This window comes from Priestia sp. 40 (assembly GCF_049368575.1).
GTDB lineage: Bacteria > Bacillota > Bacilli > Bacillales > Bacillaceae_H > Priestia > Priestia zanthoxyli.
Map to the genome: position 1 here is coordinate 57,672 of NZ_JBMPZA010000023.1, position 56,708 is coordinate 114,379.

Annotated in this window: 65 protein-coding genes, 9 tRNA genes and 3 rRNA genes (2 of these 77 cut by a window edge); 5 read left to right on the forward strand and 72 right to left on the reverse strand. The window is 40.3% G+C overall.

Going from position 1 to position 56,708, the window contains the following annotated elements; translation table 11 throughout:
- On the forward strand, positions 1–48 hold the 3' portion of the coding sequence (locus ACO1DI_RS23640) for a L,D-transpeptidase (protein ID WP_423145650.1). It extends 489 nt beyond the left edge of the window; only the last 48 of its 537 coding nucleotides appear in the window; its start codon lies beyond the left edge, outside the window; its stop codon occupies positions 46–48.
- Positions 49–85: 37 nt separating this feature from the next.
- Here ACO1DI_RS23640 and ACO1DI_RS23645 read toward each other — a convergent pair whose 3' ends face one another.
- From ACO1DI_RS23645 to sigW, 12 genes are all read right to left on the reverse strand, one after another.
- Entirely contained in the window at positions 86–571 is a 486-nt protein-coding gene (locus ACO1DI_RS23645) for a VOC family protein (protein WP_423145651.1), read from the reverse strand.
- Positions 572–660: 89 nt separating this feature from the next.
- The gene (locus tag ACO1DI_RS23650) at positions 661–1,803 is read right to left on the reverse strand and encodes a mannitol-1-phosphate 5-dehydrogenase (protein WP_423145652.1); all 1,143 of its coding nucleotides are present in this window, start codon (positions 1,801–1,803) and stop codon (positions 661–663) included.
- A gap of 5 nt (positions 1,804–1,808) precedes the next feature.
- Positions 1,809–3,899, reverse strand: a complete 2,091-nt coding sequence (locus tag ACO1DI_RS23655; RefSeq protein ID WP_014461991.1) for a BglG family transcription antiterminator — start codon at positions 3,897–3,899, stop codon at positions 1,809–1,811.
- 60 nt (positions 3,900–3,959) lie between these two features.
- Entirely contained in the window at positions 3,960–5,852 is a 1,893-nt protein-coding gene (locus ACO1DI_RS23660) for a PTS mannitol transporter subunit IICBA (RefSeq protein WP_014461992.1), read from the reverse strand.
- Between the two features lie 160 nt (positions 5,853–6,012).
- Positions 6,013–7,332 carry an SH3 domain-containing protein gene (locus ACO1DI_RS23665; RefSeq protein WP_423145653.1) on the reverse strand — a complete coding sequence of 440 codons (1,320 nt, stop codon included), beginning with the start codon at positions 7,330–7,332 and terminating at the stop codon, positions 6,013–6,015.
- Positions 7,333–7,490: 158 nt separating this feature from the next.
- Positions 7,491–8,207 (reverse strand): YebC/PmpR family DNA-binding transcriptional regulator, encoded by a 717-nt coding sequence (locus ACO1DI_RS23670; protein ID WP_013054976.1) that lies wholly within the window; start codon positions 8,205–8,207, stop codon positions 7,491–7,493.
- A gap of 861 nt (positions 8,208–9,068) precedes the next feature.
- Positions 9,069–10,871, reverse strand: a complete 1,803-nt coding sequence (gene glmS, locus ACO1DI_RS23675) for a glutamine--fructose-6-phosphate transaminase (isomerizing) (RefSeq protein ID WP_115652903.1) — start codon at positions 10,869–10,871, stop codon at positions 9,069–9,071.
- 430 nt (positions 10,872–11,301) lie between these two features.
- Positions 11,302–12,648 carry a phosphoglucosamine mutase gene (gene glmM, locus ACO1DI_RS23680; RefSeq protein ID WP_042992391.1) on the reverse strand — a complete coding sequence of 449 codons (1,347 nt, stop codon included), beginning with the start codon at positions 12,646–12,648 and terminating at the stop codon, positions 11,302–11,304.
- A 28-nt stretch (positions 12,649–12,676) separates the two neighbouring features.
- Positions 12,677–14,227, reverse strand: coding sequence for a CdaR family protein (locus ACO1DI_RS23685; protein WP_115652901.1), 1,551 nt, complete (start codon positions 14,225–14,227; stop codon positions 12,677–12,679).
- Positions 14,220–15,041, reverse strand: coding sequence for a diadenylate cyclase CdaA (gene cdaA, locus ACO1DI_RS23690; RefSeq protein WP_013054971.1), 822 nt, complete (start codon positions 15,039–15,041; stop codon positions 14,220–14,222). The genes ACO1DI_RS23685 and cdaA overlap by 8 nt, the downstream gene beginning before the upstream one ends.
- A 192-nt stretch (positions 15,042–15,233) precedes the next feature.
- A complete protein-coding gene (locus ACO1DI_RS23695) occupies positions 15,234–15,839 on the reverse strand; it encodes an anti-sigma factor family protein (protein ID WP_013081391.1) in 606 nt (201 codons plus the stop codon).
- A gap of 14 nt (positions 15,840–15,853) precedes the next feature.
- The gene (gene sigW / locus ACO1DI_RS23700) at positions 15,854–16,417 is read right to left on the reverse strand and encodes an RNA polymerase sigma factor SigW (RefSeq protein ID WP_013054969.1); all 564 of its coding nucleotides are present in this window, start codon (positions 16,415–16,417) and stop codon (positions 15,854–15,856) included.
- Positions 16,418–16,572: 155 nt separating this feature from the next.
- Between sigW and ACO1DI_RS23705 the strand changes: the two genes are divergently transcribed.
- Complete coding sequence (locus ACO1DI_RS23705) at positions 16,573–16,743, forward strand: aspartyl-phosphate phosphatase Spo0E family protein (RefSeq protein WP_223260213.1); 171 nt, start codon at positions 16,573–16,575, stop codon at positions 16,741–16,743.
- A gap of 83 nt (positions 16,744–16,826) precedes the next feature.
- Here ACO1DI_RS23705 and rocF read toward each other — a convergent pair whose 3' ends face one another.
- The 14 genes from rocF to ACO1DI_RS23775 all read right to left on the reverse strand — a co-directional run bounded on the left by rocF (position 16,827) and on the right by ACO1DI_RS23775 (position 24,080).
- Complete coding sequence (gene rocF / locus ACO1DI_RS23710) at positions 16,827–17,726, reverse strand: arginase (protein ID WP_014461999.1); 900 nt, start codon at positions 17,724–17,726, stop codon at positions 16,827–16,829.
- Between the two features lie 163 nt (positions 17,727–17,889).
- A tRNA-Ala gene (locus tag ACO1DI_RS23715) sits at positions 17,890–17,965 on the reverse strand.
- Between the two features lie 22 nt (positions 17,966–17,987).
- Positions 17,988–18,062: transfer RNA gene (locus ACO1DI_RS23720), tRNA-Gly, on the reverse strand.
- 9 nt (positions 18,063–18,071) lie between these two features.
- Positions 18,072–18,144 (reverse strand) — tRNA-Lys (locus ACO1DI_RS23725).
- A 4-nt stretch (positions 18,145–18,148) separates the two neighbouring features.
- A tRNA-Gln gene (locus tag ACO1DI_RS23730) sits at positions 18,149–18,223 on the reverse strand.
- A 7-nt stretch (positions 18,224–18,230) separates the two neighbouring features.
- Positions 18,231–18,314: transfer RNA gene (locus ACO1DI_RS23735), tRNA-Tyr, on the reverse strand.
- 8 nt (positions 18,315–18,322) lie between these two features.
- Positions 18,323–18,398 (reverse strand) — tRNA-Thr (locus ACO1DI_RS23740).
- 4 nt (positions 18,399–18,402) lie between these two features.
- Positions 18,403–18,478 (reverse strand) — tRNA-Val (locus tag ACO1DI_RS23745).
- Positions 18,479–18,501: 23 nt separating this feature from the next.
- Positions 18,502–18,576 (reverse strand) — tRNA-Glu (locus tag ACO1DI_RS23750).
- 3 nt (positions 18,577–18,579) lie between these two features.
- A tRNA-Asn gene (locus ACO1DI_RS23755) sits at positions 18,580–18,654 on the reverse strand.
- Between the two features lie 9 nt (positions 18,655–18,663).
- Positions 18,664–18,779 (reverse strand): 5S ribosomal RNA (gene rrf / locus ACO1DI_RS23760).
- Between the two features lie 108 nt (positions 18,780–18,887).
- Positions 18,888–21,823: ribosomal RNA gene (locus ACO1DI_RS23765) — 23S ribosomal RNA — on the reverse strand.
- A 225-nt stretch (positions 21,824–22,048) separates the two neighbouring features.
- A 16S ribosomal RNA gene (locus tag ACO1DI_RS23770) occupies positions 22,049–23,600 on the reverse strand.
- The 16S, 23S and 5S rRNA genes sit together here with 9 tRNA genes alongside, the layout of an rRNA operon.
- Before the next feature lie 255 nt (positions 23,601–23,855).
- The gene (locus ACO1DI_RS23775; protein ID WP_258873761.1) at positions 23,856–24,080 is read right to left on the reverse strand and encodes a hypothetical protein; all 225 of its coding nucleotides are present in this window, start codon (positions 24,078–24,080) and stop codon (positions 23,856–23,858) included.
- Positions 24,081–24,191: 111 nt separating this feature from the next.
- Between ACO1DI_RS23775 and pdaB the strand changes: the two genes are divergently transcribed.
- A complete protein-coding gene (gene pdaB, locus ACO1DI_RS23780) occupies positions 24,192–24,956 on the forward strand; it encodes a polysaccharide deacetylase family sporulation protein PdaB (protein ID WP_014462001.1) in 765 nt (254 codons plus the stop codon).
- A gap of 44 nt (positions 24,957–25,000) precedes the next feature.
- On the opposite strand, the gene ACO1DI_RS23785 is transcribed toward pdaB, so the two are convergent.
- Positions 25,001–25,621 (reverse strand): KinB-signaling pathway activation protein, encoded by a 621-nt coding sequence (locus ACO1DI_RS23785; RefSeq protein ID WP_302892760.1) that lies wholly within the window; start codon positions 25,619–25,621, stop codon positions 25,001–25,003.
- A gap of 145 nt (positions 25,622–25,766) precedes the next feature.
- Here ACO1DI_RS23785 and gerD point away from each other — a divergent pair, with 145 nt between their 5' ends.
- Together gerD and ACO1DI_RS23795 are read left to right on the forward strand one after the other, a co-directional pair.
- Positions 25,767–26,396: a spore germination lipoprotein GerD gene (gerD, locus tag ACO1DI_RS23790; RefSeq protein ID WP_013054964.1), complete on the forward strand. Its 630-nt coding sequence runs from the start codon at positions 25,767–25,769 to the stop codon at positions 26,394–26,396.
- A 187-nt stretch (positions 26,397–26,583) separates the two neighbouring features.
- The gene (locus ACO1DI_RS23795; protein WP_071277644.1) at positions 26,584–27,492 is read left to right on the forward strand and encodes a LysR family transcriptional regulator; all 909 of its coding nucleotides are present in this window, start codon (positions 26,584–26,586) and stop codon (positions 27,490–27,492) included.
- A 38-nt stretch (positions 27,493–27,530) separates the two neighbouring features.
- On the opposite strand, the gene ACO1DI_RS23800 is transcribed toward ACO1DI_RS23795, so the two are convergent.
- The 45 genes from ACO1DI_RS23800 to rpoC form a co-directional block, all read right to left on the reverse strand.
- A complete protein-coding gene (locus ACO1DI_RS23800; protein WP_423145654.1) occupies positions 27,531–28,604 on the reverse strand; it encodes an Mrp/NBP35 family ATP-binding protein in 1,074 nt (357 codons plus the stop codon).
- Positions 28,605–28,693: 89 nt separating this feature from the next.
- On the reverse strand, positions 28,694–29,401 hold the full coding sequence (gene cwlD / locus ACO1DI_RS23805; protein WP_115652898.1) for an N-acetylmuramoyl-L-alanine amidase CwlD: 708 nt from the start codon (positions 29,399–29,401) through the stop codon (positions 28,694–28,696).
- Between the two features lie 70 nt (positions 29,402–29,471).
- Positions 29,472–29,894, reverse strand: coding sequence for a DUF2521 family protein (locus tag ACO1DI_RS23810; RefSeq protein WP_013054960.1), 423 nt, complete (start codon positions 29,892–29,894; stop codon positions 29,472–29,474).
- 111 nt (positions 29,895–30,005) lie between these two features.
- Positions 30,006–30,398, reverse strand: coding sequence for a 30S ribosomal protein S9 (gene rpsI / locus ACO1DI_RS23815; protein ID WP_013054959.1), 393 nt, complete (start codon positions 30,396–30,398; stop codon positions 30,006–30,008).
- A gap of 22 nt (positions 30,399–30,420) precedes the next feature.
- The gene (rplM, locus tag ACO1DI_RS23820) at positions 30,421–30,858 is read right to left on the reverse strand and encodes a 50S ribosomal protein L13 (RefSeq protein WP_013054958.1); all 438 of its coding nucleotides are present in this window, start codon (positions 30,856–30,858) and stop codon (positions 30,421–30,423) included.
- Between the two features lie 156 nt (positions 30,859–31,014).
- The gene (truA, locus tag ACO1DI_RS23825) at positions 31,015–31,755 is read right to left on the reverse strand and encodes a tRNA pseudouridine(38-40) synthase TruA (RefSeq protein WP_013054957.1); all 741 of its coding nucleotides are present in this window, start codon (positions 31,753–31,755) and stop codon (positions 31,015–31,017) included.
- 18 nt (positions 31,756–31,773) lie between these two features.
- A complete protein-coding gene (locus ACO1DI_RS23830) occupies positions 31,774–32,571 on the reverse strand; it encodes an energy-coupling factor transporter transmembrane component T family protein (protein ID WP_014462022.1) in 798 nt (265 codons plus the stop codon).
- Positions 32,568–33,437 carry an energy-coupling factor ABC transporter ATP-binding protein gene (locus ACO1DI_RS23835; RefSeq protein WP_423145655.1) on the reverse strand — a complete coding sequence of 290 codons (870 nt, stop codon included), beginning with the start codon at positions 33,435–33,437 and terminating at the stop codon, positions 32,568–32,570. The genes ACO1DI_RS23830 and ACO1DI_RS23835 overlap by 4 nt, the downstream gene beginning before the upstream one ends.
- A complete protein-coding gene (locus tag ACO1DI_RS23840) occupies positions 33,413–34,252 on the reverse strand; it encodes an energy-coupling factor ABC transporter ATP-binding protein (protein WP_013054954.1) in 840 nt (279 codons plus the stop codon). Before ACO1DI_RS23840 ends, ACO1DI_RS23835 begins: the two co-directional genes overlap by 25 nt.
- A gap of 138 nt (positions 34,253–34,390) precedes the next feature.
- A complete protein-coding gene (gene rplQ, locus ACO1DI_RS23845) occupies positions 34,391–34,753 on the reverse strand; it encodes a 50S ribosomal protein L17 (RefSeq protein WP_013054953.1) in 363 nt (120 codons plus the stop codon).
- Between the two features lie 44 nt (positions 34,754–34,797).
- Positions 34,798–35,742, reverse strand: coding sequence for a DNA-directed RNA polymerase subunit alpha (locus ACO1DI_RS23850; protein WP_013054952.1), 945 nt, complete (start codon positions 35,740–35,742; stop codon positions 34,798–34,800).
- A gap of 180 nt (positions 35,743–35,922) precedes the next feature.
- Entirely contained in the window at positions 35,923–36,312 is a 390-nt protein-coding gene (gene rpsK, locus ACO1DI_RS23855; RefSeq protein WP_013054951.1) for a 30S ribosomal protein S11, read from the reverse strand.
- 23 nt (positions 36,313–36,335) lie between these two features.
- Entirely contained in the window at positions 36,336–36,701 is a 366-nt protein-coding gene (gene rpsM / locus ACO1DI_RS23860; protein ID WP_013054950.1) for a 30S ribosomal protein S13, read from the reverse strand.
- A 24-nt stretch (positions 36,702–36,725) separates the two neighbouring features.
- Positions 36,726–36,839: a 50S ribosomal protein L36 gene (gene rpmJ, locus ACO1DI_RS23865; protein WP_003156543.1), complete on the reverse strand. Its 114-nt coding sequence runs from the start codon at positions 36,837–36,839 to the stop codon at positions 36,726–36,728.
- Positions 36,840–36,876: 37 nt separating this feature from the next.
- The gene (gene infA, locus ACO1DI_RS23870; RefSeq protein ID WP_010285101.1) at positions 36,877–37,095 is read right to left on the reverse strand and encodes a translation initiation factor IF-1; all 219 of its coding nucleotides are present in this window, start codon (positions 37,093–37,095) and stop codon (positions 36,877–36,879) included.
- 235 nt (positions 37,096–37,330) lie between these two features.
- A complete protein-coding gene (gene map / locus ACO1DI_RS23875) occupies positions 37,331–38,077 on the reverse strand; it encodes a type I methionyl aminopeptidase (protein ID WP_014462024.1) in 747 nt (248 codons plus the stop codon).
- Positions 38,074–38,727 (reverse strand): adenylate kinase, encoded by a 654-nt coding sequence (locus tag ACO1DI_RS23880; protein WP_013054948.1) that lies wholly within the window; start codon positions 38,725–38,727, stop codon positions 38,074–38,076. Before ACO1DI_RS23880 ends, map begins: the two co-directional genes overlap by 4 nt.
- A 66-nt stretch (positions 38,728–38,793) precedes the next feature.
- A complete protein-coding gene (secY, locus tag ACO1DI_RS23885) occupies positions 38,794–40,086 on the reverse strand; it encodes a preprotein translocase subunit SecY (RefSeq protein ID WP_423145656.1) in 1,293 nt (430 codons plus the stop codon).
- Positions 40,086–40,526, reverse strand: coding sequence for a 50S ribosomal protein L15 (gene rplO, locus ACO1DI_RS23890; protein WP_013054946.1), 441 nt, complete (start codon positions 40,524–40,526; stop codon positions 40,086–40,088). The genes secY and rplO overlap by 1 nt, the downstream gene beginning before the upstream one ends.
- A gap of 33 nt (positions 40,527–40,559) precedes the next feature.
- Positions 40,560–40,742 (reverse strand): 50S ribosomal protein L30, encoded by a 183-nt coding sequence (gene rpmD / locus ACO1DI_RS23895; protein WP_013054945.1) that lies wholly within the window; start codon positions 40,740–40,742, stop codon positions 40,560–40,562.
- Positions 40,743–40,756: 14 nt separating this feature from the next.
- Positions 40,757–41,257 (reverse strand): 30S ribosomal protein S5, encoded by a 501-nt coding sequence (gene rpsE / locus ACO1DI_RS23900; protein WP_013054944.1) that lies wholly within the window; start codon positions 41,255–41,257, stop codon positions 40,757–40,759.
- A gap of 20 nt (positions 41,258–41,277) precedes the next feature.
- On the reverse strand, positions 41,278–41,640 hold the full coding sequence (gene rplR / locus ACO1DI_RS23905) for a 50S ribosomal protein L18 (protein WP_013054943.1): 363 nt from the start codon (positions 41,638–41,640) through the stop codon (positions 41,278–41,280).
- Between the two features lie 32 nt (positions 41,641–41,672).
- Entirely contained in the window at positions 41,673–42,212 is a 540-nt protein-coding gene (rplF, locus tag ACO1DI_RS23910; protein WP_423145657.1) for a 50S ribosomal protein L6, read from the reverse strand.
- A 30-nt stretch (positions 42,213–42,242) separates the two neighbouring features.
- A complete protein-coding gene (gene rpsH / locus ACO1DI_RS23915) occupies positions 42,243–42,641 on the reverse strand; it encodes a 30S ribosomal protein S8 (RefSeq protein ID WP_013054941.1) in 399 nt (132 codons plus the stop codon).
- 30 nt (positions 42,642–42,671) lie between these two features.
- Positions 42,672–42,857, reverse strand: coding sequence for a type Z 30S ribosomal protein S14 (locus tag ACO1DI_RS23920; protein WP_013054940.1), 186 nt, complete (start codon positions 42,855–42,857; stop codon positions 42,672–42,674).
- A gap of 33 nt (positions 42,858–42,890) precedes the next feature.
- Entirely contained in the window at positions 42,891–43,430 is a 540-nt protein-coding gene (gene rplE, locus ACO1DI_RS23925) for a 50S ribosomal protein L5 (RefSeq protein WP_013054939.1), read from the reverse strand.
- A gap of 31 nt (positions 43,431–43,461) precedes the next feature.
- Positions 43,462–43,773, reverse strand: a complete 312-nt coding sequence (gene rplX, locus ACO1DI_RS23930) for a 50S ribosomal protein L24 (RefSeq protein ID WP_013054938.1) — start codon at positions 43,771–43,773, stop codon at positions 43,462–43,464.
- A gap of 49 nt (positions 43,774–43,822) precedes the next feature.
- Positions 43,823–44,191 carry a 50S ribosomal protein L14 gene (gene rplN / locus ACO1DI_RS23935; RefSeq protein WP_013054937.1) on the reverse strand — a complete coding sequence of 123 codons (369 nt, stop codon included), beginning with the start codon at positions 44,189–44,191 and terminating at the stop codon, positions 43,823–43,825.
- A gap of 51 nt (positions 44,192–44,242) precedes the next feature.
- On the reverse strand, positions 44,243–44,506 hold the full coding sequence (gene rpsQ, locus ACO1DI_RS23940) for a 30S ribosomal protein S17 (RefSeq protein WP_013054936.1): 264 nt from the start codon (positions 44,504–44,506) through the stop codon (positions 44,243–44,245).
- 25 nt (positions 44,507–44,531) lie between these two features.
- On the reverse strand, positions 44,532–44,732 hold the full coding sequence (rpmC, locus tag ACO1DI_RS23945; RefSeq protein WP_013054935.1) for a 50S ribosomal protein L29: 201 nt from the start codon (positions 44,730–44,732) through the stop codon (positions 44,532–44,534).
- Complete coding sequence (gene rplP / locus ACO1DI_RS23950) at positions 44,722–45,156, reverse strand: 50S ribosomal protein L16 (RefSeq protein WP_013054934.1); 435 nt, start codon at positions 45,154–45,156, stop codon at positions 44,722–44,724. The genes rpmC and rplP overlap by 11 nt, the downstream gene beginning before the upstream one ends.
- Before the next feature lie 2 nt (positions 45,157–45,158).
- A complete protein-coding gene (gene rpsC / locus ACO1DI_RS23955; RefSeq protein WP_013054933.1) occupies positions 45,159–45,815 on the reverse strand; it encodes a 30S ribosomal protein S3 in 657 nt (218 codons plus the stop codon).
- 3 nt (positions 45,816–45,818) lie between these two features.
- A complete protein-coding gene (gene rplV, locus ACO1DI_RS23960; protein ID WP_013054932.1) occupies positions 45,819–46,160 on the reverse strand; it encodes a 50S ribosomal protein L22 in 342 nt (113 codons plus the stop codon).
- 19 nt (positions 46,161–46,179) lie between these two features.
- Positions 46,180–46,458: a 30S ribosomal protein S19 gene (gene rpsS, locus ACO1DI_RS23965; RefSeq protein WP_013054931.1), complete on the reverse strand. Its 279-nt coding sequence runs from the start codon at positions 46,456–46,458 to the stop codon at positions 46,180–46,182.
- Positions 46,459–46,515: 57 nt separating this feature from the next.
- Positions 46,516–47,346 (reverse strand): 50S ribosomal protein L2, encoded by an 831-nt coding sequence (gene rplB / locus ACO1DI_RS23970; protein WP_013081374.1) that lies wholly within the window; start codon positions 47,344–47,346, stop codon positions 46,516–46,518.
- A gap of 27 nt (positions 47,347–47,373) precedes the next feature.
- On the reverse strand, positions 47,374–47,661 hold the full coding sequence (gene rplW, locus ACO1DI_RS23975) for a 50S ribosomal protein L23 (protein ID WP_013054929.1): 288 nt from the start codon (positions 47,659–47,661) through the stop codon (positions 47,374–47,376).
- Positions 47,661–48,284, reverse strand: a complete 624-nt coding sequence (gene rplD / locus ACO1DI_RS23980; protein WP_013081372.1) for a 50S ribosomal protein L4 — start codon at positions 48,282–48,284, stop codon at positions 47,661–47,663. The genes rplW and rplD overlap by 1 nt, the downstream gene beginning before the upstream one ends.
- A gap of 28 nt (positions 48,285–48,312) precedes the next feature.
- Complete coding sequence (gene rplC / locus ACO1DI_RS23985; RefSeq protein ID WP_013054927.1) at positions 48,313–48,942, reverse strand: 50S ribosomal protein L3; 630 nt, start codon at positions 48,940–48,942, stop codon at positions 48,313–48,315.
- Positions 48,943–48,983: 41 nt separating this feature from the next.
- Positions 48,984–49,292, reverse strand: coding sequence for a 30S ribosomal protein S10 (rpsJ, locus tag ACO1DI_RS23990; protein WP_013054926.1), 309 nt, complete (start codon positions 49,290–49,292; stop codon positions 48,984–48,986).
- Between the two features lie 315 nt (positions 49,293–49,607).
- Positions 49,608–50,798, reverse strand: a complete 1,191-nt coding sequence (gene tuf / locus ACO1DI_RS23995; RefSeq protein WP_013054925.1) for an elongation factor Tu — start codon at positions 50,796–50,798, stop codon at positions 49,608–49,610.
- A 116-nt stretch (positions 50,799–50,914) separates the two neighbouring features.
- Entirely contained in the window at positions 50,915–52,993 is a 2,079-nt protein-coding gene (fusA, locus tag ACO1DI_RS24000; RefSeq protein ID WP_028412663.1) for an elongation factor G, read from the reverse strand.
- Positions 52,994–53,050: 57 nt separating this feature from the next.
- Entirely contained in the window at positions 53,051–53,521 is a 471-nt protein-coding gene (rpsG, locus tag ACO1DI_RS24005) for a 30S ribosomal protein S7 (RefSeq protein ID WP_013054923.1), read from the reverse strand.
- 50 nt (positions 53,522–53,571) lie between these two features.
- Positions 53,572–53,994, reverse strand: coding sequence for a 30S ribosomal protein S12 (rpsL, locus tag ACO1DI_RS24010; RefSeq protein ID WP_013054922.1), 423 nt, complete (start codon positions 53,992–53,994; stop codon positions 53,572–53,574).
- A gap of 99 nt (positions 53,995–54,093) precedes the next feature.
- Positions 54,094–54,342, reverse strand: a complete 249-nt coding sequence (locus ACO1DI_RS24015) for a 50S ribosomal protein L7ae-like protein (protein WP_013054921.1) — start codon at positions 54,340–54,342, stop codon at positions 54,094–54,096.
- A 131-nt stretch (positions 54,343–54,473) separates the two neighbouring features.
- Positions 54,474–56,708, reverse strand: the 3' portion of a protein-coding gene (gene rpoC, locus ACO1DI_RS24020) for a DNA-directed RNA polymerase subunit beta' (RefSeq protein WP_423145658.1). Its footprint extends 1,359 nt past the window's final position; only the last 2,235 of its 3,594 coding nucleotides appear in the window; its start codon lies off the right edge, out of view; the stop codon is at positions 54,474–54,476.

Genomic DNA, 56,708 nt, shown 5'->3' on the forward strand with positions numbered 1-56,708 from the left:
AAAACCTTCAAAGAACTGGCAAAGGTATATGGCTACGGGCAGCTGTGAAAAAATAAAAGCTTATCCAAAAAATGTGGATAAGCTTTTATTCTTCTCTATTCCCATACATGAGCTCGGTACTATGTGAATATAGCTCAATAATATTCCCAAACGGATCTTCGCAATAAATTAAGTAATAAGGTTTTCCAGGTCTTGTATTCCATACTTGGCTGCGCTTTTTACCGCCTGATTGTTCAATTTTATTCGCTAATTTTTCCACGTCATCGGCTATTAAACACATGTGAAAATAACTTTGATACTGCTCATCGCTGTCTTTTAATACAAGAGGCATTTGCGGCTTATTAAATTCAAACAGTTCAATGCCTACCTGATTGTCAGCTGTCATGTGAGCATTTTTCATTTTTTTGATATGAGACCCCAGTAAATCTTGAGTCATATTTTCAGCTTGTTCTTTCTCTGCATTAAACGTATAAGGACCAGCAATCAGCTTAAAACCTAAAACTTTCCTATACCACTTCACGGCTTCTTCTACATCAGGTACAGCTAATCCAACGTGAGTAATAGCTACCATTTTATCATCCTCCTATACAGAAACATTCCCTTTCTACAAAAAGAAAAACAGCCCATTTAAAATGGACTGTTTACACGCACTAAATTCATTTACGATTTTAAAGCATTATATTGAGCAATGATTTCTTTTGTTAAATCATTACTTGCCTCTAACCCACTAACCTCTTTTAATACATACTCAATACCATACTCATGAATATTCGTTTGAAGCTTCATAGCCTCTTTATCTTCTTGCGGGTCAAATAAAAGCGCAGCAGCGATGGCTTTCGCTAAGTGGGTATACGAAAGGCCCGCTTTTTTTGCTTCTAGCGCTGGACGAATCAAACGATCCTGAGGTCCAAGCTTGCGAATTGGCGCTCTTCCTACCCGTTTAACTGAATCATTTAAATGAGGATTCTTAAAGCGCTCAATAATTTTTACGATGTAGGCTTCGTGTTCCTCTCTATTTAAAGCATATCTCTTAATTAGATAGTCTCCTGTTTCTCGTAGCGTTTGCTGTACTTGTTCGTAAATATCTGAATCTCTTAACGTTTGATCAATCGTTTCTTTTCCTTTTAAATAACCAAAATATGCGATCACCGCGTGTCCCGTATTCACTGTAAATAACTTTCTTTCAATAAAAGGAGCAAGGTCAGGCACAATCGTCATTCCTTCTACAAAAGGAATATCTTCAGGTGCCTCTACTACCCATTCATAATAGGATTCTACTAAAACATCAAGCGAACCTTGGTTGTGTTGAATAGGTACGATACGATCTACAGCTGAATTGAAGAAAAAGACCTTATTTACCATATGAGCTTTTGTCTCTTCATCCAGCGCATCAAAAATATAGCCTTTTAATAAATCTGTGGCAGAGATTTGATTTTCACATGCAATAATATATACATTTTCGTCGCTTGTTTTCACACGCTCAGCCAAGCCTTTAGCAATTAAAGGAGCAATTCGCGGCAGAACGTTCGGTCCGATGGCCGTCGTAATGTACGTTGCTTCTTTAATCGCTTTAATGACTGCTTGTTCTTGTGTCAGATTATTTAAACCAGATACGTTTTGAACAGCTAATGTCTCTGGGTGCTCTGCGGCTGTTATTACGTTATACCCTTCATCTGTGTTTAACTGATTAATAATCTTTTCAGCAATATCTACGAATGTAACGTGATAGTTGCTTTGAGAAAATAATGCCCCAATAAATCCTCGCCCAATATTGCCTGCTCCAAAATGAACTGCTTGTTTCACAAAAATCATTCCTTTATCAAATTATTTCGAAGGTACTCATGAAACGTATCCTCTAGCCTTTTGCGAATTATCTCTTCGTTCGAAGAAGAAAAAACCATCATTGCTTCATGATCTTCAATTAAACTTGTACTAATTAAACTTAAGATTTCTTGCTGTGCTTCACTTAACTCCTCAGGTGCCAGCATTAATAGAAGGTTACGCGCCTGCATGTTTGTTCCGTCCATACCTTTAACTGTGCAAGGCTGTTCTAAATGTGAAACTTGAAAGATCAGCTCTTTCACGTGATGTTCACGGCAATGGAACAGTGCCATACTCGTTTGCGGAATACCTAAACCGCCTTTGTTTTCTCGTTCCTTAAGCTGATCAATAACGCAGCTGGCATTGGTTATTAAACGTTCTTTTTCAGCGGCTTTTACTACGTGCGAAATCACTTGATCATGACTCACTGCATCCGAAAATCGATACATTCTAAGGTTTTGAAGAATTGACTCGATACTTCCATGCACATCTTTAATTTGCTTCATCGTTTCCTCAAAAGACGGTTTTTCTGTAGAAACGGTCTTATTTTTATATTGAAACGAGCGATAGTCCTTATCTTTGGTTAACTTTTGAATGTTTTTCTGTAAAAAATTCTGGACGGATTGAATATCCTCTTCGGTTAAGAGTGGATTAACTAAAATGTAATCTACATTTAAAAAAGGAAGTCTTACTGTTGAAATCACTACGTCATACCCTTCAAGCGCGGCTTCTTTGATTTCTTTTACCGATTTAATGACAACTGAATTAATCTCCGGAATCTCTTTACGAATACGGCTAGCTAACATTTTTGAGGTGCCGATTCCAGTTGGACAGACAATCAGCGCCTGAATTTCCATGACTTCTTCTTTTAGCACTAGCGTTGAACCAAAATGTAAAACAAGATATGCCACTTCATCATCTGGAAAAACTAAATCCGGCAGCTCTTGATCGATACTGTTTCTTACAGCCATAAATAAAACCGGGTACTTTTTCTTAATCTCTTCTGTTAACGGATTAAAAAGCTCCATTTTCTGCTTAAGACGAAAAATTGCCGGTTCCATATGAGCAAGCAGCCCTTGGTAAAGGGAAAAATCACCGGTTAAGTCGGTGTTAAGCTGAACAGAAACATGAGCAATCATATTCTTAATAATCTGCCCAACCACTACGCTGTCGTAATATACGTCTCTAGTAGTTTGGAACTTTGCTGCACGCAGCCGTACTGCTAAGAAATGAATATCTTTTTCCGTGAAAGAAAGGGAAAATACCCGTTCAATTTCGCGGCAAATATCCTTCATTAAGAACAGTTCACTCGCCAGCTCTTCCGTTTGGCCGCCGTCGCCTTCTAGATACATTTGCTTTTTCGTTCGCTGTATCATAATGCAAATATGAACAATGAGCCCTATATAATCGCTGTCAGCCAGCTTAGAATGATGCTGATTAATCGCTTGATGTACAATTCGGTCTACTTCTGCCAAATAATCCGGATAAAAATAATGCAAAATATTTTCATTCGTATGCTGCTGATTTTCTACTAGAAACAAGCACTCAATTAACTCTTCATTAAAGTGAACAAGAAAATAATTAGCTAATGCCTTTCTTTTATTGGCTTCAGTAGCTTGAACCTCTACTCCCACCCCTCTTTTTCGGTGAAGAAAAACGTCAAATGTGGTTAACCACTCCGTGAGTTCATCTAAATAAGCAGTTAGTGTAGTAATACTTACTTCTAAGTCTTTAGCCAGCGTTTGTAATTTAAATGAATCTCCTTCTTCTAGAAGAAGAATTAAAAGAATTAATTTTCTTTCCTGTGGAGACTGATCCGTCGTTTTAATCTTCATCAGCTCTTGGATAAGACGAAAAATTTGTTCATTTTTACCTTCAATCATTAGTCCTTCATCTTGTGTACGAATCAGCTTCAAATCAAATTTCTCAAGTATTGATTCAACTGCCTTTAAATCTCGGTGAACGGTTCTTACACTTACATTCAAAAAAGTAGCAAGTGTAAGTGCTGTATGCTTTCCTGCCGTTTTAATAATTAACTCAATGATTGATTTTTCTCTTGAAGTAATAAACAAGAACATCAACTCTTTTCTTATTTATAAACAAAGGACAAAAAGGCATCTTCATGCCTTTCTATCCCGTTAGTTACTTTGAATAATAGCCATTAATTCTTTAGCCGATTTGGCATGAACCATCTTTTCAATATTGTCCATATCAGAACATGTAATCGCGATACCAGATAAAATTTCTAAATGGGTGCCGTCTTTTCCGGCAATTCCAAAAATTAAACGAACTTTCTCACCATCAAAATAAACGCCTTCTGGAACTTGAATCACTGTAAAACCTGATCTTAAAACGTTCTTTTTCGCTTCTTCCGTACCGTGCGGAATCGCTACGTCATTTCCCATATAAGTAGAAGTCATATTGTCGCGCTCAATCATCGCTTCAACATAGTTTTCTTCTACATATCCGCCTTTTACTAACACACTTCCTGCAAATCGAATTGCTTCTTCCTTAGAAGAAAAGTGCTGATTCAAGAAAACGTTTTCTTCTTTTAATAAACCATCATTACTATCTGTATTATTTTCTACAGATACGTTCTTTTCTTCTTCCGCCTTAGAAGTAGTATGATCATTTTTTAGTTGATCAATTAATTTGTCATATTCCGGGCTAGATAGAAAATTATCAACCGAGATATGATACGCATCTGGAACTTTGTTTTGAGCTCTTGGCGTTAGCTCTTCCTGTGTAATAACGATTTGAGCATCACTTGGAATATTACTGATAGCTGTATTTGTTACCGAAATATTTAAATCTGCTTGTTTAACTTTCTTGCGAAGAAGAGAGGCGCCCATTGCACTCGATCCCATACCTGCGTCACAGGCAAAAACAATTTTTTGAACGCTTGCTGGTACGTCGCCTTGCTGTTTTGTAAAGCTTCCTGCTACAGAGCTCTTCTTGCCCTTCATCTCTTGCATTTTGCGAGCTGCTTCGTCCAAATCTTCTGTTTGCTTGCCCGTTTTTAAAATTAACGAACCTACAATAAACGATACGACGGCTGCAACAAGAACACCTGAGATATTTGCAACATAGCTGCCTGCATTACCTGGTGTAGCAGCTAAAATAGCCAAAATACTTCCTGGTGAAGCAACCGCTTGTAAGCCTCCACCTAAAAGAACAAATGTAAATACGCCGCTCATTCCTCCTAAAATAGCCGCAATGATTAGAAGAGGACGCATTAAAACGTAAGGGAAGTAAATTTCGTGAATTCCGCCAATAAAATGAATGATGGCCGCTCCCGGCGCTGACTGTTTTGCTGTTCCTTTTCCAAAGAAGCAATACGCCAACAGAATTCCTAATCCCGGACCAGGATTTGTTTCTAATAACAATAGAATGGACTGTCCGTTTGTTCGAATTTGTTCTGCTCCGATCGGAGATAAGATACCGTGATTAATAGCATTGTTTAAGAATAAAATTTTAGCTGGTTCAATTAGAATACTTGTAAGTGGAAGAAGGCCATGTGCAACCATCCAATCTACACCCACTACAAGTGCACCTGTAAATCCATCAACAGCCGGGCTAACTCCTAAAAAGGCTAGAATCGCTAGAATTCCTCCAAGAATACCTGCTGAGAAATTATTAATTAACATCTCGAATCCTGTTTTGACTTTACCTTCAATAAACTGATCAAACTTCTTGATGATATAACCGCCAAGCGGTCCCATAATCATAGCGCCTAGAAACATCGGAATATCAGATCCAACGATGACGCCCATGGTCGCTATAGCACCTACAACGCCTCCGCGCTGATCGTGTACAAGCTTTCCTCCTGTGTAGCCGATTAGCAGCGGAAGCAAATACTTGACCATTGGATCCACTAGTTTGGCAAGGCTTTCATTTGGAAAAAAGCCTGTTGGAATAAATAAAGCAGTAATAAGTCCCCATGCAATAAATGCTCCGATATTTGGCATAACCATTGAACTTAGAAAGTTCCCAAACTTTTGTACAGCTACTTTTATATTAGATTGAGCCATTTGCTCTCTTCCTTTCTCTACGTGATGATACTTTAATCGTAAGAGATTAAACGCTTTCATTCAATGAATAGGAAAACTAACTTTGTCGTACCACAGACGGACAAAGCTTTTAATTACATAAAAAAGCAGCTGAATTACACGAATTCAGCTGCTTTCTAACTTAATATTTATCTAATTCACTTACAGGAGATTGAATAATCACCGGATTTTTCTCTGGATTTAACCATTTTAAAATAGAGACAACTTGTTCTTTAGAAGTGGCCGTACATCCTGCTGTATAATTTGTTCCTACATGAAAGAAGATTGCACTTCCCTTTCCTGGGGTTCTAGATTCATTATAATTAATGACAAACCCATAATCATAAGCCGGGATATCCATGTTCTCAGCGCTCGTCCAGCGGCCATTCGCCGGCTTTTGCTGCCACGTATTATATAAAGAGCTTTTTGAATCGTCTACCCACACATCATTTGCTGTAATCTTTCGATATGGAAGCTTAGTTCCAGGATTTGCATAGCGTCCAAATGCTGTGCCAATTGTATATTTCCCTGTCGGAGATTCCATATCTCCTTCTTTTTTAGATAAAGCGAATCCTTTTTGTCCAAGTACACCGTTCGCAGTTAAAACTTGCTTCCATTTTCCATCGACCTTTTCAAACGTTTGAATTTTAGCAGACTTCGTATCGTAGTTATCTGCTGTAACCAAGATGACTTGCTGAGCGTTACCTAACGTTTTAAAAGAATCGACTACGAGCTTTGGAGACGCTGTAGCTGAAGCCTGTACATAGTCACTGCTTACATATCCTGTACGGCCGTTGTAGTTAATTTTGTACCAGCTTCCCCTTTTGCTCACCACGGACAGCTTCTGGCCTTTTGTCACACTTCCTATGGATGCATAGTTGGTGCCCGCTCCGCTTCTTACATTTAGCGTGCTTGCCGTTACTATGTACGTTGTGCTTTCTGTTGGTGGCGTTGTTGTTCCTGATGCTTGTACATAATCGCTGCTTACGTAGCCCGTGCGGCCGTTATAGTTAATTTTGTACCAGCTTCCGCTTTTGCTCACCACAGACAGCTTCTGGCCTTTTGTCACACTTCCTATGGATGCATAGCTAGTTCCCGCTCCGCTTCTTACATTCAGCGTGCTTGCCGTTACTGTGTACGTTGTGTTTTCTGCTGGTGGCGTTGTTGTTCCTGATGCTTGTACATAATCGCTGCTTACATAGCCCGTGCGGCCGTTGTAGTTAATTTTGTACCAGCTTCCGCTTTTGCTCACCACAGATAGCATTTGACCTTTCACTACGCTGCCAATAATCCCGTAAGTCGTTCCCGCTCCACTTCTCACATTTAGCTTGCTTGCCGTTACTTTATATGTAACTGTCGCTGCATATGCCTTTTCTTGATTTCCCCCGATTGAGCCAAAGCCAGGCGTTACAGCCGTTGCAAGTGTAGCTGTTAACGCCATCCCCACCATTAATTTTTTCAACTGCTTTCCCTCCATTTATCTATTATAAAATTCTACTATTTTCTATTCTTAATTCATTATCTTACCATATTCCAAACGAAGGGAAAGGGTCAATAGATGCTTTTCACACGGCCTATAAAAAAAGACAGACCTCTTTGATAGGTCTGCCTCTTTCACTATTATCCTAAATCAACGTTGTGATATACTTGCTGCACATCTTCTAGGTCCTCTAATGCATCAATCATTTTTTCAAACTGAGCTTGTGCATCTTCAGGAAGAGTTACATCATTTTGAGCAAGCATCGTTTGCTCAGCTACTGTAAATTCCGTAATCCCAGCATCGTTGAACGCTTTTTGTACCGCATGGAATTGATCCGGATCAGCATAAACAATTACAGAATCTTCTTCTTCTAAAATGTCACGCACGTCTACATCTGCTTCCATTAACAGTTCTAGCGTCTCTTCTTCATCCTTACCTTCTACACCAATAACAGCTGTTGGATCAAACATGTACGCTACTGATCCGCTTACTCCCATGTTACCGCCGTTTTTACCAAAAGCAGCCCGCACGTCTGAAGCTGTTCTGTTTACGTTATTCGTAAGAGCATCTACGATAACCATTGAGCCATTTGGTCCAAAACCTTCGTAACGAAGATTATCGTAATTTTCTTCTGATCCGCCTTTTGCTTTTTCAATCGCACGGTCAATAATTGCTTTTGGCACATTGTATGTTTTCGCGCGTTCTAATACAACTTTTAACGCTTGGTTTGATTCTGGATCTGGCTCGCCTTGTTTCGCAGCCACATAAATCTCACGGCCAAACTTGGCATATATACGACTTGTATTAGCATCTTTTGACGCTTTCTTTTCTTTAATATTGTTCCACTTACGGCCCATATTGTTTCACTCTCTTTCAAAATTGAATCTAATAAAATAAATAGGCAATGATATATCCGTCTTTATTATACATCAATTCCCTCTTATCTTTCGAGTTTAATACTTAAAAAAGAAAAGCAATCTTTTGGTATATTTCATTAACTAAATAAATGAGAAAACCATTTGATAACCGGCTGAATGATTTTTGTATATACATTTTTAAGCGGTTTGTATATACATCTCATCCAAATCCACCGTAAAGGATAGTAGATCATATGAATTACAATCCACTTAACTCCTTTCCAGAAACAGAGGAATATACGCTGACAAAATGAAACCACAGGAATAACAATTTCATTGAAAAATGGCAGCACAACATATTTCCAGAAAAGATAACAAGGGTAACAAACTAGATACAACACAGGGTATAAAACGTACTTCCATATAAATCTAGTTATAGGCAAAAAACATCGTTTCCAAACGAAGAGAATAAAAGGATAGATGAGGACACTCCATACCCAAGAAATAGGATAAACGAACAAGAAACGTATAATGTATCTCCAAATGAAATCAATGACAGGTTGAATAATTCTTGTTCCTATCCATATGAGGGGCTTAGCGATAAAATATACCCATAGCTTACACGAAATTTGAAATACAAAATAAAAGGGAAAATACAAGACAAAAAAGATGCCTCGCAACACGTACTTTATACTTTGAGCTACTCCACTAATACTTTTCACTTCCTTTTTTATAAGTGAGTTTCGTTCATTTACCTACTCTATTATATAAAATAAATTGAGCAAGCAAATATATTTTTTAGCTCAATGAGAATTGTATACAAAAACACCCTTCTATAATAGAAGGGTGTCTAGAACCTTATTATTCTACAGTAACTGATTTTGCTAAGTTACGTGGTTTATCTACATCGCAATCGCGGTGCAATGCAGCGTAGTAAGAGATTAATTGTAAAGGAATAACCGCTGCTAGTGGTGAAAGTGTTTCATGAACTTTCGGAATCACGTAGCGATCTTCTTCTGTTTCTAATCCTTTCATTGAAATGATACAAGGATTAGCTCCACGTGCTACTACTTCTTTTACGTTACCACGGATGCTTAAGTTTACATGCTCTTGTGTTGCTAATGCAATAATTGGCGTATTGTTTTCAATTAAAGCAATTGTTCCGTGCTTAAGCTCTCCTCCAGCAAATCCTTCTGCTTGGATGTAAGAGATTTCTTTTAGTTTTAACGCACCTTCTAAACCTACATAATAATCAACAGAACGTCCAATAAAGAATGCGTTGCGAGTTGTTGCTAAGAATTGAAGAGCAATGCTTTCCATTTCTTCTTTGTCCTCACAAAGTACTTCCATTGTGTTTGCTACGATTGCTAACTCTTGAACTAAATCAAATTCTAATTCAATGCCGCGTGTTTTTGCTGTTACAGCCGCTAGAATTGATAGCACTGCTAATTGAGCTGTATAAGCTTTTGTTGATGCTACAGCAATTTCCGGACCTGCATGAAGTAATAACGTATAATCAGATTCACGAGATAATGTTGATCCCGGAACGTTTGTGATTGTTAACGCTTTGTAACCTAGTTCTTTAATTTGAACTAATACTGCACGGCTGTCAGCTGTTTCTCCACTTTGAGAGATAAAGATAAACAATGGCTTTTCAGATAAAAGCGGCATGTTATAAGAGAATTCACTTGCTACGTGCACTTCTACTGGAACCTTCGCCCACGTTTCAATGAATTGTTTACCTACTAGGCCTGCATGATAGCTTGTTCCACATGCTACGATATAGATGCGGTCTGCTTCATCCATTGCTCCTAAAATGTCTGCATCAATGTGCAGTTCATTGTTCTCATTTTGATACTCTTGAATGATTTTACGAACAACTAAAGGCTGCTCATCAATTTCTTTTAACATATAGTGAGGGTACGTACCTTTTTCAATATCACTTGCATCAAGCTCTGCTGTATAAGGTGCTCTTTCTACCACTTCACCATCAAGCGTTTTAATTGTTACGCCTTCTTTTGTAACAATTACTGTTTCTTTATCCATTAATTCTACGTACTGATCTGTTACTTGAAGCATTGCCATAGCATCGCTCGCTACAACGTTAAATCCTTCGCCAACACCTACAAGAAGCGGGCTTTTGTTTTTAGCTACGTAGATTGTATTTTTATCTTCGTTATCAACAAGAGCTAGTGCATAAGAACCGTGAAGCAAGCTTACTGTCTTACGGAACGCTTCTTCTACATCTAAGCCTTCTGCTGCGATTTTTTCAATTAACTGAACGATTACTTCTGTATCCGTTTCGCTTTTAAACGTTACATCTTGTAAATATTCACGTTTCAAAATAGCGTAGTTTTCAATTACACCGTTATGCACAAGTGTGAAGCGTCCAGATGTACTTTGATGCGGGTGAGCATTTTCTTGGCTTGGTACACCATGAGTTGCCCAACGCGTATGACCGATACCTGCTGGTGCTACAACACTGTTATCTACTGCCTGACGCAATTCTGCAATACGGCCTTTTTCTTTGAATACGTGTACGCCTTCATTGTTAACAACTGCAATACCTGCTGAGTCATAGCCACGATATTCTAACTTTTCAAGACCACGTAATAAAATTTCTTTCGAATCTTCTGTTCCAATATATCCTACAATTCCGCACATAGATAAAATCCTCCTTCATGTATGAAAAGAGAGTCTCTTTTCATCATCAATGATTATCATCTCAATGCTTTTGTCCAATAAGTCACCTCATTGTTTTTCACATCAAGTTTTCGGCCGTGATAATCAACAACCGGGAGGCATCCGCCGATACTTCGATAAACCTCCTCCTCGTCAACTAAGTCGTTTCCGTCCCTTTACTTAGTTCAGGCGCTTTGTATTCACTTTTAAAATAGATTGTTCACTCCTTTACATAAATTAAGAGACGAACAGATTTAATATTACAATAAGAAGTGAGAAAACGTCAATTATCTTCTTTACTATCTGTAAAAACAGCCTTTAGCATCAGATAATTTCCAAGAATTTTTCTCAACAATATAAAAATATGCATAAGCAGCTTGAAACGTCACCGCTTATGCATATAATCAATGAATTACTCTAAGCCCATTTCTGCTTTTACTACTTCTACGATACGCGTTACATAAGTTTCACATTCTTCTTGTGTTTGTGCTTCAACCATAACACGTACTAACGGCTCTGTTCCTGAAGGGCGTACAAGTACTCGGCCATTACCGTTCATTTCTTTTTCCACTTCTTCAATAACCACTTTTACCTTCTCGTTATCTGTAACATGATGCTTATCCGTTACTTTTACATTTACAAGAAGCTGAGGATATTTCTTCATTTCAGCTGCTAATTCTGATAAAGGCTTTTTCGTTGCTTGCATAATGTTTACAAGCTGAATAGCTGAAAGCATACCGTCACCTGTTGTGTTGTAATCTAAGAAAATAATATGACCTGACTGTTCTCCACCTAGGTTATATTGATTAGCTTTCATTTCTTCCACTACATAACGGTCACCTACACCAGTTTGTGCGCTTTCAATTCCGCTAGCTTCTAGTGCTTTATAGAAGCCTAAGTTACTCATAACGGTAGAAACAAGCGTGTTTTTCTTTAAACGTCCTTGTTCATACAAGTATTTTGCACAAATGAACATGATTTGATCACCGTCTACAATCTCGCCTTTTTCATCGATTGCGATTAAACGATCTCCGTCTCCATCAAATGCTAACCCAACATCCGCTCCTTTTTCTTTTAAGAAGGCACTTAATGCTTCCGGATGTGTAGATCCTACACCGTCATTGATGTTTAATCCGTTTGGAGATGCCCCCATTGTAGAGATATCTGCATCTAGATCTGCAAATAAATGTGCTGCTAAAGATGACGTTGCTCCGTGCGCACAGTCTAATGCCACATGAATACCTGAGAAGTCTTCATCAACCGTTTGTTTTAAGTATTGAAGATATTTTTGTCCACCTTCGAAGTAGTCATTTACCTGGCCTAAGTCTCCCCCAACAGGTCTTGGTAATTGATCTGTTTCACTATCCATTAATGCTTCAATTTCATTCTCTTGGGCATCTGAAAGTTTAAATCCATCTGGACCAAAGAATTTAATTCCGTTATCTTGAACTGGGTTATGCGAAGCAGAGATCATGACTCCTGCTTGTGCGCCAAGTGCTTTTGTTAAATACGCTACCCCTGGAGTTGAAATAACGCCTAGTCGCATAACTTCTGCTCCAATTGAAAGCAATCCTGCAACAAGCGCTCCTTCTAACATATGACCAGAAACGCGTGTATCGCGTCCGATTAATACTTTCGGTCGCTCTGAATCTTTTGTTAGAACGTAACCACCTAAGCGTCCAATTTTAAAAGCAAGCTCAGGAGTTAATTCACTATTGGCAACTCCTCGTACTCCGTCTGTTCCAAAATACTTACCCATTAATTTTCTCTCCTTCATGTCAAAACATTTAGTTTCCTGATGTATTATCTGTCTGTCCATCTACGGGTGTAGAATTTTCATCACTTTGATTACTACTATCGTCACCAGTTTCTGTATTATCTGTTGGTGTATCTGTATTGTCTTCAGGTGTGTCAGTCTCTTCGCTTGGTTTATCAGTTGAATCACCTGAATTTCCCGTCCCAGGATTTGCTCCTGATCCAGTTCCCGTGTCTGGCTTTGTTTCTTTATCGCTCGTGCTTCCACTTGTTTCTTTATCCGTTTGCTCATCATTTGTCCCTGATTGTTTTTTCGCTGTTACACGAACTTTTGCCTGTTTAGTCGATAGTGTTGATGTAACAGAGTCGGGACTATTTATTATAATAGGAATCGTATGCTCCCCAGCAGATAAATTCCCTACATTCGCTGACAAGCTAATGCCGCTTTTCGTCAACTTATCTAAATCAGATTTTGGTCCTTTTACATCCGCATCTACTGAAGTAGGAGAAAGCAGTTCATACGTGTACTTTGAGGATTGACCAGTTAAAGAAACCGGCAAATTCTTAAATGACTTAGTCTCAGCTGTACTTTCGTCCGTTTCTTCTGCGTCTTTCTCATCACCTTGTTTGTCTACTTCCACATGAACGGTAATTTGTTTAGGACTTACACTATCTATTCCGTCTGGAACAGGGACATTCACCTTAATATCTTTAGATTTCGTAATACCGGTAACATCGACTGGAATATTATCAATTTTATCGATTTTTTCTAAAGAATCAGATGGACCAATAATTTTCACTGTATCTGTTTTAGGCTCTAGCTTCGTAATGTTGACACCGTCGCCTGGCGTGCCTTCTTGAATCACATCGATCGGCACTTTTTTACTAATATTTTTCACCGGGATTGTTACATTGACCGTTTCTGGTTGAACTGTTACATTCAATTTATTTAAATTCTTGTCTAGTGCGACAACAGTTGCTTGTTTTGTAACTGTTTTTGAAGCATTATCTAAATCAATAATAGCTTTCACATAAGCAACTTGATCCAATTGACTTGATGCGCCCGTTACCGTGACGGCTCTTGGACTAACGGTTGCTTCCCCTGCTTCATATCCATTCTTGACTTTGTTTTTATCATAGCTTGCCTCTACTGAAAACTGTTTTGAATCGCGTTCTTCAATTGTTACGTTTACAATATCAGGCTTAACCACTACGTTTAAATTATCAGAGATATTTCGATACTGAACCTTGACTCTATGCTGCCCTAAGCTTAAATTATCAAGGTCAATATAAGCTTGATAATCTTTTTGTAGCTTTGTTTGAGCCAAAATATTTTTAGGACCTTCCAGTGTCATAATAACCGTATCCGGAACACCTCTTACAATTCTGTTCTTCTCATTGTAGGATACTTGAACCGGAACATCTGTTAATGTTTCTACTCCAGTGTTGGCAGAACTGCTTCGGTTCAGAAACTTATTTGATGAACTCGCACCATCATCTAAATTAACAGATAAATATAACATGAAGGCTAACAGCAACGCGATAATTTTCATAACCCACGATCGATTCATCAATTTATCCATTCTTCTTCAACCTCCATTGCCAACGAGTGGAAGAAGTTGCTTTAGAAGTTGTGACTAATTCTTTTTCTAGCATTTCTCTCAATGTATCAATTGTCAATTCACGATACAATTCACCATTTTTGGTAACAGAAATGCCTCCAGTTTCTTCAGATACAATGACAGTCACACTATCTGTTACTTCACTTATTCCTACAGCAGCACGATGGCGAGTACCTAATTCTTTTGAAATAAAAGGACTTTCAGATAAAGGTAAGTAACATGCTGCAGCGGCTACTTGATCCCGCTGTAAAATAACTGCTCCATCATGAAGTGGTGTATTCGGTATAAATAAGTTGATTAATAATTCAGAAGAAATATTAGAGTTGAGCGGTATACCTGTTTCAATATAATCACCCATACCCGTCTCTCTTTCGATTGAGATCAATGCACCTATGCGTCTTTTAGCCATATAATGCGTTGCTTTTATAATCGCCTCAATCGTAACGGTACGTTCATCTTCTTCAGGCAAATTACTGCGTGAAAACAAACGTCCTCTCCCAAGCTGTTCAAGCGCTCGGCGCAGCTCTGGCTGGAAGATAATAATGATAGCTAAAAACCCATACGTTAACGCTTGGTCCATTAACCATTGTAGCGTATTTAGTCCAAGGAAGTTACTTATAAAGCGGACAACTAAAATCACCGTGATTCCTTTTAAAAGCTGTACTGCTTTTGTACCTCTTATGACCATAATTAATTTATATATGACGAACCATACCAGGAGAACATCAACAATTTTTCCTAAATATGAGAGGATTGGCAGGTCTCCAATAGGCATCTTCTCACTTCCTCTATATATGTAATAAAGATAACATAACCGTTTTATTATACCATAAAACAAAATTACACTGTAAATTACATCTTATTTTTAAATCCTTGTTCCTATATAATGTAGCCTTCTTTTTATATAAATAAAACCGTCCACTGTTCCTCTCTAACAAGATAAGTGGACGGTTTTATGTTTCAACTATTAAAAGTCAACAGCTTGTTTGGCATGAGTTTTGACATTATACCATACCCAGTCAAAAATCTTGTCTAACTCTTCAATATTGCCTGTCACTTCTCCTGCAGAAGCTAGGTACTTATCACCATGTATAACAGTAACGTTTCCATCTACTTTTCCTTCAATTTTAATATCGCCATTTCTCACAGTAATATCACCTTTAACGGTCTCACCTTTTGGTACAACGACTGTTTTATCGTGAATGACTAGGTTCGGCTGCTTTGAAACAGAAAAGTCTTCATCCGTTTCCCAAGCTGAAAACACCGTGCCGGACATTAACAGCACAAATACAGCAGCTGCACTAAGAATCGGGTGGTTTGTAAACCATCTATTCATTCGAATTCGATTCTTCTCACGTGGTAACCCAGCCATAACACCTGCTGTAAAGTTCATAGGTAATTCTATATGAGAAGTGCTTTGCACAAATGCAATGGTTCTTTTTAACTGATGCATATGCTGCTGACAACCTTTGCATTGATGCAAATGCTCTTTTAATAATAGTTCATTTTCTTTTGTAATATCTCCATCTAAATGTTCATGAATGAGATTTACATACATTTTTGGACATTTCATTCTTAGTTCACTCCTTACAAGTGGCGAAGTCGATTTCTTAAAGCTTCACGTCCTCTGTGAATTCTAGTCTTTACCGTACCAAGCGGCAGGTCTAAAATATCGCTGATTTCTTTTAACGACAGCTCATCTATATATTTTAGGACAATGACAGTTCGATATTTCTCAGGTAGCTTTAATATTTCCGACTGAATGAATTCTTGCAATTCTACTTGCTCTAGTTCTTCCTCTGGTAAGGCCTGATCGGCAGCTATTTGAGAGTACATATTTAACCCGTCGGTCCCGGCTACTTCTGCATCTAAATAATAGTCTGGCTTTTTTTTACGAATTCGATCAATACAAAGATTTGTAGCAATTCGATATAACCAGGTGGAAAACTTTTTACTTGTGTCATAGCTATGAATATTTACATAGGCTCGAATAAACGCTTCTTGTGCAGCGTCTTGCGCCTCTTCCCGGTTTCCTAACATTCGATAACATAGATGAAAAAGTTTATCCTTGTGATATTCTACTATGTCAGCAAACGCATCCTGGTCACCTTTTTTTACTTTTTTTATTTTCCTTTTTAATAATAAATCCATGTAACGGTTACCTCCGCCCATTGCGGGATAGTATATATACGTGTACTTTATCATAAAGTTTCACTTATGCTTAATTATTTTAACAAAAATTTGTCAAATACGTTTAAAAAGATCGTACGTAGGTTATGTAATTAGTATAGATGAAAAGAAGAGGAGTGGAAAGCTTGACTCATACAAAAGAGAACCTTTTGAATCAAATTGAAGAATGTAGAAATAACATGGTCACTCTTGCAGCAGAAAACCCTTTATCATCACTAACAGTGGTGAGAGTAAGTTCAGAGCTAGATGGTTTATTAAATGAATATGAAAAGTTTTTCTCTATATAAAGAAGCTCTCGAATCTGAACTAAGAGCTTCTTTTTTTTTATCTTCATATATATTTCATGTACCTTTTGGTAGGTATTAATGTTTTATACTAATTTTTCTCCTAAAAGTGAGCCCATTAATGCAACAGCTACGGTAGCTGTTTTATTCCGTTCATCTAAAATAGGATTCACTTCCACAAACTCAGCAGAAGTGATTAGCTGAGATTCTGCCAACATCTCCATAGCTAAATGACTTTCTCTATAGCTTATTCCACCGATAACTGGTGTTCCTACTCCAGGTGCATCATGTGGATCCAGTCCGTCTAAATCGAGTGATAGATGAACGCCATCTGTTTTATCCTGCAAATATAAAATTGTTTCTTCCATTATTTTTGTCATGCCCATTCGATCTATCTCATGCATCGTATACACTTTAATGCCTTTTTCCTTTATTAGCTCTTTTTCTCCTTCATCTAAAGAACGTGCTCCGATAATCACAATATTTTCAGGCTTAACTTTAGGTGTATAACCACCAATTCGAGTCAATGCTTCGTCTCCTACACCTATACTTGCCGCCAATGGCATACCGTGAATATTTCCTGAAGGAGACGTATCTGCTGTATTCAAATCTCCGTGTGCATCATACCAAATCACGCCCAAGTTTTTATAATGACGACTTACTCCTGCTAGTGTTCCGATAGCGATACTGTGATCTCCCCCTAGCACTAAAGGAAACCTTTTATTTGTAATAACATCACTTACGGTCTGAGCAAGCCTCTCGCTAGCATCTGCTACAGCTTTTAAATTCTTTAAGTTTGTATTTTCATCACTATGTACTCGTTCAGCTAAGGCAATTTCAATATTCCCTTTATCTTCTACACTATAGCCAATATTCTCGATGCGTTCAATGACACCTGCATATCGTATCGCACTTGGCCCCATATCGACCCCACGGCGAGTTTGACCTAAATCCATTGGTACTCCAATAATTGAAAGCTTATTCATAATATGTCCCCCCATCACAAATGTTGCTACTCTCTTATTGTAACGGCTAAATGAGCGATGGCTCAACTCGACACTTTTTTGAATATATATACAATTCTAATTTGTAGAAACTGCACAAAAAAACCTTTAAGCAATTTGCTTAAAGGTTGTACGTTCATATGTATGGTGGAGCCTAGCGGGATCGAACCGCTGACCTCCTGCGTGCAAGGCAGGCGCTCTCCCAGCTGAGCTAAGGCCCCAATATCTTTTTTTATATAGAAATGGAGCGGAAGACGAGGTTCGAACTCGCGACCCCCACCTTGGCAAGGTGGTGTTCTACCACTGAACTACTTCCGCTTATTAAAATGAGCCATGAAGGACTCGAACCTTCGACCCTCTGATTAAAAGTCAGATGCTCTACCAACTGAGCTAATGGCTCTCTATGGCTGGGCTAGCTGGATTCGAACCAACGCATGACGGAATCAAAATCCGTTGCCTTACCGCTTGGCGATAGCCCAATAAAGATGGTGGAGGGGGGCAGATTCGAACTGCCGAACCCGAAGGAGCGGATTTACAGTCCGCCGCGTTTAGCCACTTCGCTACCCCTCCGATATAAATGGTGCCGGCAAGAGGACTTGAACCCCCAACCTACTGATTACAAGTCAGTTGCTCTACCAGTTGAGCTACACCGGCACGGTGGTGGAGGATGACGGGATCGAACCGCCGACCCCCTGCTTGTAAGGCAGGTGCTCTCCCAGCTGAGCTAATCCTCCACTATTATGTAGATAAAAATAAATGGTGACCCGTACGGGATTCGAACCCGTGTTACCGCCGTGAAAGGGCGGTGTCTTAACCGCTTGACCAACGGGCCAGTTGGCTCCACAGGTAGGACTCGAACCTACGACCGATCGGTTAACAGCCGATAGCTCTACCACTGAGCTACTGTGGAATAATAATAGCCTGGCAACGTCCTACTCTCACAGGGACAAAGTCCCAACTACCATTGGCGCTAAAGAGCTTAACTTCCGTGTTCGGTATGGGAACGGGTGTGACCTCTTCGCTATCGCCACCAGACATATTATATTATACATGATTTGATAAAGAAAGCAAGACTTTTTTAAAAGTTTTGTTCTCTCAAAACTAGGTAACAGTTTGCTGAGCAAAGCTTACGCTTTTAAAGTTTTGGTTAAGTCCTCGATCGATTAGTATCAGTCAGCTACACATGTCGCCACGCTTCCACCTCTGACCTATCAACCTGATCATCTTTCAGGGATCTTACTAGCTTGCGCTATGGGAAATCTCATCTTGAGGGGGGCTTCATGCTTAGATGCTTTCAGCACTTATCCCGTCCACACATAGCTACCCAGCGATGCCTTTGGCAAGACAACTGGTACACCAGCGGTGTGTCCATCCCGGTCCTCTCGTACTAAGGACAGCTCCTCTCAAATTTCCTACGCCCACGACGGATAGGGACCGAACTGTCTCACGACGTTCTGAACCCAGCTCGCGTACCGCTTTAATGGGCGAACAGCCCAACCCTTGGGACCGACTACAGCCCCAGGATGCGATGAGCCGACATCGAGGTGCCAAACCTCCCCGTCGATGTGGACTCTTGGGGGAGATAAGCCTGTTATCCCCGGGGTAGCTTTTATCCGTTGAGCGATGGCCCTTCCATGCGGAACCACCGGATCACTAAGCCCGACTTTCGTCCCTGCTCGACTTGTAGGTCTCGCAGTCAAGCTCCCTTGTGCCTTTACACTCTACGAATGATTTCCAACCATTCTGAGGGAACCTTTGGGCGCCTCCGTTACATTTTAGGAGGCGACCGCCCCAGTCAAACTGCCCACCTGACACTGTCTCCCGGCCCGATCAGGGCCGCGGGTTAGAATTTCAATACAGCCAGGGTAGTATCCCACCGACGCCTCCACCGAAGCTAGCGCTCCGGCTTCTCAGGCTCCTACCTATCCTGTACAAGCTGTACCAAAATTCAATATCAGGCTACAGTAAAGCTCCACGGGGTCTTTCCGTCCTGTCGCGGGTAACCTGCATCTTCACAGGTACTATAATTTCACCGAGTCTCTCGTTGAGACAGTGCCCAGATCGTTACGCCTTTCGTGCGGGTCGGAACTTACCCGACAAGGAATTTCGCTACCTTAGGACCGTTATAGTTACGGCCGCCGTTTACTGGGGCTTCGATTCAGAGCTTCTCCCAAAGGATAACCCCTCCTCTTAACCTTCCAGCACCGGGCAGGCGTCAGCCCCTATACTTCGCCTTGCGGCTTCGCAGAGACCTGTGTTTTTGCTAAACAGTCGCCTGGGCCTATTCACTGCGGCTCTCTCGGGCTATACACCCTACCAGAGCACCCCTTCTCCCGAAGTTACGGGGTCATTTTGCCGAGTTCCTTAACGAGAGTTCTCTCGATCACCTTAGGATTCTCTCCTCGCCTACCTGTGTCGGTTTGCGGTACGGGCACCTCCCGCCTCGCTAGAGGCTTTTCTTGGCAGTGTGGAATCAGGAACTTCGGTACTATAATTCCCTCGTCATCACAGCTCAGCCTTTATGATGAGCGGATTTGCCTACTCATCAGCCTAACTGCTTGAACGCGCATATCCAGCAGCGCGCTTACCCTATCCTACTGCGTCCCCCCATTACTCAAACGGCGGGGAGGTGGTACAGGAATATCAACCTGTTGGCCATCGCCTACGCTTTTCAGCCTCGGCTTAGGTCCCGACTAACCCTGAGCGGACGAGCCTTCCTCAGGAAACCTTAGGCATTCGGTGGACAAGATTCTCACTTGTCTTTCGCTACTCATACCGGCATTCTCACTTCTAAGCGCTCCACCAGTCCTTACGGTCTGACTTCACAGCACTTAGAACGCTCTCCTACCACTGACATCAAAGATGTCAATCCACAGCTTCGGTGATACGTTTAGCCCCGGTACATTTTCGGCGCAGAGTCACTCGACCAGTGAGCTATTACGCACTCTTTAAATGGTGGCTGCTTCTAAGCCAACATCCTGGTTGTCTAAGCAACTCCACATCCTTTTCCACTTAACGTATACTTGGGGACCTTAGCTGGTGGTCTGGGCTGTTTCCCTTTTGACTACGGATCTTATCACTCGCAGTCTGACTCCCATGGATAAGTCTTTGGCATTCGGAGTTTGACTGAATTCGGTAACCCGTTGGGGGCCCCTAGTCCAATCAGTGCTCTACCTCCAAGACTCTCACAACATGAGGCTAGCCCTAAAGCTATTTCGGAGAGAACCAGCTATCTCCAGGTTCGATTGGAATTTCTCCGCTACCCACACCTCATCCCCGCACTTTTCAACGTGCGTGGGTTCGGGCCTCCATTCAGTGTTACCTGAACTTCACCCTGGACATGGGTAGATCACCTGGTTTCGGGTCTACAACCACATACTAAACGCCCTATTCAGACTCGCTTTCGCTACGGCTCCGCCTTATCAGCTTAACCTTGCATGGGATCGTAACTCGCCGGTTCATTCTACAAAAGGCACGCCATCACCCGTTAACGGGCTCTGACTACTTGTAGGCACACGGTTTCAGGATCTCTTTCACTCCCCTTCCGGGGTGCTTTTCACCTTTCCCTCACGGTACTGGTTCACTATCGGTCACTAGGTAGTATTTAGCCTTGGGAGATGGTCCTCCCAGCTTCCGACGGAATTTCACGTGTTCCGCCGTACTCAGGATCCACTCAAGAGGGAACGAAGTTTCAACTACAGGGTTGTTACCTTCTTCGACGGACCTTTCCAGGTCGCTTCATTTACTTCGTTCCTTTGTAACTCCGTATAGAGTGTCCTACAACCCCAAGAGGCAAGCCTCTTGGTTTGGGCTAATTCCGTTTCGCTCGCCGCTACTCAGGAAATCGCATTTGCTTTCTCTTCCTCCGGGTACTTAGATGTTTCAGTTCCCCGGGTCTGCCTTCAATATCCTATGTATTCAGATAAAGATACTGTTCCATTACGAACAGTGGGTTTCCCCATTCGGAAATCTCCGGATCAAAGCTCACTTACAGCTCCCCGAAGCATATCGGTGTTAGTCCCGTCCTTCATCGGCTCCTAGTGCCAAGGCATTCACCGTGCGCCCTTTCTAACTTAACCATTAGCGAATAAATGGTACAACATACTGTTGTGTTATTTATTGGTTTGATTAAAGAAAAGTTTCACTTTTCCTCAGCAATTACTGTTATCTAGTTTTCAAAGAACAATCGCAACCAAAATTCTTCTTATCTAATAAGAAGAAAGTAGTATGCTTTCTATAATTGAGAGATTGAACTCTCAAAACTGAACAAAGTGTCAAAACGTACGTCATGTAAAAATCCTTAGAAAGGAGGTGATCCAGCCGCACCTTCCGATACGGCTACCTTGTTACGACTTCACCCCAATCATCTGTCCCACCTTAGGCGGCTAGCTCCTTACGGTTACTCCACCGACTTCGGGTGTTACAAACTCTCGTGGTGTGACGGGCGGTGTGTACAAGGCCCGGGAACGTATTCACCGCGGCATGCTGATCCGCGATTACTAGCGATTCCAGCTTCATGTAGGCGAGTTGCAGCCTACAATCCGAACTGAGAATGGTTTTATGGGATTGGCTTGACCTCGCGGTCTTGCAGCCCTTTGTACCATCCATTGTAGCACGTGTGTAGCCCAGGTCATAAGGGGCATGATGATTTGACGTCATCCCCACCTTCCTCCGGTTTGTCACCGGCAGTCACCTTAGAGTGCCCAACTAAATGCTGGCAACTAAGATCAAGGGTTGCGCTCGTTGCGGGACTTAACCCAACATCTCACGACACGAGCTGACGACAACCATGCACCACCTGTCACTCTGTCCCCCGAAGGGGAACGCTCTATCTCTAGAGTTGTCAGAGGATGTCAAGACCTGGTAAGGTTCTTCGCGTTGCTTCGAATTAAACCACATGCTCCACCGCTTGTGCGGGCCCCCGTCAATTCCTTTGAGTTTCAGTCTTGCGACCGTACTCCCCAGGCGGAGTGCTTAATGCGTTAGCTGCAGCACTAAAGGGCGGAAACCCTCTAACACTTAGCACTCATCGTTTACGGCGTGGACTACCAGGGTATCTAATCCTGTTTGCTCCCCACGCTTTCGCGCCTCAGCGTCAGTTACAGACCAAAAAGCCGCCTTCGCCACTGGTGTTCCTCCACATCTCTACGCATTTCACCGCTACACGTGGAATTCCGCTTTTCTCTTCTGCACTCAAGTTCCCCAGTTTCCAATGACCCTCCACGGTTGAGCCGTGGGCTTTCACATCAGACTTAAGAAACCGCCTGCGCGCGCTTTACGCCCAATAATTCCGGATAACGCTTGCCACCTACGTATTACCGCGGCTGCTGGCACGTAGTTAGCCGTGGCTTTCTGGTTAGGTACCGTCAAGGTACGAGCAGTTACTCTCGTACTTGTTCTTCCCTAACAACAGAGTTTTACGACCCGAAAGCCTTCATCACTCACGCGGCGTTGCTCCGTCAGACTTTCGTCCATTGCGGAAGATTCCCTACTGCTGCCTCCCGTAGGAGTCTGGGCCGTGTCTCAGTCCCAGTGTGGCCGATCACCCTCTCAGGTCGGCTATGCATCGTTGCCTTGGTGAGCCGTTACCTCACCAACTAGCTAATGCACCGCGGGCCCATCTGTAAGTGATAGCCGAAACCATCTTTCAATCATCTCCCATGAAGGAGAAGATCCTATCCGGTATTAGCTTCGGTTTCCCGAAGTTATCCCAGTCTTACAGGCAGGTTGCCCACGTGTTACTCACCCGTCCGCCGCTAACGTCATAGAAGCAAGCTTCTAATTAGTTCGCTCGACTTGCATGTATTAGGCACGCCGCCAGCGTTCATCCTGAGCCAGGATCAAACTCTCCGAAGAAATGTTTGACTTGCTCAATTTAAAAAATAAAAATTAACGTTGACGTTTGTCGCTTTGTTCAGTTTTCAAAGTTCAACCGCCGCTCTTGAGCGACTTTCTTATATTAACAAGTTGTCTTTCATTTGTCAACAACTTTTTTAATATTTTATTTCTGATGAATTGCGATTGTTTTCCAATCACTCATCAGCGACATTTAATAATTTAACATCTGTACTATATAAAGTCAACACTTTTTGAAAAGTTTTTTTCATTTCATCAAAAAACCTTATTTACTTCCCTGCTTTCACCGAACCTTAGCAAGATCTTTGAGAGGATTTGATACTTTTCTTGAATGTTTCGTTCAAGAACTACATGATTCAAACTTTGTTGAAAAGCCACGTTTGTTCTCTTCATTTCTTCTCTAAGTAGTGCTTCTAACTCTAAACACTCCACCTGATTAAATAAACAAATTTTCATTGATTCACCTTCTTTTTGCGACATTGATTCTCAAACATCAAAATAAAATCAATTGTTCTTTTCCTTACCTGTTATTAATTGTAGACAAAACGCATACAAATTAGACAAGTACTACTTATTAAATGAGGTGACAAAATGAATATGTTTTATACTATTCGAGCCAAAAGAATCAAACAAACAATGCTTATCGTAGTTGCTGCGTTTTTTACAAGCTTTTTTCTCTATGCTCAGCAGACGTTTCACTTTCCCGTGTTTTCAACCGATAACGGTCCAAGAGCTGTTTATAAGGCGGATGACAAAAATCCGGAAGTTGCTCTTACGTTTAACATCAGCTGGGGAGATGAAAGAGCTATTCCCATTCTGAATGAACTAAAAAGACAGCATATTGAACATGCTACTTTCTTTTTATCTGCTTCATGGGCTGAGCGTCACCCAGATATTGTAGAGCGCATTAAGAAAGAAGGTCACGAAATTGGCACAATGGGCTATGACTATACTTCCTATACAAGCCTAGAACCTAATGAGATTAGACAGGATCTTGCAAAATCAAAGAAAGTCTTTGATTCCCTAGGCCTTAAAGATGTTCACCTTCTTCGTCCTCCTAACGGGCAATTTAATAAAGACATCTTAAAATTAACAGCAGATATAGGATATACTACTGTTCACTGGAGCATTGATTCTAAAGACTGGACAAATCCAGGGGTTGAAAAAATTGTCTCCAATGTTACAAAGCCTTTAGACGGAGGAGATATTATATTGCTGCACGCGTCTGACTCCGCTCAACAAACAGCAAAGGCTATTCCATATATCAAGAATTCATTACAAAATAAAAAAGTCTCAAACGTAAGTGTTTCAACATTAATTTCAAATTCAAAAACCCAAGTAAAAGATATCCGATAAGATCTATTTCCACTGTATATGGAAAGGAAAAGCAGACAAATATGCTATTTGTCTGCTTTTGCTATTCTTGCGTGCGTAAGAAGTTTGGGCAAAATAAGAAGTTGATACATATTACAAATTAGAAGTGGAAACAACATAAGGTAAAGCCAGCTTTCTTCGTTCGTTCGCAGCGCTGGGAACCATTCAATTGTCGTTACAACAATCATAAAAAACAGCGCTGGTACAAAAGCCTCTTTATTCGTCTGCTTTTTCTTTGCATACGCCACTAATAACCCCACCGCTAACAAGAAAACGCTTAACAAAATATACTTACCTATGCCTTCTCCCGGTTGTTGAAAGAACTTATATCGAAAATAAGTAACGTCAAATAATACAAATAAAACAAATACAATTTGAACCGATTTCCAAAGTGATGCAGATTTAAAAATTCCCAACCCAAAACGGTGAATAGTTAAATATGCAAAAAACCCCATTTGGCTAATTAAACTAAAAATAAACCCTACGCCTACGAGCCATGTTAAAACAGCAACAATTTCTCCTATCTTTCCTTGTTGAAATAAGTGACCGTATTCCCCCCAGCGCACCGCAAACCCAACAACAGCTGTACTTATACCCCCGACAGCTAACGTGGTTAGAAATAGACGAACCCAATTTCGACTATTCACTTCCATCTCCCCCATAAGTTACAAAATTGTACCTTTTCATAAATTGTACCAATCACGTTTTGAAAAATCTAGAGCTCTTTTATGAATAAAAAACCTTGATTATCTCATATTAAGCGTAAGCATATTAGGAAAGGAGCTCATTACTATGAAAAAGCGACTCATGCTCCTCATTTATATAGGAATGTGTATGCTTTTAGCTACAGCCTGTGCACCGCAAGATGAAGAGAACAATGGTATGGATTATGATCAAACAAAGAAAATGGTTGTTGATATTTTAAAAACAGATGAAGGAAAAAAAGCAGTCGAGGCAATTATGAAAGACCCTTCTGTTAGACAAGATATTTTAATGGATCAAAACGCGATAAAAGATACAATTTCTCAAACCCTAGTATCAGATAAAGGCGTGGAATTTTGGAAAAAAGCCATGGATGATCCGAAGTTTGCTGAAAGCTTTGCTAAAAGTTTGGAAAAAGAAAATAAGACGGTCATCAAACAACTGATGAAAGATCCTGAATATCAAGGAATGCTTCAAGATGTTTTAAAGGATCCGGCTATGGAAAAAGAAGTACTGACTGTTTTAAAGAGTAAAGAATATCGCACTTATTTACAAAAAATTATGACCGAAACGTTTGATAGCCCTCTTTATCAATCTAAAATTCAAGACATTCTTTTGAAAGCCGCTGAAGAAACACAAGGTGGACAAAAACAAAGCAGCGACGACGGTGGTTCTTCTTCCTCTGGATCTGATTCAGGCGGAGAGCAGCAACAGCAGTGATTAAATACGCATCTCATATGAGGTGCGTATTTAATTATGTCATTTATTTTTATTAAAAAACCTAAACAACTTCTTTATATTTTTTAATACTTAGTATTTTTATTGGAATTGTAAACTTTAATTCTTAGCTTTATGGTAAAATATTAGAAATTAACACAATCGTTTTATAGCAAAGGGAGGGAATTTGATGGAATTTCGCGTTATTAAAACGTTTCAAACCATTGTTCGTTTAGGAAGCTTTCAATTAGCCGCTGAATATTTAAAGTACTCTCAGCCTACCATTACACTTCACATTCAAAAGTTAGAATCCGAACTAGGATTTAAGCTTTTAGAACGAGGAAAAAGCATTAAACTTACTGAAGCAGGTAAAATCTTTTACGAGCGAGCAAATATTTTACTAAAGGAATATGAGTATCTAAATAACACCTTAAAGGATTATTCAACAGGCGAAGCTGGCACGATCCGTATAGGTGCTGCAGAACCTACAGCAAGCAGTCGACTGCCTTCCATTCTCTCATTATTTAAAAAAAGATATCCCAACACAGAAATTAGCTTACTCGTTGCAGACGAAAAGCACCTTCATCAACATATACGCAATCAAGAAATTGATTTCGCGATTGGCACTGTCTCAGAATCGTTCAGAGATATAGAATTTGAGGCATTACTAACGGAAAAACTTGTGCTGCTATTACCATTCAATCATGCTCTAACAAAAAGAAAAACAATCTTTGCAAAAGATTTAATACACGAAACGCTGATTACAGCTGGGCAATCTTCTGTTCAAAAGAAAATTGAGCAGCTAATCTTTGAGCGAACAGGCCAGCTGCCTGCTAAAGTCCAGTTAGGCACTATTAGCACACTTCAGCATTTTGTAAAAGAAAACTTAGGAATAGCCGTTGTTCCACAAATAAGCGCAACTCTTCCGCCAGATCAAGTGGTGGTTAAAACAATTCATGACTTGCATGAGGGCCCTGCAATCGGCATTTTAAAGCACCAATCTCACACCGTAAGTACAGCTGGAAAAACATTTTTAGCTCTCTTAAAACAAAACCTTGCATTTGATTTAAAAAAGGCGCAGATTGAACTCTCTGTATAATAACAAAAAGCACGCGCTCGAACAGCGCGTGCTTTTTGTTATTTTCCCGTTGCTGCTTTTTCATTTTCGCAAATAAATGCAATCTTGCTTGCAATCTCTCCGTATATTTGACCTAAACGATGCGATTCATCGTAAATGGAAGGCGCAAAATCTTCTTCATTCCAGTCGGGCTGACTTAACGGAAGCTGTCCTAACAGTTCTGTCTGAAGTTCCTCAGCCAGTTTTGGACCTCCGCCTTTACCAAATACATACTCTTTTTCCCCTGTTAGCTGGCTTTCAAAGTAAGCCATATTTTCTACGACTCCAATTACCTCATGATCGGTTTTCAAAGCCATAGCACCCGCTCTAGCTGCAACAAATGCCGCTGTAGGATGTGGTGTTGTAATAATCACTTCTTTACAAGCAGGAAGCATGGAGTGAACGTCTAATGCGACATCACCTGTTCCGGGAGGTAAGTCTAGTAAAAGATAATCTAATTCTCCCCATTCAACTTCTGTAAAAAAGCTCGTCAACATTTTTCCAAGCATAGGTCCTCGCCAGATAACGGGTGAATTATCTTCTACAAAGAAGCCCATTGAAATAACTTGTACTCCGAAGCGCTCAACTGGAATAATCTTTTCTCCTTCTACCACAGGACGTTGTGTAATTCCCATCATATCTGGAACACTGAATCCATAAATATCAGCATCAATTAAACCAACTTTCTTACCTAAACGAGCTAAAGAAACGGCGAGGTTCACAGAGACTGTTGATTTACCAACGCCTCCTTTACCGCTTGCAATAGCAATAAATTCAGGTGCATTCGGACTAGTTAGTAAGTTGCCAGTATTCGGTTGCTCAGCGCGGTACTGCTGAAGTTCTTCAGGCTTAAACTCAACAAATCTCAGTCCAACCGACTGTACACCTGCTTTTTTTAACCCTTCTACAATCGTACCTTGAAGGCTTAACTGTTCACTAGTACCTGTTTTCGCAACAGCAATCTTAAGGCTTACATGCTGTTTTTCAGCTTTAATTGTTATTTCTTTAATCGCATCTGTTTCTGATAGTTTTTTATTTAAAAATGGATCTGTAATTTCCCCTACTACTTCTTTTACTTGCTTTTCCGTTAGCATACTCCCACCACCATGTTAAAATCTATTATTTATACTATCAAGTATATCACACATATTAGATTTTTCTGAATAGAAGCATGCTATGCTTTTTATTTAGGCTTTTCTCCAGTAAAATACCGGCTGACTCCTTCATAAATGGATTCAGCTAACTTTTTTTGATAGCGTTTCGATTGAAGCATTTTACGTTCTGTAGGATTTGATAAGAATCCTACTTCAACCAAAGCACCGGGTGGCTTAGAATGCTTAAGAAGGTAAAGAGTTTGAATTGCTTTTGCTTCACGACTCGTATTATCCAGATTATTTCTTAGCTCTTGTTGAATGAGTTTGGCCACTTGCTCATTTTCTTTTAGAGACCCGTAATAGAAAGTTTGAGCTCCTCTCCACGCAGAGGATGGAATAGCATTTAAGTGAATACTTAAGTACAAATCGGCATTGGATTTATTAATCATCGTTAAGCGATTTTTTAAGTCCTCTACTTTTCTGCGACTGTACCCTCGTGTGTCTTTAGCCGCTAGGTCTTCGTCTTTTTCTCTCGTCATAATAACAAGCGCTCCTTGCTCTTGCAGATAGTCTCGAAGCAGTAACGAAATCTTAAGAGTTATTTCTTTTTCAAGCACTTCATCCTCTCCTACGGCTCCGCCATCAACGCCGCCGTGTCCAGGATCTAGAACAATGACTTTGCCGCTAAGAGGAAGTGAAAGCGAACCGGATGATGTTTTATGATCTATCTGATATTGTACAATTACAAAAAGAACGAGAAGCGCTATAATTGTGCTCATTATTTTTACTTTAGACATTTTATCCCTTCCCTTCTTGCCTCACCTATTTATTTCTATATGGGACAAGAACGGGAATTATGAGTACTTTTTAATGCAAACGTAACCGACGTCTTTTTTCTGCGGTTCGATAACCTTCTTTCCACCAGTCTTGCACATATCCTTGACACAAATAATACAGACCATCTTGATAAAGATCTGTTACAGACATGCTGACGGCTCCGTACAATGTATCAATTAAAAGAGACTCTTCTTGCTTACTGTGCTTCTGAAAATCTTCGTAGCCTTTACCACGTTTACTCACCCGGGCACCTAATAAAAATGATTCGATAGCAATGTCAAGACAGTACTCCTCCACATGTTCGTCTCCTAGCATATTCCACTGAAACATTGGATGAAAATAACGGCGCAGCCTCTCTTGAAGCAAATCAAACGATAGTTCCCTTAGGACTTTGCGTTCATATTTCATTTCTTTTTCATAACGTTTTTCTTTTAAATATGTAACCTCGTTCACGATAACGCCTCCCTTTTTTACATATTGTCTGCACAAGCCTTCGTCTCATACGCAAACAACAAATAAAAAAAGCCTTGGTCCAAAGACCAAGGCTTGAAACGTAATATAAAATTAACGTTTTGAGAATTGTGGTGCACGACGAGCGCCTTTAAGACCGTATTTTTTACGTTCTTTCGCACGAGCGTCACGAGTTAATAGACCAGCACGTTTTAATGTTCCACGGTATTCAGGGTCTGCTTCTAATAAAGCACGAGAGATTCCGTGACGAATAGCGCCAGCTTGACCTGCATAACCTCCACCATTAACGTTTACAAATACGTCATAGTTACCTACAGTTTCAGTTAAAGCAAGTGGTTGTTTTACTACTTCACGTAGTGCAGCAAATGGAATGTATTCTTCGATTTCACGACCGTTGATTGTTACGCGACCGTTACCTGGTACTAAACGTACACGAGCAACAGAGCTTTTACGACGACCAGTTCCGTAATATTGTACCTGTGCCAAGATAATAACCTCCTCTTATTAATTATCCGCGAAGTTCGTAAACTTCTGGTTTTTGTGCTTCATGTGGATGTGTTTCACCAGCATACACATGTAATTTTTTGAACATTTGACGGCCTAGGCTACCTTTTGGAAGCATGCCTTTGATTCCTAATTCAAGCATTTTCTCAGAGTAGTTAGTACGCATTTCTAATGCTGTACGTTGTTTCAAACCACCTGGGTGCATGCTGTGACGGTAATAAATTTTATCAGTTAATTTTTTACCTGTTAGTTCGATTTTTGACGCATTGATAAGGATCACGTGATCACCAGTATCAACATGTGGTGTAAAAGTTGGTTTATGTTTACCGCGTAAGATTGATGCTACTTCACTTGCTAAACGACCTAAAGTTTTACCTTCAGCATCGACAACATACCATTTACGCTCTACTTCGTTTGCTTTCGCCATGAAAGTTGTACGCATGAGTTTCCCTCCTAATTTTCATCATCAATTATAAAATTATTTCAACCTTCTATTTCAACACGATTAATTTCCGGGGCTAACCGTGGGGTTAAAATACATACCATATGATATATTATATCTTTAAGCTACTAATGTCAAGAAAATGTTACACCAGGTTTAGTTGTCATAGAAAACGCGCCATAAATATAGTCCTTGCGAAGGCGCAGTTTTCCCTGCACGAGGACGTGATTTGCTTTCTAGAATATCTTTTATAGCATCTGGTTCAATACGCCCTTGTCCTACTTCTAAAAGCGTTCCAACAAGAATACGAACCATATTATACAGAAAGCCACTTCCAACGAATCTAAACACAAGCTGACTATTCTCTTCATACATATCAATCTTGTAAATCGTACGAATCTTATCTTCCACTTCTGTTCTCGCTGAACAGAAGCTTGTAAAGTCGTGTGTACCGAGTAAATATGTGATGGCTTTTTTCATTTTTGAGTAGTCTAATGGATAAGGGTAATGGTATGCATAAGAACGAGTGAAAGGATTTCGATCTTCGCCGCGCAAAATATGATAGCGATACTCTTTTGAAGTAACGTCATACCGGGCGTGAAAATGTGCATCAACTTCACATACATTCTTCATTACAATATCATCTGGTAGCATTGAATTCAATGCTTTTTTCCACTTATCACATGGAATATTTAGGTTTGTATCAAAATGAATGACTTGCCCCTGTGCATGAACATTTGTGTCCGTTCGTCCAGAGGCGTAAATCGGCACTTTTTTGTTATGCATTTTCTCTAAAACGGCTTCAATCTCCAGTTGAACAGTTCGCTTATTGGGTTGAACTTGATAACCTGAAAAGTGTGTGCCGTCGTATGCAACTATACATTTTAAACGTTTCATCTTTTCACCAAACAATCTTTACGTTCTAATCAGCACTAAAACAACTGCTACTGCCAGCAGAAGTAAAAGCATAATTGTATCTATGCTTCCCCATTTCAATTGACGATACTTTGTACGCCCTTCTCCGCCTTTATAACCCCTTGCCTCCATGGCAATAGCTAGCTCTTCAGCACGCTTAAATGAACCTATAAATAGAGGAACAAGTAAAGGAACGACAGCTTTCAAACGATCCGTAACGGGACCGGTGCTAAAGTCCACTCCTCGTGCTGTCTGCGCTTTAATAATTTTATCTGTCTCTTCCATCAATGTAGGAATAAAGCGAAGAGAAATGGACATCATTAAAGCTAATTCATGAACAGGAAGCTTGAGCTTTTTAAATGGATTCAGCAAGCTTTCCATTCCATCTGTTACTTCAATGGGCGTAGTCGTTAAAGTGAGCATTGTCGTAATTAAAATTAAGAACAAGAAGCGCAAGGAAATTAAAACACCTTGAATAAGGCCGCCTTTATAGACAGAAAACCATCCCCATTCAAACAAAAGAGGACCTTCCTTTGTCATAAAAATGTGCAAAAGAAACGTGATAATAATAATAAACAGAACGGGCTTTAACCCTCTTAAAATAAATGAAACAGGCACTTTACTCATGGCCACTATCATAAGGGTATACACACCTAAAAAAGCATAGCCGATAGGGTTATTTGCTAAAAACACAATTAATACATACGCAAATACAAGAAGCAGCTTGGCCCGAGGATCCATTCGATGGACAACAGAATGCCCCGGCACATACTTACCAATAATGATTGAGTTCATCATAATCGTTCACCTTGCTGAATAAGGCGCTGCACTTTCTCTACCACTTCAGAAAAGGTAATAACCGTATCCGATGCTTCAAGCTGAAATTTCTCTTGCAGCTTCAGCATAAAGCGAAGCGATTCTGGAACATCCAATCCATATTCTTTTAACTGCTTGTACTGACCAAACACTTCTCTAGGTGACCCTTTCATCGCAATCGTTCCCTTATTCATCACAATTAGCTCATCAGCGTACATAGCTGCATCTTCCATGCTGTGAGTCACGAGAATCGTCGTCAAGCCTTTTTCTTTATGAAGACGATAAATCATATTCATAATTTCTTGACGCCCTCTAGGGTCCAATCCAGCAGTTGGTTCATCTAAAATTAGCACATTAGGATTCATCGCTAGAATACCTGCTATCGCTACACGACGCATTTGTCCACCACTCAAATCAAAAGGAGATCTGGTCAGAATGTCTTCTGGCAGCCCTACTAACTTGATAAGCTCTCTTGCTTTTTGCTTTGCTTCTTCTTCCGAAACGCCATAATTCATTGGTCCAAAAGCTATATCTTTTTCCACCGTTTCTTCAAAAAGCTGATGTTCTGGAAATTGAAACACCACGCCTACTTGCTGACGAATAGCTTTTAAATTCTTTTCTTTTCGATTGGCTTTAATTGTGCGCTCACCGATTTGAATTTCACCAGCAGTTGGCTTCAATAAGGCATTCAGATGCTGTATGATTGTTGATTTCCCAGAACCAGTATGGCCAATAACAGCCAAAAATGTACCTGATTTAATGTTTAAATTTAAGTCATGTAGAGCAATTCGTTCAAATGGTGTATTAACTTGATAACAATGCTCTACTTCTTTGAATATAATGTCCATAGTTCGTCCACCAAGTCCTCATCTGTTAAATGAATTTTTGATAAAGGAATTCCTACGGAAGCAAAACGATGGCTTAGTTTAACGGAAAACGGCAAGTCTAGTCCAATATCCGTTAACTTGGAACCTAATGCAAATACTTCGCGTGGAGTACCTGTTGCATAGATCTTCCCTTTGTTCATCACAACGACTCTGTCAGCCATTGCTACTTCATCTAAATCGTGAGTAATTGAAATAACCGTCAGTTGTTTTTCTTCTTTTAATTTTCTAACAGTTTCAAGTACTTCAGTTCGCCCAATAGGATCTAACATGGATGTTGCTTCATCTAGAATGATGACAGATGGCTGTACGGCAATTATACCCGCAATGGCCACACGCTGTTTTTGTCCACCTGATAGCTGATGAGGCTCTTGATCCAGAAAAGCACTCATGTTGACCATTTCGATTGCTTCAGGTATACGTTTTTCCATAATCTCAAATGGAATCCCATTGTTTTCAAGCCCAAACGCAATATCGTCTTGAACGGTTGAGCCAACAAATTGATTATCTGGATTTTGAAACACCATTCCAATCTGCTTGCGCACATCCCATATTGTTTCTTCAGATAAAAGAGTATCGCCCACTCGAACCGTTCCTTTTTCAGGTAGCAAAAGGCCGTTTAGAATTCGTGCCAGCGTCGACTTACCAGATCCATTATGTCCAGCTATCGCTAACCATTCACCTTTATAAGCAGAGAGAGAAAGGTGATCTAATGTTAGGTCTGCTTCAGGATCGTATCGAAAGCATAAATCTTTTACCTCTAAAGACATTTCTTTCAACGCTATCTTCCTCTCAGCTTTTTCTATTGCAGCATTGCCTACATTGGCTTTTTACACTATTTACCCGGTTTAAGGTATAAAAAAAGGGCAACGACTAGTTACACACTGTCTCGCCCTTTTCTATCTGTATTAAAAATATTAAACTAATTCAATGATAACCATTGGAGCACCGTCACCACGGCGAGGTCCAACTTTTAAGATACGAGTGTAACCGCCTTGGCGATCTTCGTAGCGAGTAGCGATATCGCTGAATAGTTTTTGTAAAGCGCTTTGACCAGCTTCTTCGTTAGCTACTTCATTACGGATGTAAGATGCAGCTTGACGACGAGCGTGTAGATCTCCACGTTTACCTAAAGTAATCATTTTTTCAACAGTTGAACGTAATTCTTTTGCACGAGCTTCAGTTGTCTCAATGCGTTCACTGATGATTAAATCAGTTGTTAAATCACGAAGAAGCGCCTTGCGTTGTGCGCTTGTACGACCTAATTTACGGTAAGACATGTGAGGTCCCCTCCTTTGTTAAGTAGTTAAACAGGTAGATATAATCAGTCGTCCTTACGTAGACCCAAACCTAATTCTTCAAGTTTAGCTTTAACTTCTTCTAAAGATTTACGGCCTAAGTTACGAACTTTCATCATATCTTCTTCTGTTTTATTAGCAAGCTCTTGTACAGTATTGATGCCTGCTCGTTTTAAGCAGTTGTAAGAACGAACAGATAAATCCAGTTCCTCGATCGTCATCTCTAGAACTTTTTCTTTCTGGTCTTCTTCTTTTTCTACCATGATCTCTGCTTTTTGAGCTTCATCTGTTAAGTTAACGAAGATATTTAAGTGTTCAGTTAGAATCTTTGCACCTAAAGCAACAGCTTTTTCTGGCTCGATGCTACCGTCAGTCCAAACATCCAACGTTAACTTATCGTAATTTGTCATTTGACCAACACGAGTATTCTCTACATAATACGATACGCGAGTAACAGGCGTATAGATTGAATCAATTGGAAGTACACCAATTGGTTGGTCTTCACGCTTGTTAGCATCGGCAGGATTATAACCTCGACCTGTGCGAGCAGTAAGTCTCATACGGAAATGAGCATCTGACTCAAGTGTTGCAATATGAAGATCTGGATTTAGAACTTCGATATCGCTGTCTGCTTGAATGTCAGCAGCCGTTACTGTACCAGGACCTTTAACATCGATCTCAAGTGTTTTCTCTTCATCAGAGTAAATCTTCAACGCTAACTTTTTAACGTTTAAAATGATGTTTGTTACATCTTCAACAACTCCAGGAACTGTTGAAAATTCATGTAATACACCTTCAATTTGAATAGATGTTACAGCTGCACCAGGGAGTGAGGATAATAGGATACGACGTAAGGAGTTACCCAAAGTAGTACCATATCCACGCTCAAGTGGTTCGACGACGAATTTACCGTACTTTCTATCATCGCTGATTTCTACCGTTTCAATTTTTGGCTTTTCAATCTCTATCAATATAAACCCTCCTTCAAAACGTCGAAACCTCGGCTAGACGGCTGATTTCTCAAATGCCTAACCGAAATTCCCTATTAGACAGTTCCCGAATGTGCACAACAAATGGAAAACATTTCGTTGCATGAATAAATTCTACACCATCATCATTATAGACAACGAAATAGAATCTATACATATTAATTATACACGACGACGTTTTGGTGGGCGGCATCCGTTGTGAGGTACAGGAGTAACATCTTTAATAGCTGTTACTTCTAAACCTGCAGCTTGAAGAGCACGGATAGCTGCTTCACGACCAGCACCAGGGCCTTTAACTGTAACTTCAAGAGTTTTCATTCCGTTATCCATAGAAACTTTAGCAGCAGTTTCAGCAGCCATTTGCGCAGCAAATGGAGTAGATTTACGAGAACCTCTGAAGCCAAGTGCGCCTGCACTAGACCAAGCAATCGCATTACCGTGAACATCTGTAATTGTTACAATAGTGTTGTTAAACGTTGAGCGAATATGAGCTACACCAGCTTCAATATTCTTTTTCACGCGACGTTTACGTGTATTAGTTTTACGTGCCATCTGTTAATGACCTCCCTTACTAATTATTTCTTCTTGTTCGCTACAGTACGGCGTGGGCCTTTACGTGTACGAGCATTGTTTTTACTGTTTTGACCACGAACTGGTAAACTACGACGGTGGCGGATACCACGGTATGAACCAATCTCAATTAAACGTTTGATGTTTAAAGAAACTTCACGACGAAGATCGCCTTCTACTTTATAGCTATCTAAAATATCACGAATTTTACCTAATTCTTCTTCTGTTAAGTCACGAACGCGAGTATCTTCAGAAACTCCAGCTTCAGCTAGAACTTTTTCAGCAGTTGGACGACCAATACCGAAAATGTATGTTAATGAAATTACTACACGCTTGTCACGAGGAATATCAACACCAGCAATACGTGCCATATGAATAGTGCACCTCCTTATTGATTAACCTTGTTTTTGTTTATGCTTAGGGTTTTCACAAATTACCATTACTTTACCTTTTCTACGGATAACTTTACATTTTTCGCAGATTGGTTTAACTGATGGTCTGACTTTCATGTTTCATACCTCCTTGATAGTACGGAGTGCATAGGTTTTATTTGAAACGGTACGTAATTCTACCGCGAGTTAAATCGTATGGTGACAATTCTACAGTTACTTTATCACCAGGTAAGATTCGAATGAAATGCATGCGAATTTTTCCTGATACGTGAGCAAGTACTGTATGACCATTTTCTAATTCTACCTTGAACATAGCGTTAGGTAAAGTCTCAGCAACTGTACCTTCAACTTCAATTACATCGTCTTTTGCCATTAAAGTGCTCTCCTTTCTTTGAAACAGTAACAAGCTATCATTAAACGACTTAAAAAGAACCTGTTCTGAACATCCGGAGATCGTAATCATTAAATTCAAGATGATTGACGCTAATATACATCTTTACCATTTTAACAGCAATTCAGACGAAAAACGATCATCGTGAATTTAGATAATTACTGTTTACTGTCCAGTGCATCTAGCGAGGAATGGATAGAGATAACATCCTTTAACATTACAATGCTGTCAGAATTTCATATCCCGTCTCAGTAATTGCAATAGTATGTTCGAAGTGCGCACACATTTTACCATCTACTGTGACAACTGTCCAGTTATCAGGTAATGTTTTTACATATCGCATACCAGCATTCACCATTGGCTCAACTGCCAATACCATGCCTGGACGTAGACGCGGTCCTTTATTCGGTGGACCATAATGAGGTACTTGCGGATCTTCATGTAAGTCTTTGCCGACCCCATGGCCAACATATTCTCTTACAATCGAAAAGTTACGTGATTCTGCGTACTGTTGAATAGCATGTGAAATATTCGACAAACGCTCACCTGGCTTAGCTTCTGCTAATCCTTTGTAGAGAGATTGCTCAGTCACATCAAGCAGCTCTTGATTTTCTAATGAAATCTTTCCTACTCCATATGTCCAAGCTGAATCACCGTGATAGCCACCGAATTTAGCTCCGATGTCTAAACTGATGATATCCCCTTCATTAAGCTTGCGTTCACCCGGAATACCATGAACTAATTCTTCATTCACAGAAGCACATACACTGCCGCGAAAACCATTATACCCTTTAAAAGACGGAATTGCATCATGTTGACGAATAAAATTTTCAGCAATTGCATCCAATTCTATAGTCGTAATACCTGGAGCGATATGCTTTTTTAACTCTTGATGAGTTAAAGCCACGATTCGTCCAGCTTCACGCATGACCTCAATTTCCTCTGGTGTCTTGCAAATGATCATTGCTTAACCCCAGCAAGTAATTGACGAACATCCTCAAACACAATGTTAATATCTTGATTACCATTAATATTGCGTAGATAACCTTTTTCTTGATAGAAATCAAGTAGAGGTTGAGATTGTTTAACATTAACTGAAAGTCTAGTTGAAACCGTCTCAGCATTGTCATCTGCACGTTGGTAAAGCTCTCCGCCACATTTGTCACAAACTCCTTCTTTCGCAGGAGGATTGAATACTAAGTGGTAAGTAGCTCCGCAATCTTTACAAATGCGGCGTCCAGTAAGACGCTCCATTAAAATGCTTTGATCTACATCAATATTAATCACATAATCAATTTGCTTGTTTAGTTCTTTTGTAATTGTTTCAAGAGCTTCTGCTTGGGCTACTGTTCTTGGGAAGCCATCAAGTAAAAAGCCATTTTCACAATCTTGTTTGTTTAAACGCTCGCGCACAATTCCAATTGTTACTTCATCAGGAACAAGGTTACCTTGGTCCATAAATGATTTAGCTTTTAAACCTAGTTGCGTTCCTTCTTTAATTGCAGCTCGGAACATATCTCCTGTTGAGATATGAGGGATATCGTAATGCTCAACGATTTTTTCTGCTTGAGTACCTTTCCCAGCACCAGGAAGGCCCATTAACACTAAATTCATTTCTTGCTTCCCCCTCAGTATCTTATCCGTTTAATGGGAAAGCAGCTTGCTTCCCACTAAACAGCTTTACTTAATAAATCCCTTATAATGGCGTTTCACTAATTGACTCTCGAGCTGTTTCATTGTCTCAAGAGCTACACCGACAACAATTAACAAACTAGTACCGCCGATCTGAGCAGATGATGGTAGGTTTGCAATTTTGATGAACAGAACCGGCAACACAGCAATTAACGCAAGGAATATCGAACCGATTAATGTCAGAAGATATAACACTTTCGTTAAATAAGCTTGTGTGCTTTTACCAGGACGGATGCCTGGGATGTAGCCACCTTGCTTTTTCAAGTTCTCTGCTACTTGTTCAGGGTTAACTTGAACAAATGTATAGAAGTAACAAAAAGCAATGATTAACGCTACATACACTATCATACCAATTGGCTTAGTATAGTCAAATGTATTCTGAATCCACGTCGTTACATCATTTGGACCGAAAAATGATGCAATTGTTGGTGGTGTGATAATAAATGAAACTGCAAAGATAACAGGAATAACCCCAGCAGCATTTACTTTTAACGGTAAATGAGTGGATTGACCTCCAACAGGATTACGACCAGCTGAACCCTTTGCATATTGAATAGGAATTTTTCGTAGCGCTTGTTGGAAGTAAATAACACCAACAATAATAGCTAAAACTGCGATGGCAATTAAAACTACCGTTACGATACGAATGAATAATTGATCCCCAACGTCTTCAAATTGCTGTGCATAAATTTGATTTAATGTTGTCGGAATACCAGCTGCAATACCAGCAAAGATAATGATAGAAATACCATTACCTACGCCTTTTGCAGTAATCTGCTCTCCTAACCACATTAAGAAGGCAGTACCTGCCGTTAACACTGTAGCAATTAGAAGATACGTAGAAATTCCTGGATTAGCGATCAATTGTCCGCCCGAAATATTGTTGAATCCTATAGACATACCTAAAGCCTGGATAAATCCAAGCACAATTGTTCCATAACGAGTTACTTGAGCTAATTTACGGCGCCCAACATCTCCCTGCTTTGACCATTCTGTAAACTTAGGTACAACATCCATCTGCAATAATTGGACGATGATGGATGCTGTAATATAAGGCATAATGCCCATAGCAAGAATGGAGAAGTTTTTTAACGCGCCGCCGCCAAATGTATTCAGAACCCCGAATACATTTAACCCATCTTGCAATTTTAGTACATCCGTATTAACACTTGGTACAGGAATAAATGTACCAATTCGGAAGACAATTAACATTAACAAAGTGAAAAAGATTTTTTGTCTTATTTCACGCACGCGCATTAAATTGGAGATTGTTTGAAACATTAGATCACCTCAACTGTACCGCCAGCAGCTTCGATAGCTTCTTTAGCAGTTGAAGAGAATTTAGCAGCTTTAACAGTTAGCTTAGAGTTTAATGTACCGTTTCCTAGTACTTTAACGCCAGCTTTTGCTTTGCTTACTAAACCAGTTTCGATTAATAATTCTGGTGTTACTTCAGTTCCATCTTCAAAACGGTTAAGAGCTTCTAAATTAACGATCGCGTATTCTTTACGATTGATATTAGTGAACCCACGTTTTGGAAGACGACGGAATAAAGGAGTTTGACCACCTTCGAAGCCAGGTCTTACGCCACCGCCAGAGCGAGCGTTTTGCCCTTTGTGACCTTTACCTGAAGTCTTTCCGTTACCTGAACCAGTACCACGACCTACACGGTTACGTACTTTACGTGAACCTTCAGCTGGTTTCAATTCATGAAGTTTCATTCCGGAGCACCTCCTTAGAGTGACAATTTATACTTATTGCTCTTTTACTGTAACAAGGTGAGCTACTTTGTTAATCATTCCGCGAATTGCAGGATTATCGTCTTGAACGACAGTTTGATTTAACTTACGTAGGCCAAGTGTACGAACAGTTACACGTTGATCTTCTGGACGACCAATTACGCTACGAGTAAGGGTAATTGCTAGTTTGTTTGCCATTCTATATCCCTCCCTTATCCTAACAGTTCTTCTACAGTCTTGCCACGTAGTTTTGCAACATCTTCAGCACGTTTTAGGTTAGCTAAACCGTTAAGAGTTGCACGTACCATGTTGATTGGAGTGTTTGAACCTAAAGATTTAGATAGAATATCACTTACTCCACCCAATTCTAGTACCGCACGAACTGGGCCACCAGCGATAACTCCTGTACCTTCAGAAGCAGGTTTTAAGAAAATTTGACCTGCACCAAATTGTCCAAGGATTTCGTGTGGAATAGTTGTACCAACCATAGGTACAGTAATTAAGTTTTTCTTCGCATCTTCAATAGCTTTACGGATTGCATCTGGTACCTCTTGTGCTTTACCAGTACCAAATCCAACGTGACCGTTTTTGTCACCAACTACAACTAATGCAGCGAAGCGGAAACGACGTCCACCTTTCACAACTTTAGCTACGCGGTTAACGGTAACAACACGTTCTTCAAGCTCTAATTTATTTGGATCAATACGACGCATGATTTTCCCTCCTTTTACAATTAGAATTGTAATCCAGCTTCACGAGCAGCGTCAGCTAATGCTTTAACACGGCCATGATATAAATAACCGCCACGGTCGAATACTACTTCGTTTACACCTTTTTCTACTGCGCGTTTAGCGACTAATTCGCCAACTTTGATAGCAGCTTCAGTGTTACCAGTGCTTTCTAAAGTCAGGTCTTTATCTAACGTTGAAGCACTTGCGATTGTTACTGAATTTAAATCGTCGATAACTTGTGCGTAAATATGTTGATTAGAACGGAACACGTTTAAACGCGGACGAGTTGCAGTTCCAGATAACTTCGCACGAACACGAGCATGTCTTTTTTTACGAACTTTGTTTTTATCAAGCTTCGTGATCATTTCGGGCACTCCTTTCTTTTACCTAACCGGCATTACTTCTTAGCAGTTTTACCTTCTTTACGACGTACATATTCGCCTTCGTAACGAATACCTTTACCTTTGTAAGGCTCTGGTGGACGAACGTCACGAATATTTGCAGCTAATGCACCTACGCGTTCTTTATCAATACCTTTAATAACGATCTTAGTTTGAGAAGGAACTTCGATTTCGATTCCTGTTTCAGGAGTAATCTCAACTGGGTGAGAGTATCCAACGCTCAATACTAATTTGCTACCAGATTTTTGTGCACGGTAACCTACACCGACTAATTCTAAACCACGTTCGAATCCTTTAGTAACACCTTCAACCATGTTACCTAAAAGGCTACGAGTAGTTCCGTGAAGAGCGCGGTGCTCTTTATTGTCGCTAGGACAATTAACAACTAGTACGTTGTCTTCAACTTTAATTTCGATTTCAGGGTGGAATGTACGAGTTAATTCACCCTTTGGTCCTTTTACAGTTACAGTGTTGCTCTCGTTCGTAACTGTAACACCTGCTGGAAGTTCTAAAGGCTTTTTACCAACACGTGACATAGTTACACCTCCATTCACATTTAAAACTTATTACCAAACGTACGCTAATACTTCTCCACCAGTTTGCTTTTGACGAGCTTCTTTGTCAGTTAAAACACCTTGAGAAGTAGAAACGATTGCGATACCTAAACCGTTAAGTACACGTGGTACTTCGTTAGTTTTTGCATAAACACGTAGACCAGGTTTACTGATACGTTTTAAGCCTGTAATTACACGTTCGTTATTTGAACCGTATTTTAAGAAGATACGGATAATACCTTGTTTGTTGTCTTCGATGTATTCTACATCACGTACGAAACCCTCACGCTTAAGGATTTCTGCAATTTGCTTCTTAATGTTAGAAGCAGGAACTTCAATTTTCTCATGACGAACCATGTTCGCATTGCGGATACGAGTTAGTAAATCTGCAATAGGATCAGTCATTACCATATTAATTTACCTCCTTCCCAAACTTGGGTTTTACCAACTAGCTTTTTTAACACCAGGAATTTGACCTTTATAAGCAAGCTCACGGAAACAAATACGGCAAAGCTTGAATTTACGTAGTACTGAGTGTGGACGTCCACAACGTTCGCAACGTGTATACTCTTGTACTTGGAATTTTTGCTGGCGTTTTTGCTTCGCAATCATTGATTTTTTAGCCACATTTTCGCCTCCTCTGCTTAACGTTGGCAGTTATTACTTCTGGAATGGCATACCGAACTGAGTTAAAAGCTCACGAGCTTCTTCATCAGTGTTTGCTGTTGTAACAATAACGATATCCATACCACGAACTTTAGTTACTTTATCATAATCGATCTCTGGGAAGATCAATTGTTCTTTAACACCTAACGTGTAGTTTCCACGACCATCAAATGCTTTTTTAGATACACCACGGAAATCACGCACACGTGGAAGTGATACTGATACTAGTTTATCGAAGAATTCGTACATACGCTCGCCGCGTAAAGTAACTTTCGCACCGATTGGCATACCTTCACGAAGACGGAAACCAGCGATAGATTTTTTCGCACGAGTTACAACAGGTTTTTGACCAGTGATTTCAGCTAGTTCTTCAACAGCGTTATCTAAAGCTTTTGAGTTAGAAACAGCATCACCGATACCCATGTTGATTACGATCTTGTCGATTTTTGGCACTTGCATTACAGATTCATAATTAAACTTGCTAACTAGAGCAGGAGTAATCTCTTTTGTAAATTTCTCTTTAAGACGGTTCATGTGAACTAAACCTCCCTTCACATTTCATTAATTATTTATCTAAAGTTTCACCAGATTTTTTTGCTACACGTACCTTTTTGCCATCGATAACTTGGTACCCAACACGAGTTGGCTCACCAGATTTAGGATCCAACGGCATTACGTTTGATACGTGGATAGGTGCCTCTTGGCTAACGATTCCACCTTGTGGATTTACTTGAGAAGGTTTAGAGTGTTTTTTAACAACGTTCACGCCTTCAACAAGTACACGGTCTTTCTTTGGGAAAGCTGCAAGTACTTCACCTTGCTTACCTTTGTCTTTACCAGAGATAACCACTACTTTGTCGCCCTTTTTAACATGCATCCTATTCGCACCTCCTTAAAAGGCATTTTGTATTTGTTCTATATATCAATTAGATAACTTCTGGAGCTAATGATACGATCTTCATGAAGTTGTTATCACGTAATTCACGAGCAACTGGTCCGAAGATACGAGTACCACGTGGTCCTTTGTCGTCACGGATGATTACGCAAGCATTTTCGTCGAAACGGATGTAAGAACCGTCAGTACGGCGAACACCACTTTTTGTACGTACAACAACAGCTTTAACAACGTCACCTTTTTTAACAACGCCTCCTGGTGTTGCTTGTTTCACCGTACAAACGATAACATCACCAATGTTTGCTGTCTTGCGACCTGAACCACCAAGTACTTTAATAGTAAGTACCTCACGTGCACCAGAGTTGTCTGCAACTTTTAAACGAGATTCTTGTTGAATCATGTACGAAACCTCCCTTCGGATGAATCATTCTTATCCGATCTATCTTAACTATTAGATGATAACAGCTTTTTCTACAACTTCTACTAGACGGAAACGTTTAGTAGCTGATAACGGACGAGTTTCCATGATCTTCACGATATCGCCTAGTTGAGCTGTATTGTTTTCATCGTGAGCTTTGAATTTCTTTGAGTATTTTACACGCTTGCCATAAAGCGAATGCTTTTTGTAAGTTTCAACAAGAACAGTAACAGTCTTATCCATTTTGTCAGAAACTACGCGGCCAGTGTAAACTTTACGTTGGTTGCGTTCACTCATTCTGAAAGCCTCCTCTCAGACTTAATTATTTATTAGCAGCAATCTCTCTTTCACGAACTACAGTTTTCATACGAGCGATCGATTTGCGCACTTCGCGAATACGAGTAGTATTCTCTAATTGTCCAGTCGCTAATTGGAAACGAAGGTTAAACAACTCTTCTTTTAAAGCCTTAACTTTTTGTTCAATTTCAGCAGTGGTAAGGTCACGAATTTCATTAGCTTTCATTAGAATCACCACCAATTTCTTCACGTTTTACAAACTTACATTTTACAGGTAGCTTGTGTGCAGCTAAACGTAAAGCTTCACGTGCAACCTCTTCAGATACACCTGAAATTTCAAACATTACTTTTCCAGGTTTAACAACTGCTACCCAACCTTCAGGAGCACCTTTACCAGAACCCATTCGGACTTCTAGAGGCTTAGCAGTATAAGGTTTAGAAGGGAAAATTTTAATCCATACTTTACCGCCACGTTTCATGTAACGAGTCATTGCGATACGAGCAGCTTCGATTTGACGGTTTGTAATCCAAGAAGCTTCAGTAGCTTGTAAACCGAATTCACCGAAATGTACTTCCGTACCACCTTTAGCGCGTCCACGCATTTTTCCGCGATGTTCGCGACGATATTTAACGCGTTTTGGTAATAACATAATTATTTTCCTCCTTCCTCAGTTTTCTTTTTAGTAGGAAGAACCTCTCCACGATAGATCCATACTTTCACACCAAGTTTACCATAAGTAGTATCTGCTTCAGCGTGAGCATAGTCAATATCAGCGCGAAGTGTATGAAGTGGAACTGTACCTTCACTGTAATATTCAGAACGAGCAATATCAGCTCCGCCTAAACGACCAGATACCATTGTTTTGATACCTTGTGCGCCAGCACGCATACTACGTTGGATAGCTTGCTTTTGAGCACGACGGAATGATACACGGTTCTCAAGTTGGCGAGCGATGTTTTCAGCTACTAGTTTAGCATCTAAATCTGCTCGTTTAATTTCAAGGATGTTAATGTGTACACGCTTGCCTGTTAATTGGTTAAGAGCTTTACGAAGTGATTCTACTTCAGTACCACCTTTACCAATTACCATACCAGGTTTTGCAGTGTGGATCGTTACGTTTAAGCGGTTAGCAGCGCGTTCGATTTCAACTTTAGAAACAGCTGCATCGTTTAAACGTTTAGCGATATATTCACGTACTTTTAAGTCTTCATGTAATAAGTCAGCGTAGTCTTTGCCAGCGAACCATCTTGATTCCCAATCACGGATGACACCGACGCGAAGACCGACCGGATTTACCTTTTGACCCATGAATTATCCCTCCTTCTTTTCTGATACCACGATTGTGATGTGGCTTGTGCGCTTGTTAATTTGGCTTGCACGTCCCATAGCGCGTGGACGGAAACGTTTTAAAGTTGGACCTTCGTTAACAAAAGCGTCAGTAATAACTAAATTGTTAGCGTCCATTTCATAATTGTGTTCTGCATTGGCAATAGCAGATTTTAATACTTTCTCAACGACTGGAGAAGCAGCCTTTGGCGTGTGAAGTAGCACTGCTAGCGCTTCACCCACTTGCTTACCTCGAATTAAATCTACAACTAAACGAACTTTACGAGGAGCAATACGTACTGTTCTCGCGACAGCTTTAGCTTGCATTTAAAAGCCTCCTCTCATATTAGCGTCTTGTTTTCTTATCATCACTTGCGTGACCTTTGTAAGTACGAGATGGTGCGAATTCACCAAGTTTGTGACCTACCATGTCTTCAGTAACATAAACTGGTACATGTTTACGACCGTCATATACAGCAATTGTATGACCAATGAACTGAGGGAAGATAGTTGAACGACGAGACCAAGTTTTTACTACTTGCTTGCTGTCAGTTTCGTTTAACTTCTCAATTTTGTTGATTAAATGGTCATCTACAAAAGGTCCTTTCTTTAAGCTGCGACCCATAAATGAACCTCCCTTCGTGATTGTCCTACGGTTCGTTTGAACCGTAGCTCAATCCCGTTATTTTTTACGACGACGAACGATAAATTTATCGGATTTGTTTTTCTTCTTACGAGTTTTGTAACCAAGTGTTGGTTTACCCCATGGACTCATTGGAGACTTACGTCCGATTGGAGAACGTCCTTCACCACCACCGTGTGGGTGATCGTTAGGGTTCATTACAGAACCACGTACAGTTGGACGGATACCTAACCAACGAGAACGACCGGCTTTACCGATGTTGATTAACTCGTGTTGTTCGTTACCAACTTGACCTACAGTTGCACGACAAGTTGCAAGGATCATGCGTACTTCACCAGAAGTTAAACGTACTAATACGTATTTACCTTCTTTACCAAGTACTTGAGCAGATGTACCTGCAGAACGAACTAATTGTCCACCTTTACCAGGTTTCAATTCGATGTTGTGTACTACTGTACCAACAGGAATGTTAGCTAAAGGAAGCGCGTTACCTACTTTAATGTCAGCTTCAGGACCTGACATAACTTCTAAACCTACTTTTAGGTTTTTAGGAGCAAGGATGTAACGTTTTTCACCATCAGCATAATGAATTAATGCGATGTTAGCTGAACGGTTTGGATCATATTCGATTGTAGCAACGCGTCCAGGTATTCCATCTTTATCGCGTTTAAAATCGATGATACGGTATTGACGCTTGTGCCCACCACCTTGGTGACGAACAGTCAATTTACCTTGGTTGTTACGACCACCTTTTCTCTTGACAGGTGCAAGTAACGATTTTTCTGGTTTGTCAGTAGTAATTTCAGCGAAATCAGAAACTGACATGCCACGACGACCATTTGAGGTTGGTTTATACTTTTTAATCGCCATCTCAATTTCCCTCCTTCTCTAGTAATCTTAAGCTTCGAAGAATTCGATTTCGTTGCTCTCTTGAGTTAGTGTTACTACCGCTTTACGACGACGGTTAGTAAGACCACTGTAGCGACCTACACGCTTGAATTTACCTTTGTAGTTCATGATGTTTACTTTTTCAACTTTTACGTCAAAGATTTTTTCGATAGCATCTTTAACCTCAGTTTTATTAGCTCTTACATCAACATCAAACGTATATTTTTTCTCAGCCATTAAGTCTGTTGAACGTTCTGTAATTACGGGGCGCTTAATAATATCACGAGGATCTTTCATTATGCAAGCACCTCCTCTACTTTTTCAACTGCGTCTTTAGTGATTACAAGCTTATCATGGTTCATAACGTCTAATACGCTTAAACCATTAGCTGCAACAACTGTTACACCAGGAATATTACGTGCTGAAAGTGCAACATTTTCGTTAAGATCCGCAGTTACTACTAATGCTTTGCGTTCTACTGTTAGGTTTTTAAGAACTGCTACCATTTCTTTTGTTTTTGGAGCGTCAAAAGAAAGAGCTTCAAGAACAACGATGCTGTTATCTTGAGCTTTAGTTGATAATGCAGACTTAATTGCTAAACGACGAACTTTTTTAGGTAATTTGTAGCTATAGCTTCTTGGAACTGGACCAAATACTACGCCACCACCACGCCATTGTGGAGAACGGATAGATCCTTGACGAGCACGACCAGTACCTTTTTGACGCCATGGCTTACGGCCACCGCCTCTTACTTCAGAACGATTTTTAACTTTAGAAGTACCTTGACGTTGAGATGCGCGTTGCATTACGATCGCGTCGAAAAGTACTTTGTTGTTTGGTTCGATACCGAAAACGGCATCTTGAAGTTCGATTTCTCCAACGTTTTCACCGTTTTGGTTAAACAATGCTACTTTTGGCATTGGTTATTCCTCCTTTCTCGAAGAATTATTATTTAGATTTAACTGCAGATTTAACAGTAACTAGAGATTTTCTAGCTCCTGGCACGTTACCTTTTACTAATAAAAGATTGCGTTCTGCGTCAACTTTAACGATTGATAAGTTTTGCACAGTGATGCGCTCTCCACCCATGCGTCCTGGTAATAGTTTACCTTTGAATACGCGGTTTGGAGCTACAGGACCCATTGAACCTGGGCGACGGTGGTAGCGAGAACCATGAGACATAGGTCCGCGAGATTGTCCGTGGCGTTTAATAGCACCTTGGAAACCTTTACCTTTTGAGATTCCTGTTACATCAATTACATCGCCTTCTGCGAAAATATCAACCTTGACTTCTTGACCAACTTCATATGCTGAAGCGTCCACACCGCGTAACTCACGGATGAAGCGCTTAGGAGCAGTATTAGCTTTAGTAGCATGTCCTTTTGCAGGTTTGTTAGATAGTTTTTCACGGATATCTTCGAAACCTAATTGGATTGCTTCGTAACCGTCTGTCTCAGCGTTTTTAACTTGAAGAACTACGTTAGCAGAAGCTTCAATTACTGTTACTGGGATCAAGTCACCATTTTCAGCAAATACTTGAGTCATACCGATCTTTCTTCCTAAGATTCCTTTGGCCATTAGTCACACCTCCTAAGTATCTTTTCATTCTTTATTTTAAATTAAAGTTTAATTTCGATATCTACACCAGATGGTAAGTCTAAACGCATTAATGAATCAACAGTTTGTGGTGTTGGATTCACGATATCAATTAAGCGTTTATGCGTGCGCATTTCGAACTGCTCACGAGAATCTTTATATTTGTGTACTGCACGTAGAATTGTATAAATTGATTTTTCAGTCGGTAATGGAATCGGACCAGATACAGCCGCACCAGAACGTTTTGCAGTTTCTACGATTTTCTCAGCAGATTGATCAAGAATTCTGTGATCATATGCTTTTAAACGAATGCGAATTTTTTCTTTTGCCATTATTTTCCCTCCTTTTTCGCCTATTTTACAATAGACATTCTCCGCGGAAATTTCCCCACACTCGCCATGGCAAAGCGGCCGGGTGTGTCGGCAACCTTCCGCATCATCGCAGTCAAAGACCAACATTTTTATTATACTAAAAATGGGTTCATATTGCAACAATAAAGTTAAAAAACTTTTTCATGTGTCGCACACTTTTTTCATTATATATAAAAGGAGATCATTTTGCAAGTGTAATAGTAAAAACTATCTTTACCTTTTATCACCAAATAAAAAAGGAGTAGGTTACCCTACTCCCTTTACTGAAACGAGAAATTACTCGCTGATTTTAGCTACAACGCCAGCGCCTACTGTACGTCCACCTTCACGGATTGAGAATTTAGTACCTTCTTCAATCGCGATTGGAGCGATAAGTTCAACAGTCATTTCGATGTTGTCGCCAGGCATTACCATTTCTACGCCTTCAGGTAAGTTACAAATACCAGTTACATCAGTTGTACGGAAGTAGAACTGTGGACGGTAGTTTGTGAAGAATGGAGTGTGACGTCCACCTTCGTCTTTAGAAAGAACGTATACTTCAGCAGTAAATTTAGTGTGTGGAGTGATTGAGCCTGGTTTAGCTAATACTTGTCCACGTTGGATTTCTTCACGTGCTACACCACGAAGTAAAGCACCGATGTTGTCGCCAGCTTCAGCATAGTCAAGAAGCTTACGGAACATTTCTACACCTGTTACAGTAGTAGATTTTGGCTCTTCAGTTAAACCGATGATGTCGATAACGTCACCAACTTTAACTTGTCCACGCTCTACACGACCTGTAGCAACTGTACCACGACCAGTGATTGAGAATACGTCCTCAACTGGCATCATGAATGGTTTTTCAGTGTCACGTTCTGGAGTTGGGATGTACTCATCAACAGCGTCCATAAGCTCGATGATTTTAGCTTCCCAATCAGCGTCGCCTTCAAGAGCTTTAAGAGCAGAACCTTTGATTACTGGTACATCGTCACCAGGGAAGTCGTATTCAGAAAGAAGGTCACGTACTTCCATTTCTACTAATTCAAGTAACTCTTCGTCGTCTACCATGTCACATTTGTTTAAGAATACAACTAGGTAAGGTACACCTACTTGACGAGAAAGAAGGATGTGCTCACGAGTTTGTGGCATTGGACCATCAGCAGCAGATACTACTAAGATACCGCCATCCATTTGAGCAGCACCAGTGATCATGTTTTTAACATAGTCAGCATGTCCTGGGCAGTCAACGTGTGCATAGTGACGAGTGTCAGTTTCATACTCAACGTGTGCAGTTGAGATTGTGATTCCACGCTCGCGCTCTTCTGGAGCAGCGTCGATCATGTCGTAAGCCATTGCTGCACCTTTACCACTTTTCTTAGCAAGAACAGTAGTGATAGCAGCTGTTAAAGTTGTTTTACCATGGTCAACGTGACCAATTGTACCGATATTGGCATGTGTTTTTGAACGGTCGAATTTTTCCTTAGCCATTCGAAAATCCTCCTTAAAATTCATGTAGTTTATGGTTTATGAGGCCGTGAAAGGGAATGAGCTCCACTTTCACAGCGTACATAAGTAGTTATACTTCAATAAAGAGTGAAAATCAATTATTCACCTTTATTTTTTTTAATAATTTCTTCTGAAATTGATTTAGGAACTTCTTCGTAGTGATCGAAGTGCATAGAATATGTTCCGCGACCTTGAGTGTTTGAACGTAATGCAGTTGCATAACCAAACATTTCAGAAAGTGGAACGAATGCACGTACAACTTGAGCGTTACCGCGTGCTTCCATACCTTCTACACGTCCACGACGAGACGTAACGTCACCCATGATATCTCCTAAGTATTCGTCAGGGATAACAACTTCAACCTTCATCATTGGTTCAAGGATAGCTGGGTTACATTTTGATACTGCGTTTTTAAGAGCCATAGAAGCGGCAATTTTAAACGCCATCTCACTTGAGTCAACGTCATGGTAAGATCCATCAACTAAAGCAGCTTTGATATCGATTAATGGATAACCAGCAAGAACACCGTTTTGTAATGCATCTTCAAGACCAGCTTGAACTGCAGGGATGTATTCACGTGGAACTACACCACCAACGATTTTGTTCTCAAATTCAAAGCCTTTTCCTTCTTCGTTAGGTTCGAACTCAATCCAAACGTGACCGAATTGTCCACGACCACCAGATTGACGAGCGAATTTACCTTCAACTTTCGCACCAGCGCGGAAAGTTTCACGGTAAGCTACTTGAGGAGCACCAACGTTTGCTTCTACTTTGAATTCGCGACGCATACGGTCAACGATGATATCAAGGTGAAGCTCACCCATACCAGAGATGATGATTTGACCAGTCTCTGTATTAGTTTCCGCACGGAAAGTTGGATCTTCTTCTTGTAACTTTTGAAGAGCTGTAGTCATTTTATCTTGGTCAGCTTTTGATTTTGGCTCAACAGATAAAGAGATAACTGGCTCTGGGAATTCCATAGACTCAAGAATTACAAGACTCTTTTCGTCACATAGAGTATCACCAGTAGAAGTATCTTTTAATCCTACAGCTGCCGCGATATCTCCAGCGTATACTTCAGAAATCTCTTCACGAGAGTTAGCATGCATTTGTAGGATACGACCTACACGCTCACGCTTACCTTTTGTAGAGTTTTTGATGTATGAACCAGAGCTTAGTACACCAGAGTACACACGGAAGAATGTTAATTTACCAACATAAGGGTCCGTCATAACTTTGAACGCTAATGCTGAGAAAGGAGCGTTGTCGCTAGACTCACGCGTAACTTCTTCTTCTGTGTCAGGTACGATACCTTGGATTGCTGGTACATCAACTGGAGATGGTAGGTAATCAATTACCGCATCTAGCATTAATTGTACACCTTTGTTTTTGAATGCTGAACCACAGATAACTGGGTAGAATTCAACGTCACAAGTACCTTTACGGATACCAGCTTTTAGTTCTTCAACTGTAAGCTCGCCTTCGTCTAAGTACTTCATCATTAATTCTTCGTCAAGTTCTGCAACAGCTTCTACTAGGCTTGCACGGTATTCTTCAGCTTGCTCTTTGTATTCCTCAGGAATTTCACGAGATTCTGAACGAGTACCTAAGTCGTCTTCGTAGAAGTATGCTTTCATTTCCACAAGGTCAATGATTGCTTCGAAGTCATCTTCAGCACCGATTGGCAACTGAATTGGGTGAGCATTTGCACCTAAACGATCGTGGATCGTTTTTACAGAGTACAAGAAGTCAGCACCAATTTTGTCCATTTTGTTAACGAATACGACACGGGGAACACCGTACGTAGTCGCTTGACGCCATACTGTTTCTGTTTGAGGCTCAACACCAGATTGAGCATCAAGAACTGCCACAGCGCCATCAAGTACACGTAATGAACGCTCAACTTCAACAGTGAAGTCTACGTGTCCAGGAGTATCGATGATGTTAACGCGGTGACCTTTCCAAGAAGCAGTTGTCGCAGCAGACGTGATAGTAATACCACGTTCTTGCTCTTGCTCCATCCAGTCCATTTGTGAAGCTCCTTCATGAGTTTCACCAATTTTATGGATACGGCCAGTATAATAAAGAACACGCTCAGTTGTTGTTGTTTTACCAGCATCAATGTGAGCCATGATCCCAATATTACGAGTGTTTTCTAAGGAGAACTCTCTTGCCATCTTAGGTATTTCTCCTTCCATATTATAATTTGTTTTTTAAAAAGTTTCGTTAAAAGATTACCAACGGTAATGAGCAAATGCTTTATTAGCTTCTGCCATTTTGTGAGTATCTTCACGTTTCTTAACTGCAGCACCAGTGTTGTTAGCTGCATCAAGGATTTCGTTAGCTAAACGCTCTTCCATCGTTTTTTCTCCACGAAGACGAGCATAGTTTACTAACCAACGAAGACCTAAAGTAGTACGACGCTCTGGGCGTACTTCTACAGGAACTTGGTAGTTAGAACCCCCTACACGGCGTGCTCTAACTTCTAGTACAGGCATGATGTTTTTAAGAGCTTGGTCGAATACTTCCATAGCTTCTTTACCACTGCGCTCTTGTACTAAATCGAATGCTCTATAAAGAATAGCTTGTGACTTACCGCGCTTTCCATCAAGCATCATTTTGTTGATTAAGCGAGATACAAGCTTAGAATTGTAAATCGGATCTGGTAATACGTCTCTTTTTGCAACAGGTCCCTTACGTGGCATTCTACTTCCTCCTTTCACTTTTAAAAGTTTATCTATTAATTGTTAAGCTATTATTTTTTAGCTGCTTTTGGTCGCTTAGTACCATATTTAGAACGACCTTGCATACGGCCATCCACACCAGCAGTATCAAGTGCACCACGTACGATATGGTAACGTACCCCTGGTAAATCTTTTACACGTCCACCGCGGATAAGTACCACGCTGTGTTCTTGTAAGTTGTGACCAATACCTGGGATATAAGCTGTTACCTCGATACCGTTTGTTAAACGTACACGAGCATATTTACGAAGAGCCGAGTTCGGTTTCTTCGGTGTCATAGTACCCACACGTGTACATACACCACGTTTTTGTGGAGAAGATTGGTTAGTTTGAGCTTTTTTGAAGCTGTTGTAACCTCTGTTTAAAGCAGGTGAGTCAGATTTTTTACCTTTACTCACACGACCATTACGGATTAATTGGTTAATAGTAGGCATTTAAATTTTCCTCCTTTCGCCTTTTGTAAGACCACACATCCAGGTGGTTCATTTTTTAGCAAAAAACAAAGTCTTTGAAACTAAAAGTTCAAAAACGTGTTAACTAATAATTGCAACAGTTGCAGCGTTAACTTCTATCCTACAAGCTTGACCAAGCTTTCGCATAGAAGGGACATACGTATACGGAACGTTTTCTTGCTGTGCCGTTTTTGCCACAATGGATGTGACATAAAAATCAGCGTCTTCAGCAATGATGACTTCCTTTACTGTACCTTTTTTTAATGCTTTCACCGTCTGCTTTGTTCCTACAATAATATGATCAGCCTGTAATACTTTTTCATAAGACATTATCATATCCTCCAAAGTAACAGGTAGTTTATAGGAGCACCTTTGATATAGTATCATTCCCTAGAATGGATGTCAACTAACGTTTCGTAGTTTTTTTAAAAAACATCCATTCTAGAGTAATGATTTTATAATTAGTCGATTGTTACCGTTTCTTCGGCTTGGTTTTTGATTGGTTCAGCATTACGATATCTCGTCATACCTGTACCAGCCGGAACTAGCTTACCAATGATAACATTCTCTTTAAGTCCAAGCAACTCATCACGTTTTCCTTTGATTGCAGCATCCGTAAGAACACGCGTTGTTTCTTGGAATGATGCAGCAGATAAGAAGGAATCAGTTTCAAGAGATGCTTTTGTAATACCAAGTAATACAGGACAACCTGTCGCTGGACGATTGCCTTCAAGTAATACTTTTTCATTTGCATCAGTGAATTGGTGAATATCAAGTAACGAACCTGGTAATACATCTGTATCTCCTGAATCCATTACGCGCACTTTACGAAGCATTTGGCGAACCATTACCTCTACGTGCTTATCTCCAATTTCTACCCCTTGCATACGGTATACTTTTTGCACCTCACGAAGCAAGTACTCTTGTACAGCCGTGATGTCTTTTACTTTTAGTAATTCTTTAGGATCAATTGAACCTTCCGTTAATTCTTGACCACGTGCAATGCGCTGTCCTTCAATAACTTTCAGACGTGCACTGTACGGAGCTGTGTAAGAACGAGTTTCAATCTCTCCTTGAACAGTAATTTCGTGCTGACGATCGCGTCCTTCAGAAATGCCGGCAATTGTACCTTCAATTTCAGAAATAACGGCTTGACCTTTAGGGTTACGCGCTTCGAAGATCTCTTGGATACGCGGTAAACCTTGAGTGATATCGTCTCCAGCAACCCCACCTGTATGGAATGTACGCATCGTTAACTGTGTACCTGGCTCACCGATAGATTGAGCAGCGATGATACCAACTGCTTCACCCACTTCAACTTCTGAACCAGTTGCAAGGTTACGACCGTAACATTTTTTACATACACCGTGGCGAGTGTTACATGTGAATGCAGAACGAATCCATACTTCTTCAACACCAGCATCCACAATTGTTTCAGCTAAGTCTTCTGTAATTAGTTCGTTTTCTTTCACTAACACTTCGTTTGTTCCTGGGTGAAGTACTGTTTTTCTTGCATAACGTCCAATTAGACGCTCATCAAGTTTTTCAATTTCTTCTGTTCCTTCTTTGATTGCAACAGCCAGAATACCGCGATCTGTACCACAGTCGTCATCACGTACGATAACGTCTTGTGCCACGTCAACCAGACGACGAGTAAGGTAACCAGAGTCAGCTGTTTTAAGAGCCGTATCGGCAAGACCTTTACGTGCACCATGGGTAGAGATAAAGTACTCTAATACTGTTAAACCTTCACGGAAACTAGATTTGATTGGTAACTCAATGATACGACCAGACGGGTTGGCCATTAGTCCACGCATACCTGCAAGCTGAGTGAAGTTAGATGCGTTACCACGGGCACCAGAGTCACTCATCATGAAGATTGGGTTGCGTTTGTCTAATGACGCCATTAATTTACCTTGGATAACGTCTTTCGCGCTGCTCCATACAGAGATAACACGGTCATAACGCTCATCTTCAGTAATTAAACCGCGACGGAATTGTTTTAGTACGTTATCTACTTTAGCTTGCGCTTCTGTTAAGATAACTTCTTTTTCTCCTAAAACCACGATATCAGCTACACCAACTGTAATACCAGCTTTAGTAGAATATTTGAAACCTAGGTCTTTCATGCGGTCAAGCATTTTAGAAGTCTCAGTAATTTTGAAACGTTTAAATACTTCAGCGATGATATTTCCTAAGATTTTTTTCTTGAACGGTGCGATAGCCGGTTGATTCTTGATGAATTCCTTCACGTCTGCACCTTTTTCAACAAAATACTTCTCAGGAGTTTTCACTTCTAAGTTTTCTCTTGTTGGTTCGTTAATGTATGGGAACGATTTTGGTAAAATTTCGTTGAAAACTAATTTACCAACCGTTGTAACAAGCAATTGTTGATTTTGTGCTTCTGTAAACGTTTCGTTGTTTAAAGAACCTGCATACACAGCTACACGTGTATGAAGATGCACATAACCGTTTTGGTACGCTAATAGTGCTTCGTTCGTATCTTTGAACACCATACCTTCTCCAACTGCCTCTTCACGCTCAAGTGTTAAGTAGTAGTTACCTAATACCATATCCTGTGAAGGTGTAACAACTGGTTTACCATCTTTAGGGTTCAAGATATTTTGAGCAGCAAGCATTAAGATACGTGCTTCTGCTTGTGCTTCTGCAGATAGTGGAACGTGAACCGCCATTTG

Bases quoted from the DNA above. Each gene is read 5' to 3' on its own strand.
- infA (WP_010285101.1), bottom strand. From the start codon at position 37,095: ATGGCAAAAGACGATGTAATTGAAGTTGAAGGTACAGTTGCTGAGACT.
- pdaB (WP_014462001.1), top strand. From the start codon at position 24,192: ATGAATATGTTTTATACTATTCGAGCCAAAAGAATCAAACAAACAATG.
- rocF (WP_014461999.1), bottom strand. From the start codon at position 17,726: ATGAATAAGCTTTCAATTATTGGAGTACCAATGGATTTAGGTCAAACT.
- ACO1DI_RS23670 (WP_013054976.1), bottom strand. From the start codon at position 8,207: ATGGGCCGTAAGTGGAACAATATTAAAGAAAAGAAAGCGTCAAAAGAT.
- ACO1DI_RS23830 (WP_014462022.1), bottom strand. From the start codon at position 32,571: ATGATGAACTCAATCATTATTGGTAAGTATGTGCCGGGGCATTCTGTT.
- rpsC (WP_013054933.1), bottom strand. From the start codon at position 45,815: ATGGGTCAAAAGGTAAATCCGGTCGGTCTTCGCGTCGGTGTCATCCGT.
- rplE (WP_013054939.1), bottom strand. From the start codon at position 43,430: ATGAACCGTCTTAAAGAGAAATTTACAAAAGAGATTACTCCTGCTCTA.
- rpmD (WP_013054945.1), bottom strand. From the start codon at position 40,742: ATGGCAAACAAACTAGCAATTACCCTTACTCGTAGCGTAATTGGTCGT.
- rplW (WP_013054929.1), bottom strand. From the start codon at position 47,661: ATGAAAGATCCTCGTGATATTATTAAGCGCCCCGTAATTACAGAACGT.
- cdaA (WP_013054971.1), bottom strand. From the start codon at position 15,041: ATGCCTATTGGAGACCTGCCAATCCTCTCATATTTAGGAAAAATTGTT.
- ACO1DI_RS23800 (WP_423145654.1), bottom strand. From the start codon at position 28,604: ATGCTAACGGAAAAGCAAGTAAAAGAAGTAGTAGGGGAAATTACAGAT.
- rplV (WP_013054932.1), bottom strand. From the start codon at position 46,160: ATGCAAGCTAAAGCTGTCGCGAGAACAGTACGTATTGCTCCTCGTAAA.
- rplN (WP_013054937.1), bottom strand. From the start codon at position 44,191: ATGATTCAACAAGAATCTCGTTTAAAAGTTGCAGACAACTCTGGTGCA.
- rpsS (WP_013054931.1), bottom strand. From the start codon at position 46,458: ATGGGTCGCAGCTTAAAGAAAGGACCTTTTGTAGATGACCATTTAATC.
- rpsG (WP_013054923.1), bottom strand. From the start codon at position 53,521: ATGCCACGTAAGGGACCTGTTGCAAAAAGAGACGTATTACCAGATCCG.
- rplP (WP_013054934.1), bottom strand. From the start codon at position 45,156: ATGTTATTACCAAAACGCGTTAAATATCGTCGCGAACATCGCGGAAAA.
- rpsE (WP_013054944.1), bottom strand. From the start codon at position 41,257: ATGCGTCGTATTGATCCAAATAAATTAGAGCTTGAAGAACGTGTTGTT.
- rpsH (WP_013054941.1), bottom strand. From the start codon at position 42,641: ATGGTAATGACTGATCCTATTGCAGATTTACTAACTCGTATCCGCAAT.
- ACO1DI_RS23655 (WP_014461991.1), bottom strand. From the start codon at position 3,899: ATGTTCTTGTTTATTACTTCAAGAGAAAAATCAATCATTGAGTTAATT.
- rplQ (WP_013054953.1), bottom strand. From the start codon at position 34,753: ATGTCTTACCGTAAATTAGGTCGTACAAGCGCACAACGCAAGGCGCTT.
- ACO1DI_RS23775 (WP_258873761.1), bottom strand. From the start codon at position 24,080: ATGTCGCAAAAAGAAGGTGAATCAATGAAAATTTGTTTATTTAATCAG.
- ACO1DI_RS24015 (WP_013054921.1), bottom strand. From the start codon at position 54,342: ATGTCTTATGAAAAAGTATTACAGGCTGATCATATTATTGTAGGAACA.
- rplX (WP_013054938.1), bottom strand. From the start codon at position 43,773: ATGCATGTTAAAAAGGGCGACAAAGTAGTGGTTATCTCTGGTAAAGAC.
- fusA (WP_028412663.1), bottom strand. From the start codon at position 52,993: ATGGCAAGAGAGTTCTCCTTAGAAAACACTCGTAATATTGGGATCATG.
- secY (WP_423145656.1), bottom strand. From the start codon at position 40,086: ATGTTTCAAACAATCTCCAATTTAATGCGCGTGCGTGAAATAAGACAA.
- rpmJ (WP_003156543.1), bottom strand. From the start codon at position 36,839: ATGAAAGTCAGACCATCAGTTAAACCAATCTGCGAAAAATGTAAAGTT.
- ACO1DI_RS23685 (WP_115652901.1), bottom strand. From the start codon at position 14,227: ATGGATAAATTGATGAATCGATCGTGGGTTATGAAAATTATCGCGTTG.
- glmM (WP_042992391.1), bottom strand. From the start codon at position 12,648: ATGGGTAAGTATTTTGGAACAGACGGAGTACGAGGAGTTGCCAATAGT.
- rplM (WP_013054958.1), bottom strand. From the start codon at position 30,858: ATGCGTACAACTTTCATGGCGAAAGCAAACGAAGTAGAGCGTAAATGG.
- ACO1DI_RS23695 (WP_013081391.1), bottom strand. From the start codon at position 15,839: ATGAAATGTCCAAAAATGTATGTAAATCTCATTCATGAACATTTAGAT.
- rplF (WP_423145657.1), bottom strand. From the start codon at position 42,212: ATGTCACGTGTTGGTAAAAAGCCTTTAGAACTTCCAGCAGGTGTTACA.
- sigW (WP_013054969.1), bottom strand. From the start codon at position 16,417: ATGGATTTATTATTAAAAAGGAAAATAAAAAAAGTAAAAAAAGGTGAC.
- rplO (WP_013054946.1), bottom strand. From the start codon at position 40,526: ATGAAACTTCATGAATTGAAACCAGCTGAAGGTTCACGTAAAGTACGT.
- rplD (WP_013081372.1), bottom strand. From the start codon at position 48,284: ATGCCAAAAGTAGCATTGTTTAACCAAAACGGTGAAAACGTTGGAGAA.
- tuf (WP_013054925.1), bottom strand. From the start codon at position 50,798: ATGGCTAAGGAAAAATTCGACCGTTCAAAAACACATGCCAATATCGGT.
- ACO1DI_RS23795 (WP_071277644.1), top strand. From the start codon at position 26,584: ATGGAATTTCGCGTTATTAAAACGTTTCAAACCATTGTTCGTTTAGGA.
- rpsJ (WP_013054926.1), bottom strand. From the start codon at position 49,292: ATGGCAAAAGAAAAAATTCGCATTCGTTTAAAAGCATATGATCACAGA.
- ACO1DI_RS23660 (WP_014461992.1), bottom strand. From the start codon at position 5,852: ATGGCTCAATCTAATATAAAAGTAGCTGTACAAAAGTTTGGGAACTTT.
- ACO1DI_RS23835 (WP_423145655.1), bottom strand. From the start codon at position 33,437: ATGGACATTATATTCAAAGAAGTAGAGCATTGTTATCAAGTTAATACA.
- truA (WP_013054957.1), bottom strand. From the start codon at position 31,755: ATGAAACGTTTAAAATGTATAGTTGCATACGACGGCACACACTTTTCA.
- rplB (WP_013081374.1), bottom strand. From the start codon at position 47,346: ATGGCGATTAAAAAGTATAAACCAACCTCAAATGGTCGTCGTGGCATG.
- rpmC (WP_013054935.1), bottom strand. From the start codon at position 44,732: ATGAAAGCTAATGAAATTCGTGACCTTACCACTGCTGAAATTGAACAA.
- ACO1DI_RS23645 (WP_423145651.1), bottom strand. From the start codon at position 571: ATGGTAGCTATTACTCACGTTGGATTAGCTGTACCTGATGTAGAAGAA.
- ACO1DI_RS23880 (WP_013054948.1), bottom strand. From the start codon at position 38,727: ATGAATTTAGTGTTAATGGGCCTTCCTGGTGCTGGGAAAGGTACTCAA.
- gerD (WP_013054964.1), top strand. From the start codon at position 25,767: ATGAAAAAGCGACTCATGCTCCTCATTTATATAGGAATGTGTATGCTT.
- cwlD (WP_115652898.1), bottom strand. From the start codon at position 29,401: ATGTCTAAAGTAAAAATAATGAGCACAATTATAGCGCTTCTCGTTCTT.
- glmS (WP_115652903.1), bottom strand. From the start codon at position 10,871: ATGTGCGGAATTGTAGGATATATTGGAACAGAAGATTCGAAAGAAATT.
- rpsQ (WP_013054936.1), bottom strand. From the start codon at position 44,506: ATGAGTGAACGCAACCAACGTAAAGTTTACACTGGCCGCGTAGTTTCT.
- rplC (WP_013054927.1), bottom strand. From the start codon at position 48,942: ATGGCCAAAGGAATCTTAGGAAGAAAGATCGGTATGACTCAAGTATTT.
- rpsM (WP_013054950.1), bottom strand. From the start codon at position 36,701: ATGGCACGTATTGCTGGTGTTGATATTCCTCGTGACAAGCGTGTAGTA.
- map (WP_014462024.1), bottom strand. From the start codon at position 38,077: ATGATCATTTGCAAGACACCAGAGGAAATTGAGGTCATGCGTGAAGCT.
- rpsK (WP_013054951.1), bottom strand. From the start codon at position 36,312: ATGGCACGTAAAACTAATACACGTAAACGTCGCGTGAAAAAGAATATT.
- rpsL (WP_013054922.1), bottom strand. From the start codon at position 53,994: ATGCCTACTATTAACCAATTAATCCGTAATGGTCGTGTGAGTAAAGGT.
- rplR (WP_013054943.1), bottom strand. From the start codon at position 41,640: ATGATCACGAAGCTTGATAAAAACAAAGTTCGTAAAAAAAGACATGCT.